Origin of the sequence: Pseudoalteromonas sp. Of7M-16 (assembly GCF_022347805.1) — a bacterium.
GTDB lineage: Bacteria > Pseudomonadota > Gammaproteobacteria > Enterobacterales > Alteromonadaceae > Pseudoalteromonas > Pseudoalteromonas luteoviolacea_F.
This window is the reverse complement of the sequence record NZ_JAKRFY010000022.1, coordinates 1-57,671: the sequence shown is the minus strand read 5'-3', so window position 1 is coordinate 57,671 and position 57,671 is coordinate 1. Positions and strand designations below refer to the sequence as shown.

Genomic DNA, 57,671 nt, shown 5'->3' with positions numbered 1-57,671 from the left:
ATTGTTAGCAACCAGCTCTAGTGATGCTTTACCATTTGCCTGAGTTGCAGCCTGACCATCAGAAGGTACAGTTGCTGCCTTACCGCCTGTAGAGACATTGACAATCGCATTACTGACCAATATACCATTGTTGGAAAGCGTGACTTCTACTGAGCCTTTCGTCGTACCGCTCAGCGGATTGCTTTGGCTAATTGGATTGCCATTTTCTTTATCTGTAACAGTGAGCACCATTTGCAAGCCGCCATCACCAGCACTGATAAAGCTGAAAGATTTACTGATCACCTGATTGTCTTCAGTCGTATATGTTGCCGTAACGACGCCAGCTCCATCAACATTGTTTTCAGTTAAAATGACCGGCGCAACACCATCAGTGCCTGTTTCTACCACACTACTCGCCAGTAAACCTTTGTCATCAACCGAAAAGTTCACATTTTGTCCTGACACAGGCGAACCGTTTAATGTTAGTGTCGCCTTTACAGTCAACGGTGTAGCAAAAGACAATTGATTTGAAGACGCTCCAGCAGCCGTCTCACCAACAATTGCAAGCTCATACGTCTGCTGACCAAAAAACTCGTCTCCATTTGAGTGATAATTAACTGTGTTGGTTACAGTCTCTGTTTCAGTCGTATATGTCACCGTTAGCGTGTCAACGCCCGACTCCATGTTTGGAATAAGTGCCAATGTAGCTTGACCGCTACTATTTGTCTCAACACGACCATCTGATGGCAATGTAATGCCTTTTGTGCCCGCATTAACAGATACAATTGCGCCAGATAGTGGTTGACCGTTGTCTAATAAATTAATTGAGACCGAGCCGTTTTTCCCTGTATCTAATGGGTTTTGCTCAGAAATTGCGTTGCCCTGAGGATCTGTGATTTGCACCTGCATCTGCAAACCGCCGTCACCCTCACTTTCAAAGCTTATAGATGACGAAACATCTTCAATTTCAGTACCCGGAGTTTCATAAGTAACATTTAACTGCCCTACGCCAGATTCATTATTGTCAATCAGATTAAAGGTGACTACTCCCTGCTCATCTGTTTTCAGTACATTGGTCGCTGAACCAATCAGTGCCTTATTAACGGTAAACACAAGAGGTTCATTGGCAAGTGGTTTACCGTTTAGTGTTAAGGTAGCTCTCACAGCTATCGGCGAAGAAAACGACAAGTCATTTGTTTCATTGCCCTGTTGGTCTAAACCGACAACAGATAAGGCGTAAACTTGTAGCCCAAAAAATTCGTATCCGTCTGAAACGAAGTTTGTACTATTAGTAATGTCGCCATAGGTAACAACGATTGACCCTGCACCAGTTTGCCTAGTTGCATTAATTTGAAAACTGGCCTGCCCGTTTGCATCAGTGACGATTTTACCGTTACTTGCGGTGCTGATCAGTTCATCAAATGTAAAGGTCAGAATTTGACCTGTTAAGGGCGTCCCATTGCTGGTTAATGTCGCCATAACGGTCGCTGGATTTTCACCACCTAATCTATTGTCGGTGTCGACTTCATTACCATTGACATCGGTAATGGTTAGCGCAATTTGCGTGCCACCATCGCCCATTGCCGCATATTCGATTGATTTGGTGAGTGTTTCACTATTTACATCGAAAGACGCGGTTATGGTACCTGCACCTTGATTATTATTCGCAACTATCCCAACTGTAGCAATACCTTCGCTATTCGTAAGCGCAGACGTAGAGCCATTAAATTCGGAAAATTCATCGCCGACAAATTTGACCAGCCTATCAGCTTGAGCTTGACCATCTTTTGTAACTTTGGCTTGGACCTGAATAGGATTTGAAACGCTGAGTTCGGAAGAACCACTTTGAGAATTGAGACTTAATGCAATTGCATATTCATCTGTATCATTACCACCATCTCCGGAGGTGTCTTTTTCTATCGACCCCCCTCCGCCACAGGCTGTTAGAAGGAATATCATAAATATGGTGCTAAACCAACGCATTGAAAACATCCGCAGTTCTCCCTCGCACAATTTAAAATTAGAGTTATTTGCACAATGTTAACCCAAACCAAGATAAAAAATCACAATTTTTTCGTAGTCTTGGCATTTTTTTTTGTTCATTTTGAACCATCCTGTTAGGCTATAACGATTTTAACAACGAAAAGTTTTAGGGCGTGTCCAAAACAATGACTGATAATAATAAATTTAGCCTGACTACACGTATCATGATAGCCATGATCGCGGGTATTGGTGTCGGTATAATTTTCCAACAAATTCTTGCCGGTGAGCCTGAGTTCTTAATCCCCCTTGGATTTGTCGACTTTCCATTAAGAGGTTTCTTTGTGGATGGTCTTTTCCACGTCGGTGGTCAAATCTTTATTGCCAGTTTAAAAATGCTGGTTGTTCCTCTGGTATTTATATCTTTGGTTTGTGGTACCTGTAGCCTAAGTGATCCTAAAAAGCTAGGTCGTCTAGGTGGTAAGTCTATATTGTTATATTTAACAACTACTGCAATTGCTATCACAGTCGCAATATCACTTGCTCTGCTCGTAAGTCCAGGTGCAGGGATTGATATGCCAACTACAAGCAGCTTTGATGCAAAAGAAGCGCCTACTCTCGCGCAAGTTATCATTGGTATGTTCCCAACTAACCCAATCGATGCCATGGCCAGTGGCAATATGCTCCAAGTTATCGTATTTGCTTTGCTATTCGGTATTGCTATGGCATTAAGTGGAGAGCCTGGCAAACGGATCGCGGCTGTTTTTGATGATTTAAATACGGTCATTTTGAAATTAGTTACTCTATTAATGAACTTAGCGCCATATGGTGTGTTCTGTTTAATGGCAAAGCTGTTTACCGATATTAAAATGGGTTTAATTGTTGAACTTGGAAAATACTTCTTAGTTGTAGTGGCAGCGTTGTTTTTCCACGCTTTAGTAAACTACACTATTTTACTCAAGGTGCTTACAGGTCTAAACCCTGTGACCTTCTTAACTAAAATGAAAGATGCTTGCATGTTTGCATTTAGTACCTCTAGCTCTAGCGCAACAATGCCTGTAACACTTGAAACAGCTACCAAAAAGTTAGGTGCAAACAATACCGTCGCCTCTTTTACAGTGCCTTTAGGTGCAACAATCAATATGGATGGTACAGCCATTATGCAAGGTGTTGCTACCGTCTTTATCGCTCAGGTATTTGCTGTTGACTTAACTCTTAGCGATTACCTAATGGTGATTTTAACTGCCACGCTGGCTTCTGTGGGCACAGCAGGTGTGCCTGGTGTTGGTTTGATCATGCTTGCAATGGTGTTAAACCAAGTTGGTCTTCCAGTCGAAGGTATCGCTATTATCATGGGTGTTGATAGGCTACTGGATATGACCCGTACAGCTGTTAACGTTACTGGTGACTGTATGGTTACATGTGTGGTCGCAAAATCGGAAGGTGAATTAAATCATGATGTTTTTAACGACCCAGACGCAGCGAAAGATCTTGAAGAAAACTTAACTACTTCTAAAGTTTAATTACTCAAAACAGAGTAGCTTGAATATCAGGCTACTCTGTTATAAACCTTTCAAAATAAATGCATGAAAACAGTTCATTATCATGCAAAATATTCAGCCAAAACTCCCCCACTTAAGTTACAATCGAGTCACTTGTCACAACTGGATTGTTAAATATGACATCAAATAACAAAAATGTAGCCTTTATTGGCCTTGGTGTAATGGGATTTCCGATGGCTGGCCACCTAGCAAATCAAGGGTATAACGTCACGGTATACAACCGCACTACGAGCAAAGCACAAACTTGGATGGAAACGTATTCCGGTCAACTTGCGACGACCCCAGCATTAGCAGCCGCGAATGCGGATATCGTATTTATTTGCGTTGGTAATGACGACGACCTCAGAGAAGTAACCACTGGTACTGATGGCGTTCTTCAATCAATGCGTGCAAATACTACATTAGTTGATCACACAACCGCTTCCGCAGATGTAGCGAGAGAATTATTTAAAGCCTGCGAATCTAAGCAGATCGGCTTCATTGATGCGCCGGTATCAGGTGGAGAAGCAGGTGCAGTTAACGGCCAACTTACCATCATGTGTGGTGGTCAAGCAGACATCTACAATGCTGTTGAGCCAGTGATGGCTGCTTATGCACGCTTTTCTAAATTGCTCGGCGATGTCGGTTCAGGTCAAATAGCAAAAATGATGAATCAGATTTGTATCGCAGGTGTTGTGCAAGGTCTCGCAGAAGCATTGCAGTTTGGTCAAAATGCCAACATAGACTGTGAAGCTGTCATTGAAGTGATCTCAAAAGGTGCTGCTGGTAGCTGGCAGATGGAAAACCGTCATAAGAGCATGTTAGATGATCATTATGAGCACGGTTTTGCTGTGGATTGGATGCGAAAAGATCTGTCTATTGCTCTTGATGAAGCCAAAAAGAATGGCTCTACCTTACCCGTAACCGCTTTGGTAGATCAGTTCTACGCCGATGTTCAAAAGATGGGTGGCAATCGTTGGGATACTTCCAGCTTATTAAAACGCCTTGTTTAAACTTTACTTTTTTGTGCCACACCGGTGGCACAGCTCTGCTTTAAATCTCTCTTCACTTATCATTTGTGTACATTTGGTTAAATTTAAACTCCCTTGACATAAAATTGACCAAAATGACTGCTATGCTTGAACAATGGAGGGGATTACACCTCATTGGCAGTCAGTGGATTACACAACAACTCCACATGAAAATTATAAATACAACTCGTTATATGCACGGAACTTTGCAGCATGGATAATATTTACAGATACAGTGTTAAGTTACTTACTGGTGAGACAGTTTCACTTAGGTCATATCAAAATAGACCCGTTATCATTGTCAACATCGCAAGTAAATGTAGTTTTACGCCACAGCTCACCGCCCTTGAAAAAATGTATCGTAAGTATAATAAACAAGGCCTGGAGATAATTGCATTCCCATGCAATCAATTTGGTAAAAATGAGCCGTTAGAAAATGAAATGCTTCGTGAGTTTTATCAATCACATTTTAGTTTGAGTTTTAAAGTTGCTGAAAAAACATTGGTTAATGGCCCTGATGCTCATCCTTTATTTAATTACCTAAAATCACATACGCGGGGCATTGCTCAAAATAGAGCAATAAAATGGAACTACACTAAATTTTTAATCGGTAATAATGGCGAGCTTTTGTCACGCTATGCACCGCGTACAAAGCCTGAATCTTTAAAGCAGATCATCGAGGGTCAGTTGCAAGATGAAAGTAGCACTTTTCAGTTCGCAAAAATATGAAAACGCATTCTTCTCTCAAGCAATTAAAAATTTCATTGATTTTGAGTTTGCGTATTTCGAACATAATCTAAACAGAGATACCGTTTATTTGGCGGCTGGCTATGATGCCGTATGCGTGTTTGTCAATGATGATCTCAACGCTTGTGTACTCGCTGAATTAGCAGAACTCGGTATTAAATACATCGCTCTGAGGTGTGCTGGCTACAATAATGTGGACATTGAGTCAGCGCATGCATTGGGCCTGCAAGTTGTGCGAGTTCCCTCATACAGCCCGGAGGCGGTTGCAGAGCACTGCATGGCCTTGATACTCACCCTAGCGAGAAAAACACATAAAGCATATAACCGTATCCGAGAGGAGAATTTTGACCTCAATGGATTATTGGGATTTAATATCCACAACAAAACGGTTGGTTTAATTGGTTGTGGTAAAATTGGCCAAGCCTTGGTGTCTATCTTAAATGGCTTTGGTGCGCACACGCTTGTATATGATCCCAACATCGGCGAAGGCTCTTATACACAGGTGTCACTCGATATGCTTTTACAGCAGAGCGATATCATATCCCTACATTGTCCCCTAACCGATGCTACACATCACTTACTTGATGCTCAAGCATTTGAGAAAATGAAGCAAGGCGTTATGGTGATTAACACCAGTCGCGGTGCGATAATTGACACACCCGCATGCATTACTGCACTCAAATCAAAGAAAATCGGATATTTAGGGTTAGATGTATACGAGCAGGAATCGGAACTTTTTTTCAAAGACCGCCGTGAAGAGATCATCCAAGATGACACCTTTGTAAGGCTAAGTGGTTTTCCTAATGTACTAATCACAGGTCATCAAGGGTTCTTTACACAAGAAGCACTGACAGAAATAGCAAATACCACACTGAAAAACTTATATGCACTTAAACACAAGACGCATACTCCAAACCTCGTTTAGTACATATGGCCCCTTTTAAACCAAATGATAACAAAAAAGCGCAGCCAAATGGCTGCGCTTTTTTGTTATCTGCAATTTGGTGTTATTTATTGATAACGACATTAACGAATACGGCTGTCATTAGTATCGGACAAATAAATCGCAAATACTGAGCAAACCAATAGCGTAAACCTGTCGCGTCCAATAGCAGTGTATTACCTCGCTTCCACATCCAACCAACTGTGATAAAGTAAAAAAGTCCCATCAAAGGTAGTTGATATCGAGTGAACACTGAAATCACCAAACCAAACAGCCAATCAAAGTTCATAATGATTAAGCTTGAACAAACTAAAATCACTAAAGTGACAATCCATGTTGCTTTTCTTCTTCCCATACCATGATTTTCAACTAAGAATGAAACCGGTATTTCTGTAGAGGAAATAGTCGAAGTTAAAGAAGCAATAGACATAAGTACGAAGAACGTGAGACCGACCCAAATGCCTATTTGGCCCATACTTTTAAATAGCTCTGGTAAAATTGCAAAGATCAGACGCCCTTCCCCAGCTAATTTTCCATCTTGAAAAACTTCCACGCCGTTTTGCTGCGCCACGAAAATAGCCGGAATAATCAGCAAACCAGCTAAAAATGCAACACCGGTATCCAACATGGCGACACTAAAAGTCAACTTAGGTAAGTTTTCATTGGGCTTTAGATATGAGCCATAAATCATCATACAACCGACACCAAGAGACAACGAGAAAAATGCCTGGCCCATTGCTGCAATGATCAAATCCGGATCAGTAATCTTATCAAAATTAGGGACCAAGTAAGCTTTGAATCCTTCTGCCGCCCCTTCTAACGTTGCCATATAAGCAATCAAGCAGCACAACAAAAGTAGCAACATTGGCATTAATCGACGAGACCAAGTTTCGATACCTGATTTCACCCCTTTTAAAATAATTGCCGCAGTTAACAGCAGCATCAAAGGCGTAAACACAAAGTTTCTCGCCGTTGAGTCACCAGTTAAAAACTGACTCACAGCATCCATACCAAACAACGAAGTTAACGGTTCTAGAGAATGTGCCAGCATCCAACCGGCAACAATAGAATAGAAGCTGAGCATCACAATTGCGCCACTCAAACCAATATAGCCAGCGGCCGCTCCTACATTAGGTTGCTTTTCTTGCCAAGCTTGCTTGAGAGCTTTTACTGGATTTGCCTGTGCTTGATGACCGAGATAAAGCTCGGTATACAACGCAGGTAATGCCAGCAAAAAGATAACGATAAAATATGCGAGTAAAAATGCACCACCGCCATGATTGGCAGCTTGAGTTGGGAAGCCCCAAATATTTCCTAAACCAACAGCGGCACCCGCTGCTGCTAGGACAAAGCCAAGTCGGCTTTGAAAACCATCACGTACCTGAGCCATAATCGAACACAAATATAATTATTGTTTTGGCCAGCGATTATACCTTTTTGATTGAAAAATGCGAGCACAACAACCCTGATACGGGAACTCCCCTCGCCCATTAATGAATAAAACTCACCAATTAAAAACTAGAGCCAGGCTGCTGCAAAAACTCAAGTTCTTCATCCGTTGAAACTCGACCTAGAATCTCGTTTCTGTGAGGGTAACGTCCAAATCGATCAATTATTTTTTTATGTGCCAGCTCAAATTCGTAGCCCGGTAATTCGCGAAATAAAGCCTCTGCTTGGCGATGAATGACCGCGCTCTCACTATGCATAAACGGCATATATAAAAAACCTACTTCTGTATCGTTTAGGGCCTGATCAAACCCTTTATCAATGGCCTGTTGAGATAAGCTCAAAGCCAGAGCATCACTGGCAAAAGCCTGCGGTGTATCTCTGTACATATTTCTCGGGAATTGGTCTAAAACGATAATCTCACACAATGAGCCAACAGGGGTATCTCTCCACCTTTCCAACTCGCCGTTGTGTGCCATTTTATGTAGAACTGAAAATTGACTTTTGATTTTTTGGTCAAACGCTGATGACTTCTGCCACCAATCTTTTTCTGAGCATGTAACAAACCAAAACTCATAGATATCTTGATACTGCATGGGAGGCCCTTATGCAAATTATTGTTACTTTATTAAGAGTGCCACCTTGGGTTCTTTATTGCAACTTTATCATTAATATTTGTTATAAAGTTATTTCATCAACAACAGAAACGATAGTAGCCTAGAAAATATACCTAAGCTACTATCGTAAAACCAGAATTTTAGGCCGCTTCCAACAATTTTTGATGGATTGCTTGAACGACTTGATCTGAGCTGGCCTGTTCAACTAAGAAGCATAAATTGTGACGACTTGCACCATGGCAAATTAGACGTATATCGAATTCAGATAACACATCAACCAAACAATCATCTCCCCCTTTTAGCTGAATTTCAGAGCCTATCATAGCGACTAACGTCAAATTGTTCTCTACACTAACGTGACAAAATTCACCAAGCTCATCAAGACACGCTTGTTCAAGCTCTGGACGTGACGCATTAGGCGCATTATCTAAGGTCAAAGCAACACTTATTTCAGAAGTCGTAACAAGATCGACCGATATATTGTAGTTACTTAATATCGTAAAAATTTTCGCGAGAAAGCCGCTTGCTAACAACATTTCAGGGCTTTTTAATGTTAATAGGATTTGGTTCTTACGTTGTGTGACGGCACGGATCCCAGACTGAGCCTGAGTTTCTTTTTCAATCCAAGTACCACCTTGCTCAGGCGCTTTACTTGAGCCGACAAAAACAGAGATACCTTTTCTGCTGGCAGGTAAAATCGTCGCTGGATGCAGCACTTTCGCGCCAAACGTTGCCATTTCAGCCGCTTCGTCAAAGCTCAATCTCGGAATTGGTTTCGCTTTAGTACAGAGTCTAGGATCTGTACTGAAAATGCCAACTACATCAGTCCAAATTTGCACACTGTCAGCATCAATTGCCTCTGCGATTAACGCCGCACTGTAATCAGAACCACCGCGGCCCAAAGTGGTCGTTTGCCCATATTTATCACTGCCGATAAAACCCTGTGTTACTACCACATGATTATCTAACAGCGGAGCCAAATGTTCAGCAGCGGCTGCTGCTGAAGCTTCAATATCTGGTGTCGCTTTTGAAAAATTACTATCCGTTTTTAGAATGTTTCTAACGTCAAAGCGGACTGAATTGACGCCTAGCGTTCGTAGCACTTGAGTAAAAATGAATGAAGAAAAACGTTCACCAAAACTCAACACTTCGTCACATTGCTGTGCACTCAGTGCGGGTAACATTGCTATTTCTTTAAATTCTGAATAAGTTTCTTTGAAACCTATTTGTAAGTCTGAGTCTAGGGTGACATGTTCAAGAATGCGGTGCTGAATTTGCATAACCGCGTCTACCAGTGCCAAACGCTCTTGATGATTGGCTTTTTGTTGAACTAGCTCTACTAGGTGATTTGTAACACCTGCACTGGCACTTACAACCACGACTTTTACCTTAGGGTCGTCATTAATAATTTGTGCACAACGATGCATAGCAGTGTAGTCAGCAACACTTGTACCACCGAACTTAGCAACAACAGACTGGGAATTCATTTTATCTCCTTGTGATAGCACATGTACTATCAAAAAAATAAGGAGAACTAACTTGGCAAGAGGAAATAGAAATATATTGAAAAAACCACTGCCAGAAGCTCTCCACCAATAAACGGTGACAGTTCCGAGGATTCAACCCCGTAAACCGAAAAGTCATTGATACGACCAATCACTTTCCTCGGCGAATACTTCCCTCGCTTGCTGTCGTCGGATGTCGTGTCCTCGAACAAGCTACCTAAGCATCGCACCTCTTCTGTCTATTTTGCGGGTATTAAGCTGAACACCGGCAAAATAAAACCTGCTACAAGAGCAGGCTTTTAAAAACTATCTTTTAGACGTCTAGGTGTCAAGTAGTTTTGTACCTTAACACCAAAAAAGACTTAAATAAGTTGCCCCATATAATACGATCCAGCGTAACCTATGGTATAAGCAATCAGTAAATACAGCGCCATTTTTAAATAACTCATAAAGGTCAATGCTTTTACTTTACTCATCGCAATAATACCCGCAGCGGAACCAATAATTAGCATAGAGCCACCCACACCTGTTGCATAGGTAAATGTTAGCCATTGCTGCGGGGTCATTTCGATCTGCGCTTTTAATAACGCTGCGGTTAGTGGTACATTGTCTACTGCTGCACTCAGCAACCCAACCAAATAATTTGCATATTCAGGTGCCAAATATTGATAGAGTTCAGTAAACATACTTAACACGCCAACTTCCTTAAGCGCCCCCACCAACAGCAGTACACCTACAAAAAATAGCAGCGTGTCGTATTCTATTTCTCTAATGTAATCGATTATCTTTTTGTTGACGTCTTTTTTTCGCATTAAAAATTGCGCAACTAGAAACATAAATGACAAACCGAATAAAAACGTCAGCATAGGCGGTACTTGATAATGAACACTTAAAAACAACGTGGCAAGTACGGTGGACATAAAAATGACTGCAATCGTTATGTCAGTCTTTTCAATACGGCGTAATTCTTGGCGTGCAAAGTAAAGTTGCTCATTCATACCGATGGATAACATTGCTGCCAATGCAAATACGCTCACGATGGCCGGCAAAACTAACAGCAAGAGATCCGGTATTGTGACTTTACCCGCCAAAAATATCATCAAGGTTGTTACATCACCAGTGATCAGCGAAACACCACCAGAATTTACGCTAAAAATGATTAATGTGGCATACTTTACTAGCTTTTTCGCATCCAGTTTTAAGGACATGACAACAGCCAAAGATATTAGCGTCGCAGTAATGTTGTCAGAAATCGAAGAAAATATAAACGCAAAAGCACCGACGAGAAACATTAACTTTCTCTCGCTGATCTGCTCAGGCATGATGCGATGGACAATGTTTTGAATAAAACCTTTAGAGTTTAAATAAGCAACAAAAGTCATCGCAGCCATTAAAAAAAGCCATAACGTCGCAATTTCTAAGATGTTGTGATCGAGCTGATGTTGTATAGTTTCTGAGCTTTCGCCATGAATTGGAGAGATAAAAGCGATAATCCAACATAAAGTGCCAAAAAAAAGCGTCGTTTTGGCCTTGTTTACATGGATAATATCCTCTATAACGATAAGCACAAAAGCTAGCGCTATTAGGGTTAGGATTATGGAAGTGACCATACGCGTAAACAACCTGTAATCAAATGTAATTTTTGTAAAGGGTGATGTAAATCGGCGCGGAGTCTAACACTATGGGCAAGTGACCGCTATCAATAATTACAATTTATGACAAATTCGTGAACAAGTGATGTCACAAAAATGATACAAACTGGAAAGTTATGATCCCAGCGAAAAAAGTTCTTAATACATTAAATGAACACTGGAACGTTTTAGAGTTGCTATTTAAGCGATTTAAAATGTCGGATTTCAGTATAAAAGATGTACAAAACTTAATAAAATTAAAGAACCCTAACTGGTCAAGTGAACGGGTTTATAAAGAAACAAATAGACTGCTTAATCAAGAAATTATTATTCCTCTAGCTAAGTCTTCGCAGCTCGAAATCAACCGAGCGGTCGCTGATTTTGCAAGCTTTTTGCTCCAAGAGGAGCATTTAGGTCTTGCTGAAGAAATCACCGTATTAGTTAAAGATTTGCAACGGCTTGGGGCACGCTTGGCTCAGGCTGGTAATGAAGGTGACCATAGCGAGCTTCGACGCTTTAGTCGTATTATGGATGAACGGGTCAGAAAAATTGTAAAGCTTTATCAACACAATGAGAGTGCAATTCTCAATCTTGTAGAGCAAGCCAAATCTGATCACAGCAATTTATCATTGAAGCGACGTTATCAAGCTGTCATAGAAGCATTTGACGAATATATTGAACCAATGCTTGAAATGGTTGACATACACGGTCCATTTCAAGCTTGTTTTAGCGACATAGAAACGCAAATTAGTGAACAAATAAATCAAATCGAACAGCTTGGTCGAGGCGCTCAAGACAAACGTATGCTCGAGCAACTGAGAACGCGTATATTAGACATGCATTTAATAGGCAGAGAAAGTTTGGGTAAAAGTGCCGATATGCTAATGCCATTGCGTGAGGAATTAAGGCGGAACACCCTTATTACTCGCCAAGCAGCCAAAGTGCTCGGACTTATCCGTAAAAATGGGGTGGATCGTATGCTTAGCCCTGTTCAGCCAGACTTCGTGTCCGATATTCAGCGTTTTAACCTTGGTCAAAAGCGCCACATGGTCGCCTATATGGCAAGCCTTGCTGAGTTTGAACATGAAGAATATCAATTGCCTGATCATCAAGATGTACCTGCATACCAAAGCCCCAATATTCCTGATTATCAAGATGTCAAAAAGTCTTTTTCAACCAGTGGGCAAAAGCGCACTGCCCTGCTTGGGTTTTTAAGTGATAGCTATCCTAACCTAGAAGCTGACGAAATGCTGTTTTTGTATCAAAAACTAATTAGCGACCCTGAATTGATAGTCAGTCAATCCAATTCAAAAGAGTCAATGCAACTCGCTAATACCAAAATCAAATTGTATCCATTTAGCGCCACAGAAAATAATAATTCTGACGCTGAAAAAGCAAAACAATAAGTACGACACCATGACACAAATTAATCTAAACGATTTATCACAACTGCAAGCCATCAATAAAAAGCTTGCAGGTGGGTATCACATCAGTGAACAAGATACGACGCTTTGGCAAGAACTGGACCAACACATAGAGTCATACCAAGCGTTGTTTGCAGCGTTAGGCCATGATTTACAACATGATGCGAGAGGATTTTACTACCTTGCCAGTGACGAAAGCACTCCCAATATGGGCAAGATCAGTCGCGCTATCGCCTTGACGGTTTTTATTCTTATAGAGTACTACGCCAACCAAGGTAAAGATCCTCTGCGAGCATTGTTTGATGAACAAATTGATTTGGAACTGATGCAAACGCTTATTCAGCTCAACAAACATTTATTTGATCAATTGGAGATCTTTTCAGGATCTGATTTAAGAAAAGACGTTTTTTTACGTATGTTGAGATTGGGGCTGTGCAAAGAAACTGAACGCGGTTTTGTATTATTAGCGCCGGTTTATAGATATATCGACGCCCTAATGGAAGTTAACGAAGACAATTTTGAAGCGCTAGAGGAAGAAGTATGAGCGAATTATATGGATTAAGTAAGCTAGCGCTTTTAAATACCGCAGGCTATGCAAAGTGTGTTATTCCACTGGATAAAAGTGCATCAATTTGCGCCCCTAACAACACAGGTAAAAGCTCAGTTATCAATGCGCTTCAATTTCCTTTGGTCAACGATTTACGCTTAACTGAATGGGACGGCCACGACTTAGAAGAAACCCGAAAATTCTATTTTTCGAGCGATCAGTCTTACATTTTACTTGAAGCAAACCTACCCCATGGTGACGTAGTCATTGGTGTTGCAGGTCTTGGAAAAATCGCAGGTTACGCGCACCAATTTTTTTGCTACAACGGTAAACTTAACCTTGATGATTTTACTGAAGGTAAAAGCATCATTAAATACACTAAACTATTCAATCATTTAGATTCTAAAGGTTACAAAGCCATTGAACTAAAAGCCGCAGAACTCAACGCACTATTGACCGGTGGCGCAACCCCATATGATGGTGACATCAATCTCAAAATGATCCCACTTAACAATGTTCAAGACGCCGCGATCTACAAAGAGATCTTTCGACGCATTTTGAACTTACATAAGTTAGGTGCTCATGATGTTAAACGTTTTATGTTACGAGTTTTTGAACGCCATATGTCAAACTCAAAAGTCGACTTTTACGAAGTCTGGCGACGTGCATTCGATAAAGTCAATCGTTCTAAACGTGAGCTTACCGCCTTAGAGTCAATGCAAGAACCCATTGCTGCACTGGAACAAATGATTGAAAGCGAAGCGACTATCAAGGGTAAGTTAGCAGCTTATGCGCCTAAAATTGATCAAGCTATTATCGCATTCGATGAATACCAAACGTCACAAATCGACGAACTGAATGAACAGCTCGAAAATATCGAGCAAGAAAAACGAGATTTTGAACAAAAACAACAACTTTATGTTCAGCAATCTCGCGATATCGAACGTAAACAAACACAAATTGAGCAATGGTTTACAGACTATCAAGCACTCAAATCTGAGTTTGAATTAACCAACCATGCGACACTAAAAACAAACCTCACTCTTTTGAAAAAAGAGTATGAGCAGTTGTCATTCTCGATCAACAGCGCACAAGGTCAGAGTTTACATACTTTAGATTACCGTATTGGTGAAACTCAAAAGCAGATAAAGAGCTTAAAGCTACAACTGAAAAACCTAGAGTTCAATTTATTTACTCGTATGAGAGAAGATCTATCACTCAAAGAAGTAGAAGAAATCTCTCGAATACTGAACCCTGATCTGCTGTCGTTTGCAACCACTTCTCAAGGTGAAGTAACCATTCACGATGAAGATGCGTTTGCTGATTTCTTAGCCTTGCTTTCAAACGCCGTTAAAGGTGGAGAGCTGCAATTACCTGGTGTGAGCGTTAAACTTAAGAAGCTAGCGCCAGTGCAAATGCAAAGTGGAGAGAACAAAGCACAATTACAAGCCCAGCTCGAAGCACTGCAACGTTCATTGACAGAGCTAAAGCAGCAAAGAGAAGTTGCAGCGAATGTTGCCGATAAACAACAAGAGCGCGATGCCTTGTATCAAGAACTGATGGCTACGGAAGATGCACTTAAACGCTTCGAGCAATTCCAAACCATGCAACAGTCGGCAGAGGCACAAATGGCTCTCAAAGACCAATTAGGTGCCGAACGCGAGCAAGTAGATGACTATTTACAAGATGTACAACGCAACGCAGGATCAATTTCAGATCGCCGTTCGATCATAAAAAGCAAGCAAGATCTTATTTTGAGACAAAGCGATCGTCTTAAGCAAGTGAAGTCCGAACGTATCGACCACACATTAGCAATTTATGAAGGAAAACAGACCCCCTATCCTATCGATGTGAAGATCGACTTTGATAACTTGTCGGAAATAGTCCATCAATTCAACAAAGATTGCCAAGAGCTGAGAAACTTAGATGTAAATGTGCGCAATACATATCTTCATATCTACAATGCAGGCATCACCAAGTTTGACAATGAAACCGATGAGTCAAACAAATATGCTAAATTGATCAGCGCATACCACAATATTGATAACGAACGGGATGCTGTTGAACGTCAAGCACGTGTCGCCCTGACCGAAGTTGCCGCGACAATAAAAGGCTTAAGAGAAGATTTAGATCGATTACGCCGTGAAATGAACAGCTTTAACCGCGGGATCAGCCAACATCGTATCTCGAACTTAAAAGCATTTAAGATCAATGTTATCCCTCGCAAAATGTTGGTCGACAGCATTGATACTATTATCAGCACTTCTGAAGTTTATGAGCAAGGTGACAGTTTCGACTTACTTAGTGAGGCAAAAGCGGATGAAAATGCAGTTAATGAAGCAAAAGACCATATCATTAAACTAGCCAGTGAAAAAGCAGGTTTAACGCTTACCGATTTATTCGATATTCGCTTTGAAGTCGTCAATAGAGCTGGTGAAACCGAGCACTTTGATAAAATTGACTCTGCGGGCTCCAATGGTACCCGAATTACCATCAAACTGTTATGTGGTATGCTGTTCATTCGCTACCTGCTATCTGATCAAGAACAAGCTTTATACCGTATACCAATATACATTGATGAGGCTGCAGATATTGACCCGCAGAACCAAAAAGCAATTATCGAAACTGCACTGAGCTTCGGGTTTGTGCCAATATTTGCTTCTGTTAAGCCGCAGATCAGCTGTGATTACTTGGTTCCCATCCGCAGTGTTAATCAGGGAAGCCAAAACTGGGTTGATGAAAAAGACTGGATTGAAGTGGAACATTCATAGTTTTAACTGGTCTTACTTACTGGATCTTAAAGTTTATTTGCTTTTTGCTTATCAACTTTGGTCCAGTTAGTATTACAAGGCCAAAAGCCTTAATTAAGGAGTAAAAAATGACTCGTAACCTGCTTGTAGCGCTAAGTTTGATTGTATTAAGTGCTTGTTCTAACACCCCTGATTGGGACTATGATAAATCAGTTGAATTTGCCAACTACAAAACTTTTTCATGGTCTCCAGACACTGCAAACTTTGACAAAGGTGCTCAAAACTATCAGATCAGTGAACTGATGGAAAAGCGCGTTCGAAATGCAATTATTACAGAAATGGCGCAACATGGTCTCACCTTGGTAGAAAATGCTCAGGCAGATGTCATGGTAAACTTTCATGCAGCGGTTGATACAAAACTTGACGTAGATACATTTAATACCAGCTACTCTGCGCGTTGGAATTATTGGGGTGTTGGCTGGCATACGCAAACACAGGCCCGTGAATATGAAGTAGGTACTTTGGTTATTGATGTTATCGACAGAGCTTCAAATCAACTTGTGTGGCGCGGCGCAAAAGAAGGACGCCTTCGTAAGAAGGAGTCGCCTGAAAAGCGCACAGAAACGGTTAATAATACCGTGAAAGATATTTTGTCCAACTTCCCTCCTAAAGTGGGACACTAATCCAGTAAAGGCAGCTAATAGCTGCCTTTTTTGATTTCATTAAACAGAAATAAATTGTTCGGGCTTGCAAGGTTAGTTGAATTAGGTAAAATTCGGCGGTTTATAGTTCTTAATGAGCAAATACCTTGATTGAGCAACTTCGGAAAGACTTCCCTTTATTACAAAACTTAGTTGATGAGCAGCCGCTTTGTTACTTTGATTCAGCCGCCACCACGCAAAAGCCGCAAGTTGTTATTGATGCTGTCAATCAATTCTATCATCAAGAAAATGCCAATGTGCATCGAGGTGCCCACACACTGAGTGCACAGGCAACAGCTAAATATGAAGCAATACGTGACAAGCTTGCTCAATACTTAAATGTCCAACGCAATGAAGTTGTTTGGACCAAAGGTGCAACAGACTCTCTCAACCTTTTGGCCTATGGCCTGACCAATACGCTTGGTGAAGACGATGTTATTGTGCTTTCGCCGCTTGAACATCACGCAAATATTGTCCCTTGGCAACAAGCTGCAGAAAAAACCGGGGCTAAAATTGCGCTTTTACCTGTTTCACAGGAAGGGGTTTTAAATCAATCCGCCGCTATTGAGTTTATTCGCCATACAAAACCTAAAGTACTAAGCGTGTGCCATGCATCAAACGCACTTGGTAATATTCATGACGTAAAGCAACTGATTGAAGCGTCTAAACCCTACGGAACTATCACAGTCGTTGATGGCGCACAATCTTTTATGCATTTAAGACCAGATCTTAAAGCGCTAGATTGCGACTTTTTTGTGTTTTCAGCTCACAAAGCACTTGGACCAACAGGTGTTGGTGGATTGTATGGCCGTTATGAAATGCTCAACAATTTACCTGTTTATCAAACTGGCGGGGAAATGATTGATACCGTGAGTTTTACCGGAACAACTTTTAGGACTGCCCCAGAGAAGTTTGAGCCCGGCACGCCAAACATCAGTGGCGTAATTGGATTTGGTGCGGCACTTGACTATTTAACTTCAATTGATAAAAACGAGCTACTCACCTTCGAGCATTCACTATATCAATACTTGTTGACTCAATTGGGCCAAATTGACGGCATAAAAATATGGGGTGATACGCAAAACAATATCGGCGTGGTAAGCTTTACTTATAAAAACGAGCACCACTTCGACATTGCGACACTTCTTAACTCTTATGGCATTGCTGTAAGAAGTGGGCACCATTGCACCCAGCCATTAATGGCACATTTAAGTATTACAGGTACCGTTCGCGTGAGCCTTGCTTTTTATAACAATCAGCAAGACATAGACGCCTTTATTACTGCGCTTATCGAAACCATTGAGATGTTGGAAGAATAAAATGGATATCAATCAAATCCAAAGCAAATTAAATAGTTTAAAAGGCTGGCAAGCTAAGTATCGTGAGATCATGTTATTAGGTAAACAGCTGCCAGTATTACCTGAGCCACTAAAAACCCCTGATGCACAAGTTAAAGGCTGTGAAAGTAACGTTTGGCTTCATTTGGATCTAGATGAATCACAGCAAAGATTGGTCATCATCGCAGATTCGGATACACGAATTGTAAAAGGATTGCTAGCTATCATCCTAGCGTGTTACAACAACGCTCTCCCTCAGGATGCTCAATCAATTGATGCCTATCAGCTGTTCGAAGAAATGGGGCTAATTAAACATTTAAGCCCATCAAGAGGTAACGGCGTCAAAGCCATTGTTGAACTTATAAATAAAAAGGTTGCTGCAATTCAGTAGGATGACCTATACCGCTCCAAACGGTAAATTCCCATTCATCTTTTCCTTCATAAGCGCTGAGTTCTCTACGAAATGAAATTTCAGCGCTTATCGTAACTAAGGAGCGAGGTTTAATCAGCTAGGTTAACAAAAAACTAATGGCCACTTCGCATATAAAGCCAGTCCCCTAACCCTCTTAGTCATATTCTGAAAGCGATGACAGCGGGTTTTGCTATCTTTCTTACCCTGAATGAATCAAAATTATTAACTCAAAACTACTTTGGTATTTCGTCAATAAATTAATCTTCATGTTATCAATTTGATAGGATGCTTTTTATTCGATTAAGGTGCTTACATAAAGCCTAGAGAAAAATTTAATTATTAGGCTGCCAAGAAAAACTAAAAAAGTGTAATAAATTAATCACCCTTTTTGCACGGATAGCGACATATGCCTGCAATAGCATCACATGGTTTAAGCGATTAACTTTTTATTTATAGCTGCGCCAATAAATGCACTTAACTTCGAAACTTTACCTGTAACAATAACTCTAATCCCCGATTTTCTCGCCTGGTTAATTACCATACTCAAAGGCTGAATGAAAAAAGTTTTTGGAGAGGAATATGGATAATCTGAGTAATAAAAACCCTTTAAATGGTGGTTATGGAAGTACGGTATCTCAGCAAGAGCCGGCGCTAATGATCTATTCGATAGGATTTGAATTTCAATCTTCGGACTTGTTTCCAGTGACACTATCATATGCCACTAATCAGGCTTTAAATGATATTCAACTTCCGAATGACTCAAACATAGAAGAGGAAGAGATAGACAATGACCCCGTTGACGGTGAAGGGTTTGTATGTTCATATGCCACTTGTGACGATATTCCTGAGGGAACCTTTGTAGATTTTACTGTTCGTGATCACAATAGAATCAGCCTGACACTCGATGCAGTTGGCCCCAGTGACGAGCCTACTTTTCTAAGAGAAATTGATCCATTTTATATTCCTGAAGATAAACGAGGAATGCCTGGATTTATATTCCTAGATAGCGATTTCCCGCTTGATACTGAGTTTCACCTACTAAATACGAATACTGAGGATATTTTAAGTTTTAACCAGTCCCCTTTTTCAATAGTACTTCCGAGTAAATTGCTGCAAAGTTATTATGAACACATTTGTGATCAAGTCTTGATCCCAGCTATTCGAAATATGAATTCTATTCGATGGCACGCACCTTATATGCAAAACGCAACTAAATATAACGTATTTCGATTTCCTTCCGATATAGAGAAAAACGATCAAACTTATTTTGGCTTTATTCAACACGCATTTTTGAACAGTGAAGCTGAAAGAATGTCTTTCGTGCCTCAAGTAACTATAGAGTGTAACCTCCGTGATGCTTTCCTTATTGTCAATGACCTATTGACGAATACCAGTATCGCAAAGGAGTATGATAAAGACTTTGCTGTCTACGAAAAAATATCAGAGTCTATCAAGTATGTTGAAAGGATGTTTGGGCCAGCCTACCAACAATACACGGGGATTGAGGCATTTAGCTTTGTCTTTTTACTTCATCAATATTGGTCTGTGATTGTTAATACTGGCAGCTCTAAACAATATCTAGGCATTGCGCTTCGTCACCTATTTTTAGACGTATTCTCATCTCTTTCTGGCGAAGAACAACAATTTATTAAACAAAATAAAGAGGTGATGCTTATGCTAGATCAGGTTAGCCAAACAGAGCCTAAAGATGGTATTTGCCGTTTTCCTTATAATAAGAATAAGAAGGTGCTAATAGAGTACCGCCTTTTCAACTACTTAGTTTCTGTAAATGGAATGCTAATTATTCCCAAAATATGAGCGCAATTTACTAGCCCAATACAGCTAATTTATGACTGTATTGGGCATATATTTAAAAGCTATCACACACAAAATATACTTAAAAGTACTTATTTGCTGCTTCGAGCACGCCTATCTAAGTATTTTCTGATCGACCGCGCAGCTGCAAAAAAACCAAAGCTGCCAGTAACCATAGTTGCGGATCCAAAGCCTGTAGCACAGTCCATATTCTTGCTGCCATCCGCTTGCTGCTTTGCTTTACAAACAGCACCATCTTCGGTCGGGTAAACAAGCTGCTCCGTTGAATAAACACAATCAACGGCAAACTTTCGTTTTGGATTTGATGTAAAGTTGTATTGCTTACGCAGTAGGTATCTCACCTTGGCGAGCAAAGGGTCATGGGTCGTCTTAGCGACATCACCAAAACAAATTTGGCTCGGGTCCGTTTGACCCCCTGCACCACCGGTTGTCATTACCGGTATTTTATTTCGCTTGCAATGTGCGATCAGGGCTGCTTTTTCTTTCACCGCATCAATACAGTCAATAACGTAATCAAAACCTTGAATATACTCTTTGATATTTTCAAGTGTGATAAAGTCATCGATAACGGTGACCTGACAATCTGGATTAATACTTTGCAAACGCGTTTTCATTGCTTCCGCTTTTATATCACCCACTGTTTCAGTAACGGCATGCAATTGACGATTGATATTCGTGACACATATATCATCCAGGTCAATTAAGGTGATATGTCCGATACCTGTCCTTGCCAGAGCTTCAGCGGCCCAGCTACCAACCCCACCAATCCCTATGACACAAAAGTGAGCTTCACTTAGCCATGCCAATTGCTGATCACCGTATAACCTGCCTATGCCACCAAAACGAAGTGACGTATCTTGTTCTGTCATATTACCACTCTAACTGCTCAGGCTGACGCCACGATAAAAAAATGTCATGCTCGATTAATTGCATGAATTGCGACCCTTCTTCTGGTACTGCGCTAAAACTTTGAAGTGTTCCATTCCAGTAAAATGACAGTGAAAAAGCATGAAGGTATACTCTATCTGACTGCTTACCACCATAGCTTTCATCACCCAATATTGGTGCTGATAAACTTTTTAATGCCACTCTAAGCTGATGTGTCTTACCACTGTATGGCTTAAGCAAACAGGCTCTTAAACCGGATTGAATACTCGCCGTATAAAACCGAGTGACCGCAGGGTTATCTTGGCTTTTTAGCAACTTATAAGTACCACGGCGCGACTTAGCCATATCACCTTTTATCCAACCTTGCTTTTTTTTCGGTTTATCTGAAATCAGCGCAAGGTAAAATTTACTTACCTCTCGATCCGTAAAAAGCGCTGTAAGCTTCGCGGCCGCTTGGCTTGATTTCGCCAAGACAATCAACCCAGAGGTCACCTTATCCAACCTATGTACCGGAAATAAACTGAAGCCCACCTGTTGTTCCAACAGTGCAACAAACCCTGCCTGCTCTTCACTGTGAAAGCTCAAGTTACAGGGTTTATAGGCAACAATGTAATCTTCGTGCTGCGCAATGACATTGAAGTTAGTCATTCAAAAACTCGACCACTCTCTCTAGGTCTTCTGGGGTATCCACACCTGCATGAACTGGTTTCATCGCCTTTGTAACCTTGATTGGGTAGCCATGAAACAATACCCTTAGTTGCTCGAGCGACTCTTGCACTTCAAGTGGTGAAACACTCAGTGCTAAATAAGTTTTAATAAAACCAGCGCGATAGGCATAAATTCCAACATGACGATTAAAATGCGACACTGGAATGCGCGCTTTATCCAAAGACATCATGCTGTCTCGCTGAAATGGAATGGGTGAGCGTGAAAAGTACAGTGCATTTTGATTAACATCACTGACTACTTTCACTGCATTGGGATTTAGAACTTCTTCTACGTCGTTAATATCTACACTCAAAGTGGCCATTGGCGCTGACGACTGGAATAACAAATCAGCAACTTGAGAGATGTTTTCAGGCTCTAATAGCGGCTCATCGCCTTGCACATTTACTATCAGTGTGTCGTCGTCTAAATTGAGTAACTCAACCACTTCAGCAAGGCGTTCTGTGCCTGATTGATGATCTGCACGCGTCATTAATACATTGTCAGTAAAGCGCTTTACTTCGTCATAAACCAATTGATGATCGGTAGCCACATAAACGGCTTTTGCACCCGATTTGACCGCCTGTTCATACACTCTTTGAATCATGGTTTTGCCACAAATATCAACCAGCGGTTTGCCCGGCAATCGCGTTGACGCATACCTTGCCGGTATGACAACTATGAATTCCACTTTTCTACCTCTTCAAGGGATAGCTCCCTTGCTTCATTTTCTAATAAAACAGGGATATCGTCTCTTACAGGGTAAGCAAGCTTTGCGGCTGTGCTTATAAGTTCTTTGTTTTCTTTATCGTAGGCTAATTTGCCTTTGCATACTGGGCAGGCAATAATTTCGAGTAATTTTGTATCAAACGCCATGGGTGATGATCCCCTTTTTATCTAATAAATTGTGGAGCTTAGTAATAAGCCCTTCTGACGGAACAGCATCTACACGTAAAAAATACCAGTTGTCTTTCGCAAACGACTGACATTTAACCGCGTCTTTTTCTGTCATGAATAAATTGTTTTTGCTAACTGTGTCAAAGTCCTGCTCAGTAAACATATGGTGATCAGCGAAATGCCGGCTTTGAATAATGTTTACTCCATTGGCTTTTAACGATTTTTCGAACCGAGCAGGGTTGCCTATCGCACTCACTGCAATGCCTTTAGGTGTAAAGCCACTCACCGGGAGTCCGGTTTTTACACTGAAAATACCCGTGGTATTGAGCGAATAGCCATCTTCTTTAATTGAACCATTAAATACAGTTAAGTCCACCGTCTTCAAGCGCTTAGGTAACTCTCTTAGAGGGCCTGCGGGCAATAAAAAGCCATTTCCAAAGCGACGTTCATTGTCGACAATACACACCTCGATATCTCGGTCCAGTTGGTAGTGTTGCAAACCATCATCGCTTACAATTATATCAGGTTCATTATTTTCAATGAGATATTCAATACTCGCTTGTCGATCTGCGCCAATGACCACATCGCAGCCAAGTCGCTTATAAATCAATAGTGGCTCATCGCCAGCTTGCAGTGCGGTACTCTCATTTGAAACTTGGTAAGGCGTATGAGGAGGTTTCGCGCCATAGCCTCTACTTATCACTGCTACTTTTAATCCCAATGATTGCAAATAAGGCACCAACCAAAGCACAAATGGCGTTTTTCCATTGCCACCAATGCCAATATTTCCAACAATCATTACTGGCACAGAGGCTTTGTACGAAGATTTAATCCCAAGGCGGAATAACACACGTCTACATCCGCTTATTAACCAAAATAGCGCACTCAGTGGCAACAACAAAATGTTAATTAGGCCAACTGGCTTGTACCAGCTCTTCTCTATTTTATTCACAATTATTCACCGTATTGCATTTTGCAAAGTGCTGAATATGCCCCATCCTTTGCTAATAAGTCTTGATGCTTTCCTTGTTCAAGCACACGCCCCTGCTCAAGTACATAGATTTGGTCTGCCTTTTCAATGGTAGATAAACGGTGTGCAATCACTATCGAAGTTTTATTCACCATAAGTTTATCCAACTCCTCTTGGATCAAACGCTCTGACTCGGTGTCTAAGGCCGAAGTTGCTTCATCAAGAATTAGAATTGGTGCATCTTTAACTATTGCTCTTGCAATGGCGATTCGCTGCCTTTGGCCGCCAGAAAGCATCACCCCATTTTCACCCACTTCGGTGTTGAGCCCATCTGGTAGATCTTTAACAAACTCCCAAACATGTGCTTTTTTGGCAACTTCCACTAACTCTTCGTCTGACATTTTTTCGTCTAGCCCATACATTATGTTGTTGGCTATCGTATCGTTAAACAACGTTACGTGCTGCGAAACCAAAGCAAACTGCTTTCTTAAGCACGCCAAAGAATAGTCGCTTAATTCAACGCCATCTAGCTTAATTGAACCGCTATCTAAATCGTAAAATCTGGGTAATAGACTTGAAAGAGTTGATTTGCCAGACCCACTTCGACCGACCAATGCTATGCTTTGGCCTGCTGGAATATCAATTGATAAGTTTTCAATAACTGGCTCATCTTTGGTTGGGTACGTGAAAGACACGTTATTAACAGATATATCTCCTGCAACGGCATCAACACTGTGCGTGCCTAGGTCTTTTTCTTTTTCCTGATCTAGTACTTCAAATATGCTATTGGCTGCAGCGATACCACGCTGAAAGTCACTATTAACATTCGCCAATTGCTTTAAAGGCCTTAACATCATCACCATAGCAGTAATTAGCGAAGCTACGACGCCTGGTGTTAGTGTATCGTGTACATCAGGCATAGCGATAATAGCAAGAACAACAGCCATTGCACTGGCTGCGATCAGCTGAATCACCGAAACGCTTAACGCTCTAGTCGCATCCATCTTCACGCGCTGCTGACGATTGTGGTTGTTAACCGTGGCAAAATGCGAAATTTCTTTTTCCTGTCCACCAAAACCATGAATTTCTTTGTGACCTGATAACATTTGTTCAGAGCTACGGGTGACCGCCCCCATCGCATCTTGTATTCTTTTCGAAATTTTTCTGAAACGTTTAGAGACGATACTGACCACGATGGCAACAAATGGCACGATCACTAAAAATAGCAATGACAACTTCCAGCTGATGGCGAACATTCCCCAAAGCAAGAAAACAACGAATGCGCCCTCTCTGATCGCAACCTGAAGTGCTCGAGTTACGGCCTGCTGGACCTGCTCTGTATCAAAAGTGATTTTCGAAACAAGCTCTCCGTTAGAGTGTTTGTCGTGAAATGAAACAGGCATAAATAGCATATGTTCATATAACTGTTGGCGCAGTTTCCTAACCACTTGAGATCCTACGTAACTCAAACAGTAAGATGACATGTAATTGAACACTCCCCGCCCAACAACGAGTAAAATAACAACAAAGGGCGCCATCGCCAGTACGTCTTGGTTTCCCTCAGTTAAACCTTCGTCCATAAATGGCTTCATAAGCTGGATAAACAGTGCATCCATTGCCGCATACCCAAGCATGCCAATGATGGCGAACATGGCGGCAGCTTTAAATTCGTAGGTGTAAGTCAAAAGCCTTTTATATATTTGCTTTCCAGACGATTGCATAGTGTTACTCTAAAACTTCAAAACCTCCTTATTGTATCCGCCAATACACAAAAACTGAATGCATTATCTTAAAAACCATAGATTTTTCGCGTTTCTTGCGGTGTAAACTTCAAAGTGGTCAGAAAACACTCTGATCTGAATTTGCCCATCTAACGCAGTATCGTATATTTTGTATTCTGCATCGAGATATCGCTTTAGTATTTGCTGGTGAGGTAATTGCCAAGCGGTGTTGTGGCTTCGAGAGAAAATCACTGTCTTTTTGTCACCAACTGCGCGGACAAAAGGTATGCTTGAAGAAGTGCGGCTACCATGATGTGGTGCCAGTAAAAAATCCGCGTGTAATTGCTTACCATATTGAGCCGTTAGTTTATTTTCCGTCACCGACTCGATATCACCTGGTAAAAGTAACTTGTGCTTCCCATCATCGACAATCACAACACAAGAGCTGTTGTTATCGTCATTCTGGCGTTCACTCGGCCAAATCGAACGAATGGTTAGCTGACCAAACGTTATTTCCTTCAAACCGCAAGGTTGCCTGTAAGGAGTGCCATGAAAAGCGTGCAAAGTTTCTCCAAACGAGAGCTTTATTAAATCTGGTAACCCGCCTGCATGGTCCCCGTCATCATGGCTCACAATAGTATGCACTAGCTGAATGTCTCTGGCACGTAGATAAGGTAAAATAACCTGTTCAAACATAGAATATGTACCAAAATAGTTAGCACCCAAGTCATATAAAAACCCTTTACCTTGATGCTGTACCAAGATGGCACTCCCGTGGCCAACGTCAAAAATATTGATTTGCCATGGTGGCGAAGTATCAACGGCCTTGTGGACCATTAACACAACCATGGGTATTACCGCGTAGGCACGAATAAGCGCATGGCCGAGCATAAACAAAATTAACATCATCAATACAGTTTGAGTGACAGATATATAACCCACTTCAAGCCAATTGTAATCAAGGTTAGTTAACCACTGATACCCGAGGTAAGTAAAGTGGTCTATTTGATCCATCAATTGAACGTTGTAGCCAACTGAAACTATTCCCTGGGCCAATAAGGCAGGAAAAATCGCGCAAGACAATAAAGGGATCGCAATTAGGTTCACTATTACCCCGGATAAACTAACTCCTTGAAACGCAAAAACCATCAAAGGACTCAAAACAAGGAATAGAAGTAATTGTATCTTGAAAAACCATACGCACTTATTAACCCAACTTATTTTAAAACCATCGGAAGAAGATGGAGTTGTGAGCAACCACAAGATGCTCGCAACTGCGGCAAAAGAAAAATAAAGCCCTAAATTAAGTAGTGTAAATGGTGAGATGAGTAATATAACCGTTAGTGCATATGTCAAAGTTCGGGTATAGCTGACTCTCGCTCCCAGTGCGTAACATAGAACACCTAAAAATGTCATGAACCACGCACGCTGTGCTGATACTTGCATACCACTTAGTACAACATAGCCACCAGCCAATACCAGCGCACACACTAACCCCAAAATATGTACATTCACGCTTTGCGATATTAGGTTTTTAAAAGGGTAAATTACTGTTTTTATTAAAAGGAAACTTAGAGAAAAGAAAATCGCAATATGCAAACCAGAAATAGCCAATAAGTGACTCAAGCCCAACATGCGAAAGCGCTCTTTTTCTATTTGAGGAATTAGTGTTTTATCTCCAGTCATCAGTACGTAGTAAAACCAGCCAAATTTATACGCGCCGAATGTACTCAACACAAAATGTCTATACTTATCTTGCAGGGTATTAGTGTCCCCTATTCTATACGTTACTTTTAGCTTGCCCTTAAAATAGACATGATTGCGAAAGGCATATAACTCCTTATCGAAGCCATATATATTTTTTCTCGAACGAAAAGTTTTTAGTTTGGCAATTCCGGAGACCATGTCGCCTTCATGCAAGGTGATATTGCCAGAATCCGTTGATAAATTAGCATACGCATGTTGCCAGGCTTTTACCTGAAACTTGTCAATAGATTTGATGTCTACCTGTATGTAAGGGCGTTTTCCTGCTTTTATAATTTGGGTCACTTGAGCGGTGATTTTTACTGGTTTATCAACAACTAGGTTTTTCCAAGAAAGCTGATAAAACAGTTGGTAATGTAAAGCTGTAACAAAAATACCTAAAATAAAACCTGCCAAAACGTTTGAAAAAAGCTTAAAATAGCTACTAACAAAAACGAGCAAGGCTAAACTGCCGGGTAACTGCCAATTATCCATGTAAAACACGGATATAAGACACCCACAGATTATGCCGCAGCAAATCAATATTGAAGTAGATGGTTGCTCTATATGGCGAAGAAAACGATCCAACGCTTTTTACCCGATCACAATAAGATCAAAGAACAAAAATCGTTAAGAATTTTTGGAAGTTTATTGCATGATGCAAACCTTTGGCATCTTAACCGACGCTCAGCAAGGGGTGCATTTTCCGTTGGACTATTTTTTGCGTTCATCCCTGTCCCTTTTCAAATGGTTTTAGCGGCTGCACTCGCAATTCCATTTCGAGTAAACTTGCCTTTATCAATTGCGCTTGTTTGGATTACAAACCCGCTGACAATGCCACCAATATTTTACTGTTCTTATCTTGTCGGGGTTTTTGCCCTTGGTCAAGAGATGCAGCCTTTCCATTTTGAGCCAACATGGGCATGGTTAACAGAAAGTATCACCACCATCGGCCCTGCATTTATCGTAGGATCGTTGATCTGTGCATGTATCGCAGCCATTATCGGCTTTTTTGGTATAGATTATCTTTGGAGACGCTCTGTAAATAAAGCGTGGGAAGCAAGAAACCAATAAATTTTGAGCAGGAGTTTATGGGAGCCCCCATCAAAAACTAGCGTTCATAAAAAAGGGCCTGAGGCCCTTTTTTTATTTGTTTACTTTCTGCGTCTGCGCAACATTAATAGCGGCAGAGCCAATAAACTAAATATACCAAAAGATGCTGAGCTTCTCTCGTAAGTTTCAGCTTCTTCAGGAGCACATTGCTCAGGTTGGCCACTGCTATCTGGAGTTAGTAACACAGGCACTGCTATTGACTCATATTCATCTGCACCTGAGCTATCTTTCATCACTTGTCCAAGACTATCCCTGCGCTTTGCCGTTTTTGTAGCGACACCGTATATTCGATTGTCGTCCGTTATCTTAACAGCTTCTACAACACTGTAAGGAAAAGCATCACTTTTACACGGTAACAAGTCGTTTATGTTTTGTAGCTCCGAGTTGGCAGTATTATAAAGAAACGCCTCTCTTCTTGGGTTGTCACCTAAATTCTCTGCTTCTGCCTGACCAACGATATAACCGGCATCATTGATGTCTTCAGGGAATAAGGCTGAGCCGTCATAAAATGACTTTATTTCTGTATACTTTTTGTCGTTAACATTGAAGTAATAGCCTTTAACTTGCTCTTGTCGACCAAGTGTAAACTCATTGAAACGGTAACCGATTGCAATACCTTGATTATTAATTGCAACGCCACGGCTTGACTCATAACCTTCAACATGGTCAATCATTTGCGTAAAAGTACCATCTTTATAAAAACCAGCTCTTTGCCTAACTATAAAGTTGTCGTCTTTACGTGTTTGTGAATGGCCAACAACAACGCCTGCATTGTTAACAGCTAAAGCTGTTCCAATATGAGCACGCTCTTCATCATCTTCGCGAACAAGACCAGCACCTAAGCTTTTAGATTCACCCGAAATAATGTTGAAATTAGCGTCAAGCTTCCACTGGTATGCTTCGCGGTTGTAATACTCAGATAAATTCTGCAATCGCCAAACACACACATTCACAGGCTCGCTTTCATTTTTACAAATATCGTTAAAGCGATCTTGACCATCTTTAGCAACACTAACGGCACTTTGACCTATTACTAGATAGGTTCCGTCATCTAATTTTTGTACGTCGGCAGCCATACTCTGCCCGCCGTAATCCGCTTCAAAGCTTGGCGATGGTAATTCAATCACTTCTCCTGCTGGCGTTATAAACACCGCTCTAGAGGAAAACTCGCGCTCAAAAAAGACCGTTGTTTCATTTTCGTCTTTTTTAGTAAATTCGTTCTTTTTCGTGTATGGCGCTGTACCCCAACCTACCATGGCGCCATCTGATGCAACCGCAGTGATAAAAGAGACGACTGAACGAGATAACTCTCCTCCTGTATAATCTCTTTGCTCATCAAAAATGACCTTTTCGTCTGCGCTCGAAGTCGCATATATCAAGCTGGTGCTAGAGTTTAATTTTTGAAATTCTGCATTACCACTACGCTGACTCAAATAGCCACGCATAAATGCATGTGCGTCTGGATCGGTTGCTGTAGCATTATTATTTTGGATATCATCAAGCGTAAATTTGATAGGATCATCGATTCTATCTCGCGCGTCTTTCAGCAGATCATATTCTCTTATTAACGAATCATCGCTAAAGTCGATATAGCTAACATCAATTTTTAAGTTAAAGAGTTCTGTTGCTCGCCCTGCAACAACACCTGAGTCATTAGCATCAGAGACAAAGGTATTCTTTGATCCAATATGTGATGGCAACTCTGTTAATTGGTACGTTGCAGCAAATAGCTGCCCTGAAAAGCACAAACCAATACTGGCGGCTAAAAGTGAATATCTCATTTCAATCCTTACTGCTGATTCTGTAAAGCTTCTAATTCTTCCCAACGTTCATACGCGGTTTCGAGCTTGGACTCCAATTCCGCAAGTTGGTTCAATGCTTGTTGTGTTACATCAGACTCTTGTTTAAAGAACTCAGGGGAGTTAACTAATTCTTGCTGACTTTCAAGCGCGGATTCAAGCTCCTCTACTTTACTCGGCAAGCCTTCTAATTCAAGTTTTAATTTGTAACTGAGCTTACTCGATTTGTTTTTACTTGTATCTCGCTTTGCCGGGCTCGCCGTTGCTTTTTCTTTATCTAACTTCTCTAGCTCTTTTTGTTGCGCCAGTTTATTATCACGATAAGACTCAAAGTCACTATATCCACCGACTATCTCAGTAACAACGCCATCCCCTTCAAACGCCCACACGCTATTACATGTATTATCAATAAACTCCCTATCGTGACTGACAATTAAAATTGTACCTTGATACTGAGTGATAATTTCCTCTAACAGTTCAAGTGTCTCAATATCGAGATCGTTGGTCGGTTCATCCAAAACCAATACATTTGAAGGCTTTAAGAATAGTTTTGCTAGAAGTAATCGGTTTTTCTCACCACCTGACAGTGCTTTTACTGGTGTTCTCGCTCTTGCTGGTGGAAATAAAAAGTCTTGTAAATATCCTAAAACATGTCGACTTCTACCACCAATTGCAACTTCTTGCTTACCTTCAGCGACATTGTCTTGCACTGTCATTTCTTCATCAAGCTTTTCACGGTATTGGTCAAAATAAGCAACTTCTAAGTTCACACCTTGCTTGATCTTACCGCTGTCGGCTGACAACTTGCCAAATAAAAGCTTAAGTAAAGTCGTTTTACCAATACCATTTGGACCAATTAATCCAACACGGTCACCACGCATAACCAAGGTCGAAAAGTCTTTAACAATTGGCTTATCTTTAAATGCGTGATTTACAAAGTTGGCCTCAAACACTAGCTTACCTGAACGCTCTGCCGACTCAATATTGAAATCAGCTTTACCGACCTGCTCAACACGTTGTTTACGCTCTACGCGCAAAGCCTTCAATGCACGTACTCTGCCTTCATTACGTGTTCTTCTCGCTTTGATCCCTTGTCTGATCCAAGCCTCTTCTTCAGCAAGTTTTTTATCAAACAGCGCATTTTGCGTTTCTTCTACTTTTAAGTCATGGGCTTTTTGATCTAGATACTTAGCGTAGTTTCCTGGATAAGACACTAGCTTACCTCTGTCTAAGTCTAAAATTCTTGTCGCCACAGCTCTGATAAAAGCACGATCGTGGGAAATAAAGACTATGCCACCTTTAAAATCTTTTAAAAACGATTCAAGCCATTCCACACTTGCCATATCTAAGTGGTTGGTTGGCTCATCTAGTAGCAATAAATCAGGATCGCTTACCAACGCCTTTGCCAAAGCAACTTTTCTCAACCAACCACCAGAGAGCTTTTCCAAACGCATTTGCGCTGTCAGTTGTAACTGGCTCAATACCAAGTTGATACGACTTTCAAAACGCCATGCATCCGCAGCTTCAATCTCTGCAGACAATCGTTCAAGTTTATTTAGCAGGTTCGTTGATTGATCAGTTTGAAGCGCCTCACTGACGTGGTTGTATTCAATTAAAAGACTCGCAACGTCAGGTAAGCCTTGTGCCACGTAGTCAAATACACTCCCCTCGGCACCTTTTGGCGGGTCCTGTTCAAGTCGCGATACTTTTAATCCGGTCAAACGGTTTATTTCACCATCGTCAAGTAATACCTGACCATCAAGGACCTTCAATAAAGTTGATTTACCAGCACCGTTTCTGCCAACAATACACACTCGCTCTCCTGCTTCGATTAGCGCATCTGCATTGTCTAATAACGGATGAGAACCAAAAGCAAGTTGTGCTTTAGCAATTCTAATTAAATCCATCTTCTTGTATAAACTCTTCAATTTGTTGTTGAGTAAATGGCCAGTTCAGCAATTTACCTGTTTTTATATTCTTTATTACTGGGATTGAAGTTTGAAATTGTGTCATCAATTTCTCGTCTTCCAAAATATCTTGATGATGAATGTCGTTAGCAGCAAGCACATTAATTGCTAAAGCATATGCTTGCTCACAGAGGTGACATCCATCAGTATGATATAAAACCACTTTAGCCATGGGTGATAAGCCAGCTATTGTGAATTTGCTTGTTGCGCTTAAAGTCAGGAGATAGTGTCTCCTTTGAGATATTTTCCGCTTTCAACCCCAAGCCCATTAATGCAACTTCATCCATTTTAAATCCACGCTTGTTGTTAGAGAACAACAAAACGCCATCTGGGCTCAAAATATTCTTAACCCAAGTTAGCAATTGAATGTGGTCTCTTTGTACATCAAAAACATTCTTCATTCGCTTTGAGTTTGAGAACGTAGGAGGATCTAAGAAGATCAGATCATATTGACCTTTCGCATGCTCAAGCCAGTTCAGGCAGTCTGCTTGTTCGAATCTAAAGCGCGGATTTTTAAGGTTATTAAGCGCAAAGTTCTCTTCAGCCCACTTGAGATATGTCTTTGACATATCAACTGTCGTCACCGACTTAGCACCACCAAGTGCTGCGTGAACAGATGCAGTACCCGTATAGGCAAATAGGTTTAACACTCGCTTATCTTGTGCGTTTTGTTGAATAAAGCGACGCGCTAAACGATGGTCCAAAAATAGACCGGTGTCTAAATAATCGTATAAATTGACTTTAAATTTGGCACCAAACTCTTCAATGACTTGATAACGATTTTGCTTCTCATAAGAAGTGTACTGCTCATCACCTCGTTGCTTTTTACGCACCTTTACGGCCAAATTACTTGGAGAAATATCTAATGTCTCAGCAGTCAAAGAGATGACATCTTGTAATCGCTTATCGGCAACTTCCGCGTTGATTTCTTTCGGCGCTGCGTATTCAAAAATTACTGCATTGTCGTCATACACATCAACAGCTACGTTGTACTCTGGAATATCAGCATCATATAGACGATAAGCTTGAACAGCTTCTTTTTTCAACCAACTTTTCAAGCCTTGCTTGTTCTTTTTCAAGCGATTTGCAAATGCGCGAGACTGTTCATAATGTAACTCTGAAGCTTGTTGGTTTTGCGCAACTTGTTTTTCGTTCAACTCATATAAATATAAGGTAACGTCTATTGGACCATTCTTAAATTTATAGCGTTTCTTAGATGCCAACTTCAGAAGTCTAAATAGTTCATCGTCCGTACCAAGCAGCGCGGCATTCCAATCTTGGTAATACTTTTTAAAACTTGCACCCATGTTACGGTAAAGGCTAATTAGCTCGGCCATTGAGCCCAAACGCTCACCGTAAGGTAAGTTACTTAGCACTGTACCTGGACGTTTCGCAACAGACTGTAACTTACCTGCATCTGCCACTTTAAACTGGATAAACTCGCCCACACCAGCGCGATTAGCATTAGATTTTGCGGTTTCTACTACCTTTGAATCTATGTCGTGACCAATTAACCAAAGCTTGGAGTCTACTTTTTGCTGTTTTAGCTCTTTTTGCAACTCTTTGAATTTTGCCTCTCTGAAACTTGGCAAACGTTTAAATGCAAAAGCTTTATTCAGATTGGTAGGTGCTTTTAGCGCCATGCTCGCAGCTTCGATGAGTAACGTGCCTGACCCACAACAAGGGTCAAAAAGCGGCTTAGACGTATCATTCAACCAGCCACTACGAGTCACAAGTGCAGCTGCAAGATGCTCACGGATTGGCGCCTTGCCTTGTTTTAAACGGTAGCCACGATCTGATAACCTTGGCCCTGAGTAGTCCAAATACAATGCAATTTTTTGTTTGTTGAGCTTGGCAATGATTCGAACATTGGCATCTTGTTTATCTACAGACGGGCGCTGCTCATAAAGGTCTTGAAAATAATCAACCACAGCATCTTTGATAACTAACCCCGAAAACTGAGTGTTTTTTAATTCTTTATTTGTACCGTTGAATTCGACAGCAAAAGTTTGTGAAGGACCAAACCACTCTTGCCACCCCTGAAAGCGAGCAAATTTATAAAGGTCATCTTTATTATTAATGTCTTCATGCTCGTCAATCAACAACATAACGCGCGTTGCGTATCGCGTCATCATACAAAACTTTTGAGCAGTGAGGTTGTCGGCGTCAAAGCGAACCGAACCAATGCTTTGCTTTGTAACTTTAATTTCGAAAGATTGAAGTTCTTCGACTAGTAAATTTTCGATGCCAATCGATGTAAGCGCAATAAACTGCAATGTGATAACCCTGTAATTTCAATTGACGCGAGTATAACACAGCTATGTAAAGACGGGGATTGGATTAAGCTCTTATGCTTACTTTATTACTAACCAATACTGGGTGAATGCGATCATTCAAAACTTTTATTGCTTGGAACTGTTCTAAGCTAATATTTTCATCAAGTTGGAAGTCTGCAGTCAAGTTAATGCACAAACTGGCTTCACGTTCATGATCAACAATAAGGCACTCGCCAGCCATCACTTTAGACTTAAGGCTTACAACTGCGTTGCAAAGTACCTCTGTCCCTGCATATGGCCGAAAAAACCAGCTTTTTGCTTGCACAGGTAATAAGTGAAACTTTGCAGCTGTTGCGTTCAGAGCAATCTGGCAGCACTGTGCTTCAGACCAAACTGAATAACTACACAAGTAGTCAAAGACATTTTGATAAAATTGCGCTTCTTCAACGCTAAAGGTAGGACTGGAATCAGAATCAGCCGTAAGTTGGCGAAGACGATATGGAGTGCAAAGCTGTAGCTCATCACCCAAATCAACAAGCAAACGGTTCTGCACGCGACATTGAAGCCAACGCCACTCTTTTGATGCTTGCAAAATCGCCCTCCGCATTACTATTAAATTAATTCAACCAGTAACGCGAAGTATATCGCGATTTTTGCAAGTGTGAAAATATTTATAATAACAATTTGTTTAGGATCTTTTCGTTATATGACTGATCCTTATAAAGAGTTTACGATCCTTTTGATCAATTGTGGCCCTTCGTATATAAAACCAGTATAAACCTGAACTAAATCTGCGCCTGCATTTAGCTTTTCTTTTGCCGCGTCCGCACTATCGATGCCACCGACACCAATAATAGGTAATTTACCTTCAGTCAAGCGCTTTAATTCAGTCACGACATGGGTTGATTTTTCACGTACAGGACGACCAGATAGACCCCCTGCTTCATTGGCATACTCAAGCCCCTGTACTGCATCTCTCGCCAGCGTAGTATTGGTCGCTATAACGCCATCAATTCTATTATTTACAAGAGATTCAGCAATTTGCGTAAGCTGTACCGCATCTACATCAGGCGCAATCTTAACTAACATAGGCACAGATTTTTTGTGCTTTTCAATTAAATCAACTTGCTCATTCTTCAAACTTTGTAACAGGTCGTCTAACGCTTCACCATACTGTAAATCACGCAGTCCGGGAGTGTTTGGAGAAGAGATATTTACCGTGATATAAGAAGCGTGTTCAAACACTTTTCTCATACAGTGGATGTAATCATCCTTACCTTGCTCGTTAGGTGTATCTTTGTTCTTACCAATATTGATCCCAAGGATCCCGGTATAATTTGATGCTTTTACATTGGCGACTAAATTGTCGACACCTTTGTTGTTGAATCCCATTCTGTTAATCACAGCATGGGCTTCTGGAAGACGAAATATACGTGGCTTGTCGTTACCCGCTTGCGGTCTTGGTGTTACAGTACCAACTTCGATAAATCCGAAACCCATTTGACCAAATGCGTCAATACACTCTGCGTTTTTGTCTAAACCTGCAGCTAACCCTACCGGGTTGTCAAATTCTAAGCCTAAAAAGTTAACTGGCTTTTTAGGTAGAGACTGAGACCAAGCGAGACTTAATGGGGTATTTTTGAAACGGCGCAAGTTGCCTAGAGCAAAGTCGTGGGCCCATTCCGCATCTTTATTAAACATATAACGACGTGCTAAATCGTAAAACATCGTGACTCCTTAAGTTCCTGGTAACAGTTTGAGGCAAAAAAATACCCCAGCAAATGCCGGGGTATTTTAACGTGTTAATTTTTATTTGGAAGTGTCACAGTTGTGACTGAGTAACATTAATTCTCTTAGTGCTACTGAGAACTTCGCAAAGTCATGGTTCTGAGAGGTCTTGAACTCAGCTAACATTTGCTGCCAGCGATGTAATAACGAAGCTTGGTTATCCATCCACTGATCAATCAATGAGTCAACTTCGCCATCACCTTCAAAGCTATTCAATACAACTTCAGACAATGCACGCTGCTGCCAGTCAAGCTCTTCACGATATGAAGCACGTGCTAGTGCCTGCCAGTGGTTAGCCACTGGTTGCGCAGTGATTTGGTCTAGGAACCAGTGTAGACCCATGTTTGCACCTAACTTGAAGTACGTGTTAGATACCACTGAGATATCACGCTTCGCGTTGTTTGCAACTTCTGCAAGATCCATCACTGAGAACAAGCTAGATAGCGATACGATACGATCTGCTAGCGCTTGTGGAACACCTTCTGAGGTTAACTCAGCAGCTTTCTCTGCTAAACGTGCACTTTCTTCGTCAACCATGTAAGTTGTTAAGTTAGCACTTAAGTCAGCAAATGTCGGCGCGAAGAATTCAATTGTTTCCTCGATGCTCAGTGCTTTATTACGGTGGCGTAAGAACCAACGCGTAACACGGCGAACTGTACGACGTAACTGATACAACATTTCTGTTTGTACAGCTGATGGGATCTTGTTATCAAGCGCTGAAATTTCGGCCCAGGTTTCTGACATCTGGAATGTTGCACATGCAATTGAATAACAAAGTGCAATTTCAGCTTCTGTAGCGCCAGTCTCTTCATGCATACGGATCATGAAGTTCAAGCCCATATCGTTTACGATATTGTTCGCAAGCTTAGTCGCGATGATCTCTTTTCTTAGTGGGTGCTCATCCATCGCCGCGTTGAAACGGTCACGTAGAGGCACAGGGAAAGAGTTCACTAATAGCTGACGGTAGTAAGGGTTTTCAGTGATTTCATCTACCACTAAAGTTTCTTTTAATACCATCTTAGAGTAAGAAACTAGTACAGAAAGCTCAGGGCGAGTCAGGTCTAAACCTGCTGCTGCACGCTCTGCTAGCTCTTCATCACTTGGTAAGAACTCAATGTTTCTATCAAGCTTGCCGTCTTTTTCAAGAGCATGAATAAAGCGGATCTTTTCTTTAAGCGTCGCAGGACCTTTCGACTTAGTTACTGATAACGTATGTGTTTGACGGTAACAATCAGCCAATACCAACTCTGAAACTTCGTCGGTCATTGCATATAGCAATTCGTCACGCTGTTTCTTAGTTAAGTCGCCTTCTGCAACTAAACCATTAAGTAGGATCTTAATGTTTACTTCGTTATCTGAACACGCAACACCACCAACGTTATCGATGAAGTCAGTATTGATTCGGCCACCCTTAGCTGCAAACTCGATACGACCAAGTTGTGTTGCACCTAGGTTACCACCCTCACCGAAGATCTTAGCGCCAAGCTCTGAACCATTAATACGTAAAGCATCATTCGCTCTGTCACCTACATCTGCATCACTTTCGCCCGCAGCTTTGATGTAAGTACCGATACCACCATTCCATAATAGGTCAACTGGCATCATGAGAAGTGCTTTAATCAACTCATTTGGTGTCATGCTTGCTTTCTTCGTGCCAAGCATTTTCTTAATTTCTGGTGTTAACGTGATTGACTTAGCAGCACGTGAGAAAATACCACCACCTTGAGAAATTAAGCTAGCATCATAGTCTTCCCACGAAGAGCGCGGTAATTCAAACATACGTGCACGCTCTTTATATGAGCTCGCAGCATCAGGGTTTGGATCGATGAAGATATGCATGTGGTTGAACGCAGCTACTAAGCGGGTGTGCTCTGATAACAACATACCGTTACCAAATACGTCACCAGCCATGTCGCCGATTGCAACCGCTGTGAAATCTGTTGTTTGACAGTCAATATCCATTTCACGGAAGTGACGTTTAACAGACTCCCACGCCCCTTTCGCTGTGATACCCATCTTCTTGTGGTCATAACCGATAGAACCACCTGATGCGAACGCATCACCTAACCAGAAGTTATACTCTTCTGCAATACCATTTGCGATGTCAGAGAAAGTCGCAGTACCTTTATCCGCTGCAACTACTAAATACGGGTCATCTTCATCGTGACGAACAACGTCAACAGGAGGAACAATATCACCGTGAACGATGTTGTCAGTAATATCTAACAGACCACGGATGAAAATCTTATAGCACGCTTGACCTTCACGGAAGAAACCTTCGCGGTCATTTGGAAGCTGTTTACAAACAAAGCCACCTTTAGAACCGACAGGCACAATAACCGTATTCTTAACTTGCTGGGCTTTCACAAGACCCAGTACTTCGGTACGGAAGTCTTCACGGCGATCTGACCAACGTAAACCACCACGAGCAACCTTACCACCACGTAAGTGAACACCTTCAATACGCGGAGAGTATACGAAGATTTCAAATGCAGGCAATGGCAATGGCATTTCTGGAATTGCGCTTGGCTGGATTTTAAATGATACGTAAGACTTGTTTGAGCCATCAGCTTCTTTTTGGTAGAAGTTCGTTCTTAGAGTTGCATCAATCATTGCAACATATAAACGAATGATACGGTCATCATCAAGGTTCGCTACACTTTCTAGCTCGTGATAGATTTTTTCTACCAGCTTATCAAGTGATTTTTGAGCAACTTTCTTTTGAGGGCAGAATTTCTTCTCAAACAACTCAACCAATTGGTTTGCGATGTGAGGATAATGCTCAAACGTATTTTCAATGTAAGACTGCGAGAAAGTTACACCGATTTGACGCATGTACTTAGCGTACGCACGTAAAATAGATGCTTCACGGCCTGTAGAACCCGCTTTTAGTACTAAGCGGTTAAAGCCATCGTTTTCTAGTCGATTGTTCCACACATTGATAAGCGCTGCACGAAAACGAGCAGATACTTTATCAAAGTCAGCCAGACCTTTGCTGTCGAGCAGCATTGAGAAGTCCATGATCCAATTGATTTGACCATCACTTGTCTTAACGGCATATGGTGTTTCACCGATTACACGTAAACCAAAGTTTTCTAGCATTGGCATTACGTCAGATAGGTGAATTGGTTCATCTTTATGGAATAAGCTCAGACGAACAATTTGCGAATTTGCTTCTTCTTGAGGTCTGTAGAACAACATTTCTAGTTTGTTCTCATCGCTCAATCTCTCAAGTTTTGAGATATCAACGACAGCAGCACTTGGCAATACTTCGTCTTTATATGCACGAGGGAAAGCAGTTGCATATTTACGGTTTAACTCGTTACCGCGAGCTTCACCTTCACCCGCAAGTAAAGCCGTTTGTAGTTTATCTTCCCAAGTACGGGCAGCTTCTACTAAATTATTTTCGATTTCTTTCACGTTGTACTTAATGTTGTTGTCAGCTACACGAACAATGTAATGCGTTCTTGCCAGTGTAGACTCAGAGAAAAATGTAGTGAACTCAACTTTTTCGTTAGACCCAAAGGCATTGCCTAACAACTTTTGAGTTTCGCGGCGAAGCGCGGTGTTGTATCGCTCACGCGGCACATAGACCATACAAGAGAAGAAACGACCATAGACATCTCTTCGAACGAATAGACGACACATGTCACGCTCTTGGGTTTGCAAAACGCCCGTAGCCACATCCAATAACTCAGATTCACGAGCTTGCACTAACTCGTCACGTGGGTACGTTTCTAAGATATTTAGAACAGCTTTGTATGCGTGCGTCCCTTTTGCAAAATCACATTGCTCCATAATGCGAGCAATTTTGCTCTTAAGCACTGGAACATCTGATGCACTATTATTGTAAAAGCTTGATGAGAACAGACCAATAAAACGGTCTTCACCAATAACATTCCCCTCGTCGTCAAACCGCTTAATACCAACATAATCAATATGGGCTGGGCGATGAACACGAGACTGAGAGTTCGTTTTAGTTAGGATCAATAAGTTTTTACTACGTGCTTCAAGGCGAGCAACTTCTGGCAATCCTGATAGCAAGCGGCTGCTTTCAGTAGAGTTTTTCATCAGGCCTAAACTTGAGCCTGCAACCGGCTTAAGTTCATAGTCACCTTGAACTGGAACAAGGTCATATTGACGGTAACCCATGAATGTGAAGTTATCACGAGCTAGCCAATCTAAGAATTCAACTGCTTCATTGAGCTCTTGCTCAGAAGAACTATGCTTGCGGTTAGGAATGTCTGCACCAACAGCAACTAGTTTATCTCGGATTAGCAACCAATCTTCAACCGCTACAGTAACATCTTTCAGCACTGATTCTAGCTCTTGCGTAAAATCCGCAATTACTGCTTCGTCTGTTTGACGATCGATTTCAATAAAGAAAACAGTTTTAGTAGATGAAGATTCTTGTTCGGTTTTTAATCCTGAAACAGCGGAGATTTTATCTTCTTGGTCACGGTTGATTTTGAGAGGGCAGTGTAAAAGCAAATGCGATGCAATATTCTTACGGCTAAGTGCCATACGCACTGAATCAACCAAAAACGGCTTATCATCTGAGATGATTTCTACAATCGTGTGAGACGATTGCCAGCCATCTTTTGCAACTTCAGGGTTGAATACACGGATAACTGCGTTGTCTGAGGTATTCTTTTCGAGAGAATTCCAAAGACTCAAAGCAGCACCGTACAGGTCGCTGTCGTTACGATGTGCCAAATCCTCTTTAGACATGTTGCTGTACAAGGCTTTGGCGAATGTTTCAACGAGCGACACGTTATCGGCATGAACTTTTTTCTGGATCAACTTGCAAACGTTATCAAGGATAACCGATGCTGGACCTTCACTTTGTGTCATTATGTGTTCCTTAATCTATACCACCTTTGAACGGTAGATTATTTGTACAGCCAATTATTAGCGTGGAGTCCAGAGGATTTTAACCTTTCTGGCGCTAATAAAAAGCTTTTTTGACAAAAACATTTGAGGCTTTTCAGCCAGTTGGTCATATATTCACAAATTGTAGATATAAATGGCCAATTAAGGCCATTTAAGAGCACAATTATTCACACTTTTTTTTCTGGTCAGGCCAGATAAAAGTACCTATCGCAGGTAACAACAACACAGCACCAAGCATATTCACTAAGAACATAAACGTCAGTAGGATCCCCATATCAACTTGAAACTTTAATGCAGAGAAAATCCAAGTACTCACGCCGATCGCAAGTGTTATACCCGTAAACAAAACAGCGCTACCTCGTTCAGCCAACGCATTGCGATAAGCAGCTGATAAAGGCATACCTTGTTTTAGCTGATTCATCATTGAAGATAAGATATAGATACCATAATCGACACCAATTCCTACGCCCAGTGCAATGACCGGCAGCGTGGATACAGTAAGTCCAATTTCCAATTTAACCATCAGCGCTTGTGCTAGTGTTGAAACAATATACAAAGGCAATACAACCGCAACTGTTGCGCGTATACTTCTGAAACTGATCAGGCACAAAATAATCACCGCACCATAAACATAGATCATCATTGGTAATTGTGCAGCCGCGACTGATTCGTTTGTTGCTGCCATCACACCGATAGGGCCGGAAGCCAGCTTAAAACTAACTCGGTCTGTCCCCTCTTCGTTTGCAAACAATTTAATTTGAGACACGACGTGGTCAATGGTTTCCGCTTTGTGATCATCCATGAAGATGATAATTGGCATTACGGAGCAATCGCCATTGAGTAGACCAGTACTTGTTTCTACTCTGGAAGTTGCCTGTACTAAAGACGCACCATTTCTAGGCAAGGTTTGCCATTTCAAATTGCCTTCGTTGTAACCTGCATTAACAGCTTGCGCAACCGAGCTCAAAGAAACTGCAGATTGTACGCCAGCAAGGTTTTCTACTCGCCACTGGAATCGACTTACTCGTTCCATCGTATCGTGTTCAGTACAGGCCGCCGGATATGCCTCTACCAACACTTTTAAAATGTCTGATGAGATCTCATACCTATCTGATATCAAGAAGGTGTCTAAGTTGTAACGCGCATCTTCATGAAGTGCTGGCGCTCCCGCATGCAAATCGCCAATGCGCATGTCTTTCGACTGCCAATAACCAAAAGCAAATAAACCTGCTGAGATAAGAAGAATAACGCTTGCGTACCGTTTATCTGTCGCTAAAACCAAACTCTCTCGTAGTTTAGTAAATACACTATTAGTCTCATTCTTCCCGTCATCGACTCGGTTCATTTTAGAAGATTTGAAATAAGAGGCTAAAACAGGCAACAGAATTAAGTTGGTGAAGATAATTACAGCAACACCTAAACTCGCTGTAATTGCAAGCTCTCGTATAATGCCGATATCAATCGCCAGCAATGTCATGAATCCAATGGTGTCTGATAATAAGGCGATACCACCAGGGATCAGTAGTGCTTTGAAACTCGCCTCTGCTGCGACTTTGCTACTTACACCTTCGGATACCTTTTTACCTATGGCATTGATCATTTGTACGCCGTGACTCACACCGATGGCAAAAACTAAAAATGGCACCAATATCGACATTGGGTCAAGGCCAAAACCAAGTACCGACAACAGGCCTAGCTGCCAAACAACAGCGATTAATGAACATGCAATTGGTAATAATGTGAGTTTAAAGCTCTTACAAAACAACCAAACCATTATAAAAGTAAAAAGAATGGCTATTGCAAAAAAGAACACCACATCTTTGGCACCATCAGCGATATCCCCTGCCATTTTAGCGAAACCGATGATGTGAATTGATACTTTTTCTGTACTAAGTGGATCTCTGATCTCTGACTCAAGTTTTTTTGCAAACGCTAAAGTATCTAGCTTCTCTTGAGTCTGTGGATCGGTCTCCATCAGCTGAGCCGATACCATGGCACAAGAATAGTCGCTCGCGACCATACGGCCAACCACTTTGGCTTTCTCAATATTTTGCTTAACTACCGCTAAACCTGCTTCGTCTGCCGTAAAGTTTGCTGGAATAATCGGGCCACCCGCAAAACCATCTTCTACCACTTCAACAAATCGGGCGCTCGGCGCAAATATCGAGTTTACTAGCGGGCGATTAACGCCCGGTATAAAGTAAAGCTGATCATGTACAGCTTTTAGCTGTGAGAAAAATTCTGGATTGAATATATCGCCATCCGCATCACACACAGAAATTAAAATACTATTGGCTCCGCCAAACTGTTTTTCGTGCTTCAAATACACCTTCATATAGTCATGATTTAAAGGAATATTTTTATTGAATGAGGCATCCAATTGGATTTGGGTAGACTTAAAGCCTAAAAATAAGGTGGTGAGCGCAAACAGCGCAATAACCATAAAACGATGTCTAAATACGACGTACACTAGTTGATTTAATATAGACTGCATTAGCGATCAACCTCGATATTTTGAATGCCTTCTTCTGTTGCAAGCACAAGTTTGCCGTTGTGTATCACACCAGAAAGAATAGATTTCCCGTTTTTCAATTGTCTCGTTTGAACTTTGTTGCCTGTCACCGTGAAGATAAAACCACTATTGGCCAACATTATTTGATTGTTCTTATATTCAACGATGCTATTTATCGTCGCCGCTTTGTCTACCTTAGTTGGTGTAAACGAAATATCATCACTTGCTGATTGAAAGGTGTTACCACGAAGGCCTGCGACTATCAGCTCACTGTGTTGGTTTTTATTAACTGCAAACAAAGAGCCTGAATAGAACTCCTCCTGCCTTTCCCACGTTACCCCTAGATCATGACTTACAGCAAACAACCCCATCTCACCAACGAGGTATATGTTTTGCCCATCAATTAGCATGCGGTTGAAATGTGGCAGTATGAATTGCGTTTCATCTTCATATGCTTGCGGGTCGTCTTGTTTCAGTTCTGCCAAATAGTCGACATCATCGGGATGAACAAACTCACTTAAAAAGCGTTTATTCCAGCTTTTTCCGCCGTCTTGAGTTTGATACATCATGCCATAAGCACCAATAGCAAAGCCTTGCTTGTCATTAACAAACTCAATATCTAAACAAGGTTTTTCTAGATCTGGAAGGTATTGTTGAATTTGCCAAGATACGCCACCGTCTGTGGTGTGTAAAATCGACGCATCATGGCCACACGCCCAACCTCTTTCTGCTGTTGTAAAATCTACAGCGGTCAATAAAGATTGAATTGGTACGTGTGCTTGTTGCCAACTGGAACCGTCATCACTGAACACAATGGTGCCATGCTTTCCTACCGCGACTAATCTATCGCCACTATAGGTTATATCGGTTAGCAAGGTTTTCTCTGGGTGTGCAACTCTCAACGCTTCTTCGGCGCTGCCAAAAGCTTCACTTTGCATAACGAGCACTGCAATCGACGTTGCAATTAACTTCTTAATCATTATGAATACTCAAATAAAAAATGTCGTGAATGACTGGGGGGATAAAGTTGGGCTACGGCGAGCCCAACTTTAATAGAGCGTAGAAAGACCAATTACTTGATCCCAGAAGACGTAATATTAACGTCTTCCCTCTCGACGAAGTGCGCTTTGAGTAAACTCATTGTCTTGGAAAGACTGCGTAAAATCATACATTTTTTCTTCGTTGTCCAAACCTATGGCTAGATAACGACGAGAGTTTAAGTCGTGGTAAACGTCAAGTGTACTCCAGTGAGTTGGTACATCGTAGTAATTGATACCGTGTGCCATCGCTACGCGATACATTTGGTCACGATTATCGTATAGATCAGCGACATGAATTTGCCAGCTATCTTCATCAATAAAGAACACACGCTTTTTATAAATGTGACGAGTGCCTTCTTTAAGGTTTGCCTCGACAACCCATACACGGTGCTTTTCGTAACGAACATGCTCAGGGTTAATATGACCGGCTTTCAAAATGTCATCATACTTAAGAGAGTCGCTATGCAATTTATAGCTGTTGTACGGAATGTACATCTCTTTTTTCCCTTTTAATGTCCAGTTATAACGGTTTGGTGAACCGTTGAACATATCAAAGTCATCTGTAGTACGTAGGCTGTCAGAAGCTGTTCCAGGTGCATCATATGCAACATTCGGTGCTCGACGTACACGACGTTGGCCCGTGTTATAGGTCCAAGCTTGACGTGGCGTTAAGATTTGGTCCATCGTTTCATGAACTAGCAGTGCCGTACCTGCTAGTCGAGCCGGCTCTGTCACTTTCTGTTTAAACTTAAACAGTACGTTAGACTTTTGCAGCTCTTCTGGCGTTGCACTTGGATCTGAGTATTTTACTAGTAGCTTCTCATCAAAACCAATAATGTTGTATGAACCCGAAGCCGTTGGCATTGCCTGACCACCATTACGAGCAATTGACAAACCACGGTATCTTAACAGGTGGTTCCAAATAGCTTCTAATCCATTTTCAGGAATAGGAAAAGGAATACCAATTGCGGTATTTTTAATACCATTACCGCCTTCAATTAACTCTGCTGTAGATGCGTACTTCTTGGTAGCATCGTAAACAAACTGTGGATATGCTGCACTGCGTCGTGTCTGATACACATTCATTTTGAATGTATCAGGGTATGTTTCAAACAAGGCGATTTGTCCAGGGCTCAAATTGTCCTTGTATTTATCAAGATTACTCTTATCGATAGTAAACAAAACTTTGTCGCCAGCATATGGGTCCGGATGGTGCATACCTGGCTTAAAGTTAGCTGGTGGCTTAGTAATTCCGCCAGTCCACGCTGGGATCGTGCCGTCTGCGTTACCGGCGACTTCTGCGCCAATTGGAGACAAATCTTTGCCTAAACGAGCGACCTCTTCTGGCGTCATTTTCGCTAATGCAATTGGAGCAGCCATTATTGTCATTATTGATGCTGCTAATAGTGTAGGTTTTCTAAACATATCGAAAGCCCTTAAATTGAATACTTAATATTGAATGATACGAAGTCACGGTCTGAGAACGTATTTGTTGCGCCACCGCCCCAGAAAGTGTTGTACCCTAAATCAAATGACCACGCATTTTGATAACTAAAGTTAAGGTTTAGACCCATTGACTTTCTATCCTCAACAAACAGGAACATAGGGTCAGGTGTCGTACCATTTACGTCATGTGAAAATACAACTCTTGGTGAAAAGTTTACGCCAGAGAAAAGGTTGTTATACTCACCCTTTGCAATCAGGCGGTAACCCCAAGAAGAAGCTGTTGGGAATGGGTTTACTTCAGGACCGTTAGATACAGCTTGGTGAATTAAATCGTAGTTACGACCTTCAACCCCTTCGATTGTACCACTTCGGCCTGTACCCGCTACATTTAAACGCAGCTCGTCGTAAGCTGGCATGTCTTTAATGGTAACCGCACCAACTTCACCAACCACTGCCCAGCTATCTGCGCCTAATGATGGGCCAAATAGGTGTGTTGCTGTAAACTGAAGCTGCATGGTATCTTTCAGTACGTAGCCTTGTGCAACTTGACCCGGTTCAACATAAGCGGTTGCGTTACCTTGACTCAGTTGAGAAAAACCTCTGAAGTCATCTCTAATACCCGCCGCTGCTAACTGCTCTACCATACCAGCATAAAGAAGTTCTACATCGTCAATTTGTAGTGGCTCATCTTGACGGTAAGCAAATTCACCAGAAAACGCAGTTTCACCAATCGCCGTATTAAAGCTCAGACCATAAAGCTTGATATCTTCAGGATAAACAATTACAGCCTGGGTAAAGGCATTCAGGTTGGTGACATTATCCTCAGTGATCTTATTACTTTGAATATATTCAAGGTCCTGTATGATTGCGCTAGTGGTAAAGTCAGAGGCTTTACCTGAAATCAGAGGTCTACGGCTGTGATAATTAATATGATAAAGTGCGATCTCTGTGTCATTTAACTCAGGCACGAACATACCTAAGCGAATACCAAATTGACCACTATCGTCCGCGTCTGTCTTACCTGCATCACCTTTGCCTTTCAGGGCAACACGTGTTGGGTATGCGAGATACATAGATGACAGCATTTGTCGCGCTTCTGCGCTGTTTAACACACTCTGGTCAGTAACATCCAAACCTTGTGCTGCTAAAGCTCCAACCCAATTTGCCTGAAGAGAGTTTAATGCTTCAGTTAAATGGTGTAAGTCAATATCCGGGTTTGACGTAAAACCAAGTTGCACGTTTTGGCCGTAACCATTTGCAGAGGCAAAATCATTTGTTGAGAAATAACTACCAGTTGCCGGCAGGCGCGTTTCATGCCATTCATACTGATAAAAAGCTTCTAGCGTGATGTTCTCAGTAATACCCAACGAGGCCCAAAGCATGCCTACAGGGATAAACGCCTCTTTTAACTCAGAACCGGGTGCCTTAAGTCGATCTATATCAACTGGGTTAACGTTGATACCATGTGAAATTAGTGTACTTTCACCCCAGTTAATAACCTGTTGGCCAAGTCGAATTGATAGTGGGTTATTACCGTCATTTAAATCAAAATCCGCCCAAACGAACGCATCAAGTAATCGCGCATCCGAACATACTTGCTCTTTCGTGTCGTCATCAGCACAAGGATCTACTTGCTGACCTGACACAGGGTTACGATATGCGAAATCGCCATCTTCCATCGCGAAGTCATAAAAATACATGAAGCGAGAGAAGAAACCGTAGTTATCTTTAGTAATAGCAAACTCATGAGTGCCTTTGAGCAATTGCGAGAAAGTATCACCAGAGTCAAAGTTTAAATTACCCGCATCACCATTGTTGGAGTATGCACCTGGCTGACTCCAAACTTGAGAAGAAGAGTATAAAGTGTTACCTGTAGAGGCATTATAACCCGTCCAGTCAAACCTTGGATGGTTACTCTTACCAATATGCCCAAAGTCTCTGTCTTCTACCCTGATGCTCTGACCATATGAAAACGTCGAATCGAACGTTATTTCAAAATCACCGACCTGGAAATTCGCGGCGTGCGCATGCATGCCAACACTTCCAAAAATGGCTGCTCCAAGCCCAAGCATAATCTTGTTCTTAGTAAAGCGCGCTTTTTTTATCATTATTTCTCCCCCTTATGGCGGGTAAATCTAATCAAGTTATTGTTTTTTGTTGTCGTAACGATAGAAGCGAAAATCGAAAATTACAAATTTTACGCGTTCGTTCGGTGCATTTTTAACTTTTTAGCCCGTCTTTTAACCTTGGTAAGACGTCTTACCAGAGTAGTTATAACACGTAATTTAAGTTTAAAACAAACCGAATTAACAAAAATACTTTATCTCAGAAAGTCTTTTTGCCGATCAAGTCACCTTTTCAAGCGCTATAAATCGATTACTATCGTCAAGCTGCAATCTAAATCGACCACTAACACCAATGCTCGATACAAACCGTCTAATATGTGTTGCAGGGAAGCGAATTCGCTTCCCGCCATCTTCCACAACCTGTATGTATTCAATGTCACCTTCGTAATAGGCTAAACATTGTTCGTAAGTGAGTCTTAAAAAAAAGTAATATTCTTGCATCAATCAGTTTAAGGCTCTATCTATTTTCTCAAATAAATCATCACTTAAGTCAGAAATTGCAGCTAAACGCTCCAATTGTGCACGCATTTTTTCCTGTCGGTTTTGGTCAAACCTCTTATATGACAATAGCGGGGTGATTATTCGTGATGCATTTTGTGGATTGAGTTCGTTTAATTCCGCAATTAAATCAGCCAGGAGCTCATACCCTCTGCCATCTTCTCTGTGAAACTGCCTTGGGTTTGATCTGGCAAAAGAACCAACTAGAGAACGAACTCTATTTGGATTTGATTTATCAAAACAAGGATGGGAATACAGCGACAGCACAACATCTATACAGGCATCAGACTGATTGGTTGCTTGTAATGCAAACCATTTATCCATTACAAGTAGGTCGTGACTCCACTGAGCATCAAACTCTTCCATTAATTTTGTTGACAGAGTGTGCTGCGCATTTAAGGCGCTTTTTAACGCACCTAATTTAGTTGTCATGTTTATAGAATTAGCCTGTTCAACCAGATGGCTCGTCACATCAAATTGAGTCAATGCCAAGTAGTAAAGGCATTTATTCTTAAGTGCACGTATCGCCACATCTTCAGAACTTAAACCACCGCTATCTTGTGTGCTTGTATAAAATGCGACAAGATGCTTTTCGAGTAGTTGAGCAACCTGTTGCTCAAGAAGCTCTATTGCGTTGCAAAGCGCATCTACAGGCACAACGTCGTACCCTCCAGATAAAGTGTCAAAGTTAGGTACGGAGATGTATTCAGCAAGAATAGCAAGATCTGCTGGCTTGTTTTCAAACATACTAACTAATACTGAAGCAAGCTCTTCAGTCATGGGCCCTGTTGACTCTGTATTCTCAACATACGAACGTATTTGATGAGTAAACAGAATTTGCATTGCTTCCCATCTCGCATAGTAACTAGATGCATATTTAGCGATGTGGCTAAGCTGTGACAATGTGTAATCATACTTTAGTAAACACGGTGCAGAAAAGTCCTCCAATAGCACAGGGGTAGGTTCTGCTCCAATATTCTCAAAATTGAAAGCTTGACTGGTTTTCGTCAACTCAAGAACACGGCCCTGTTTTAAATCAGCCGTATTTAACACAATTGCCTGTCCTTGCTCATCCAATAACTCTATTGCCACAGGAATATGTAAAGGCGCTGTGACCGGGTCATTTTTAGCATGCGTTTGTGTTAGCTCAATTTCATAAGTTTTCGACTCAGGATCGAATTTTGTAGCCACATTTAAAGTGGGAGTACCAAATTGCTGATACCAAAGCTTAAACTGATTTAAATCTGTATTCGTCGCGTCAGCCATTGCATTGACAAAGTCATCGCAAGTAACAGCTTGACCATCGTGCCGCTCAAAATACAGACTCATGCCTTGCTGAAAGCCCTGCTCTCCCAATAACGTATGCATCATACGGATCACTTCAGCACCTTTGTTGTAAACTGTCACAGTGTAAAAGTTATTCATTTCAATGACTTTCTCTGGACGTATTGGGTGTGCCATGGGCCCTGCATCTTCGGCAAATTGATGCGTTCTCATTGCATTGACAGCATCAATTCGGTTAAGTGCTCTAGATCCTAGGTCACTGCTAAATTCCTGATCTCTAAAAACTGTTAAACCCTCTTTTAGGCTCAACTGGAACCAATCTCGACATGTGACCCGGTTACCTGTCCAATTGTGGAAGTACTCGTGCCCAACGATTGACTCGATGACGTGATAGTCTCTATCCGTCGCTGTTTCCTGGTTCGCTAAGACACAAGCGCTGTTGAATACATTCAGGCCCTTGTTCTCCATTGCTCCCATATTGAAGAAATCAACCGCAACAATCATATAGATATCAAGGTCATACTCTAAGTTAAAACGCTCTTCATCCCACTTCATTGACTTTTGTAGTGACGCCATTGCATGTGGTGCTTTAGATAGGTTACCTTTATCCACAAACAGCTGTAACTTGACTTCCTTTCCACTTTTAGTGACAAATTTGTCCTCAAGCTTGTCAAAGTCTCCCGCGACTAAAGCAAATAAGTATGATGGCTTCTTAAATGGGTCTTCCCAAGTCACAAAGTGTTTGTCGTCCTCTAAAGTCCCCGAATCAACTTGATTTCCATTGGATAGCAAAAATGGAAAATCTTTGCTGCCAATTACAGTAACGCGATAGGTCGCAAGTACATCTGGCCTGTCAAAGAAGTAGGTTATCTTTCTAAACCCTTCTGCTTCACATTGCGTACAGTATGCACCATCAGAGAGGTATAACCCCTCTAAAGAAGTATTTAGTTCAGGTGCAATTTCTGTTTCTATTTCAAGATCAAATGAAGCGGGGACCGAGTTTATTTTTATACCGTCAACCAACTGGGTATATTGAGTATGAGACTGGCCATTCACTTTTAAAGAAATAAGCTTTAAATCAATACCATCTAACTCAACATAAGACTGCTCGCTATTTGCCGATAAACTGTACTTGGCTATGACTCTTGTTTGCTGTGGTGATAAATGAAAAGTCAGATCAAGGTGTTCAACTTGGTGACTAGGTGGTTGGTAATCTGCTAAAAGTTTAGCTTGCGGTTTCTGCGTCATTTAAATTCCTTCATCGCATTAGTTGGCCAAAATAATATAAACAACGCTCTGCGGCCAATATCTGCTTGTCTATTAAATGCCAATATCTAATTGCGTAAGTTCAGCGCCCGTTTAGAGCACTCATTATCTATTGGACAGGATTTTATAATATTAAATTAGTGAAATGTAGCCTGTAAATAAGTTTAGACGAGTAATATCACTGTTAAAACAATAAAAGGCCCCACTTGTGTGAGGCCGCTTGTCTTTATTCTTGCTCTCTTGGTTTAAGTTTTAAAACTTTAACCCCGAGGTAACCATAAACAATTGCTAACAATGGATTTATCAGATTGAAAAATGCATACACTGCGTAATCAAGTGGATTGATGAGCAGGACGCTTTGCATGTACGCACCGCAGGTATTCCATGGGATAAGTGGACTGGTAATCGTTCCGCCGTCTTCAAGCGTTCTTGACAAGTTGACGCTTTGTAATCCACGTCGTTTATATTCCTCTTTGAACATTCTGCCAGGTACCACAATCGCGATGTACTGATCGGCAGCAACTAAGTTAGTACCAAAACATGTCGCGATCGTAGATGCGATAAGTGAACCTGTACTTTTTGCAATACGAAGGATACTGCGCACAAACACTTCTAAAAGGCCTGTTTTTTCCATGATGGCACCAAACATAAGTGCGGTCATTATTAACCAAGTCGTCGTCAGCATGCTAGACATACCACCGCCACTTAAAAGGTCATCCATTTTCACATCGCCAGTTTGGACACTAAAACCATCAAAGAAAGTGGCCCAAATCAGCTTAAATTGCCCTACTAACTCGCCTTGACTTGCATCAATCTGACTCGCAATCAAATCACCTTGAAATAAGAGAGCCCAAACAGCACCAACCACAGCACCAATTGAAATAGCAGGAAACGCTGGCATTTTTTTAACCGCTAGAGCCAATAGAATGACCAAAGGAACTAACATAAAAATGTTAATGTTAAAGTTACTTTGCAAAATAGCACTAATAGCGTCTATCTTATTTGCGTCACTCGCGACATCAGCATTAAAGCCCATAATGATAAAAATGATGAGCGCAATAACAAAGCTTGGAACGGTTGTCCATAGCATGTGCTGAATATGATCAAATAGGTCACTGCCAGCGACAGCTGGTGCTAGATTCGTGGTTTCAGACAGTGGGCTTAGTTTGTCACCAAAATATGCACCGGAAATGACAGCACCTGCGGTAACAACGGGGTCTAACCCAAGCCCATTGGCCACTCCAAGAAGTGCAACACCAATTGTTGCAGCTGTCGTCCAAGAACTACCTATACTCATTGCGACTATGCCACAAATTAAGCAACTGGCTGCATAAAACCAAGAGGGATTAATAATTTGTAGTCCGTAGTAGATAAGCGTAGGAACCGTACCTGATAGCAGCCAAGTACCGATTAAAGCGCCTACCATGAGTAAGATCAATATGGCGCCTAGAGAAATAGTGATACCCTTAATCATTGCTTCTTCAAGCGTTTTCCAGGTAAAACCGTTTTTTAGTCCAATAAGTGCAGCTGTAAAGGTCGCAAATAAAAGTGCGATTTGATTTGGGCCGGATGATGAATTATCACCATACAAATAAACAGCAGCCCCTAATAAACTGACTAAAACGATAATTGGTATAAAAGCATCCCAAGCGGATGCCGATTTTGGTTGTTTCAAATTTATGTACCCCTCGCACTCATTGCGGTGCGTATTATTATTTGACCGAGTAGCTATTACTCTATTTTACCAATCCGGTTTAATAATTTTTAATAAACGACAATTCATCTTTCAATAAAAGCATGTTGCTTATACGAAGGTTTAAATTTCTCGCTGATTGATTGTGCCAATTATCAATACGGATTGATAAACATGGTCTCATGTTGTCTTGTTGCGGCTGACGATAATAACAAATTTGCAAGCAGGAGTAACGAAAAAAGGCGCTCTCGCGCCTTTTTCATTTGAAGTATCTTATTAACTCGACTTAATATCGTTTTTCACAAGTCTGCCGTAATTGATCATATCTTGTGTGATAAGTGCGGCTTCTTCTAGATACGGATCCAAGTCTGATATCACATCTGGAACATCATCCAGCTTTTCAATCGCTTCCATCCCTAAACGCTTTAATCTCTCGTTTGTACGAACCAGCGCTCTTTGATCTCTTTCTTCACGCTCTTTTTTGCGCTCAGACTCTACAAGCGAAATTGAAACTTCAGTTTCCTGCTCTTTATAACGTTTAATATCGTCGAACACATACGAAAACTCAGGTTCTTTCGCAATACGCTTATTGTGCTTTTCATTTAAATGACCAATAACAGACGTTAGGTCATCAATCGTTTTATATTTAGCTCTTGCAATGCTATCCCAAGGAAGAGCATTGTCTTCTTGGCTTTCGCCCCATTCTTCAGGTTCGATAAATGAAGGGAGTAAAATATCAGGTATCACACCTTTGTTTTGCGTGCTTCCACCGTTAATACGGTAGAACTTCGCAATGGTATAGGTAATGCTACCAAGTGGGTTTTCAAACAGATCGTAAGTTTTTCTAAGACCCCTGTGCTGCTGCACTGTACCTTTACCAAATGTTTGTTCACCTATCACAACAGCACGGCCATAATCTTGCATTGCCGCAGCAAATATCTCTGACGCAGATGCGCTGTATCTATCAACCAGCACAGTCATAGGCCCTTCGTAATAGGTTTTTCCATCTTGGTCTTTTTGCACATCAATACGGTTGTTCGCTGTATGAATCTGAACAATTGGTCCTTTATCAATAAATAGCCCGGAAAGCTTCTTCGCCTCGTATAAAGATCCGCCGCCATTTTGTCTCAGGTCTATCACAATGCCATCGACTTTTTGCGCTTTAAGTGATTTGATTTCTTTTAAGACATCTTCGGACAAGTTATTGTAGAAACTTGGGATCTCAATAACGCCAATTTTACTTGTTAGATCTGAGTACTGAGCTTCAAATACAGACGACTTTGCAGCGCGATCTTCAAGTCGTATTTTATCACGGGTTATTTCAACAATTTTAGGTGTACCATGAGAGTCACTACCCTTAAGATACTGTAATCTCACTTTGGTACCTTTTGGTCCCTTAATAAGATCAACAACGTCATCTAATCGCCACCCAATGACATCAACAAATTCTTCACCATCTTGAGCAACACCGATAATTTTATCGTCTGCTTTAATTTTTTCAGATTTGTCCGCAGGTCCGCCAGGTACTAGGCTGCGGATAATTGTGTAGTCTTCATCGTAACCTAAAACAGCCCCGATCCCTTCGAGCTCAAGGTCCATGTCCATCTTAAACTGTTCCGCTCTGCGCGGCGACAGATATGATGTATGCGCCTCAACACTGCGAGCGAAAGAATTCATGACGATCTGATAGGCATCTTCATTATTTGTTTGTACTAATCGCTTCTGAGCATTTTTGTAGCGTTTAGCTAGAATTTCTTTGATCCCTTCCCAGTCTTTACCAGTGAGCTTTAAACGCAAAGCATCTGATTTAACTCTTTGACGCCAAAACTCATTCAATTCCGCTTGGTCTTTGGCAAACTTTGCCTCTTCGCGGTCATAGTAAAATGCATCTGGGGTATCAAACTTCATCTCTTTGTCTAACAAAGAAATGGCGTACTCAAAACGTTCAAAACGTCTTTTCATGCTCACGTTGAACATTTCAAAAGCAAAGTCTAACTTACCACTCATCAGTGCTTCATCAAACTTTGCTTTATGTTGTTTAAAAGCATCTACGTCAGACTGAAGAAAAATAGACTTATTGTAGTCCAGTGTTTCTACATATCGGTCAAATATCTCTTCAGACAGTGTTTCGTTGAGCTTAAAACGTTTGTAGTGGTCACGAGTAAATTTACTTGTCACTCTCTTCGTAGCTGTTGCGTGCTGTAATTCTGGCTTAAGCACTGGTATATCTTTTTCTGTTACAACGCTATTTGCTGCCAAACATGTGTTTGAAACAAACAGTGCAACTGCCCCAATGAGTGGTAAATTTTTACTCATACACTACTCCTTATAGAATAAATAGGCTTTCGGCCTTGGTCTTAACCTGCATACCAGTAACAAGCTCAACGTGTACTTCGTCTTTATTAACTTCAGTAATCGTTGCATTTACTAGTGCTTGGCCAAGTTTAACTTTAACTTTATTATTAACCTTGACCTCATTTGCTGGAAGAGGTTCAACTTTTCCTGAACTTCTGCGCTGCTGTTGCTGTGCAGGTTTCTTATTAACTCTAGGCTTTTTATTAGCATGGCGTGGCTGGCCTTGCCCTTTTGATTTGTAAGATTTTGTGTCACCGTCGTTACGAGGCCTTTGCGGTTTCTTACGCTTAGCCATCTTTGCACGGCTTTCTTCAAGTGCTTTTTGCGCATGTTCAACGTGTTCTTGCTCTACTTTTTCAGCCTGGCCGCCTTCTAAGTCAACACGAAATTCATTTTTAGTAACGGCTTCTAAATAGCGCCAGCTAGATGTGTACTTTCTTAGTGCTTGCCTAACTTGCGTTTTACTAACTTTATCAGAGCCTTCGATCTTCTCAGCAATATCTTTGAAGATCCCAACTTTGAGTGGTTTAATACCATCCTTTTGTTTAAAACACTGAGGAAATTCTGAGTATAAAAACTCCAATACCTCGTTAATATCTTTTAGCTTGTTTGTGGTTTCCATGTCTAAACCTATTTAAATATTCTCATCTAATGATGAATTAATATAGTGTGTAACCCAGTCTAAGAGTTCATCTAAGTCGGTTTCAATTAATGCCATATCACCGCGAAGATGTTCCCAAATACCATTTATAATTTGATCAATTTGCTCACTTCCAAGATCTTCGGGTAATCTCTCCCAAGCAAAGTGAATGAGTTCATTAAGCGTCTCTGCAACTTGTTCTTCATCACCTTCCCAGTCGCCAACATCAAAGTTGGAAAACAAGTAGTCTTGTACATTAAGCATATCTTTCATTTTAAAGTGTTTCCTCGAAGCTTTTAACTAACGCTTCTAATCCCAGTCTATCTTGTTCGTCAAATCTTGCCAAACTAGGACTATCGATGTCCAATACCGCAAAAACTTTACCTTGCTTATAAACTGGTATCACTATTTCTGAGTTGGACGCAGCATCACATGCAATGTGACCTTCAAAAGCATGTACATCTTCAATTAACTGTGTTTTTGCTTCTGATACTGCTGTACCGCAGACGCCTTTACCAACAGGAATTCGAATACATGCGGGGTTGCCTTGGAATGGGCCTAAAACAAGTTCATTGTCGCCATCCATCAAATAAAAACCGGACCAGTTTATATCTTCCATATTCGTGAAGAGCAAGGCACTCAAGTTAGCCATATTTGCGATATGGTTTCGCTCCCCATCAATGAGTCCCTTTGCCTGTTGATTTAACAACTCATAAAATTTTTGCTTTTGCATTGTTGGTACTGAACATTCTTACATATAAACAGTAAAGGTACTCTTTCACGCACACAAATGAAACCTTTTACGAGGAAAAAGTACCAATTTGTCGTCAATACAACATCAACTGTTCATTTTGCAAACAGCACAATTATCATTGCTTTCTTAAGCTGTATAAAAATAACGCAGATGCCAACGCACACATCACTGCATTAGCAATCAATATGGGCCCTCCCGATACGGAAAGTAACAAGGTCAATGCAGTACCTCCCAACATTGCAGCCGTAGTCAGAGCAGAATAAGTTAATTTGTTCCGCTTATATAGGAACAAGTAAACAGGTAAAACGCACAGCGCCATGGCTAAGCCCACAATGTGAGCATTGGATATGGCCGTGGTCAACAACTGAACGAATAATTGTCCCTGCCCTGTCGTAATATAGAAATATACACCCAGTAAACTACCGACAATAAGTGGAGAAAGCATTGAAATACCGATCGCAGTGGCCACTTTTTTCATCACAAACACCTTACTAAACTATGTTAGAGACTAAGTCTTTGACTTTCGTAGCACTGTATCAATGATACATTAGTCTTAATTTCAAAATCTAACGCATTTTCACATAAGTAGAAATGAGAGGAAGTAATGAATAAAAAAGCCCAAGCTAATGTTAGCTTGGGCTTGATATGGCGGAGAGATAGGGATTTGAACCCTAGATACGCTATTAACGTATGCCGGTTTTCAAGACCGGTGCTTTCAACCACTCAGCCATCTCTCCATGTTTGTAAAGCATCATGTTGTCATTAAACAAATGCTTATTGTAGTGGCGGAGAGATAGGGATTTGAACCCTAGATACGCTATTAACGTATGCCGGTTTTCAAGACCGGTGCTTTCAACCACTCAGCCATCT

General features: G+C 41.3%; 43 protein-coding genes, 1 tRNA gene and 1 riboswitch (1 of these 45 running past the window's edge). Of the genes, 12 read left to right on the top strand and 32 right to left on the bottom strand.

Going from position 1 to position 57,671, the window contains the following annotated elements; genetic code table 11:
• On the bottom strand, positions 1–1,962 hold the start of the coding sequence (locus MHN81_RS20180) for a hypothetical protein (protein ID WP_239426537.1). The gene continues 3,234 nt to the left of window position 1, outside the view; 1,962 of the gene's 5,196 nt are visible here — the first part of the coding sequence; its start codon is at positions 1,960–1,962; its stop codon lies off the left edge, out of view.
• A gap of 185 nt (positions 1,963–2,147) precedes the next feature.
• Between MHN81_RS20180 and MHN81_RS20175 the strand changes: the two genes are divergently transcribed.
• The 4 genes from MHN81_RS20175 (at position 2,148) to MHN81_RS20160 (ending at position 6,203) form a co-directional block, all read left to right on the top strand.
• Positions 2,148–3,482 carry a dicarboxylate/amino acid:cation symporter gene (locus MHN81_RS20175; RefSeq protein ID WP_023398364.1) on the top strand — a complete coding sequence of 445 codons (1,335 nt, stop codon included), beginning with the start codon at positions 2,148–2,150 and terminating at the stop codon, positions 3,480–3,482.
• Between the two features lie 155 nt (positions 3,483–3,637).
• Positions 3,638–4,513 (top strand): NAD(P)-dependent oxidoreductase, encoded by an 876-nt coding sequence (locus tag MHN81_RS20170; protein WP_239426536.1) that lies wholly within the window; start codon positions 3,638–3,640, stop codon positions 4,511–4,513.
• Positions 4,514–4,744: 231 nt separating this feature from the next.
• Positions 4,745–5,260: a redoxin domain-containing protein gene (locus MHN81_RS20165; protein ID WP_023398366.1), complete on the top strand. Its 516-nt coding sequence runs from the start codon at positions 4,745–4,747 to the stop codon at positions 5,258–5,260.
• Positions 5,226–6,203 (top strand): 2-hydroxyacid dehydrogenase, encoded by a 978-nt coding sequence (locus MHN81_RS20160; RefSeq protein ID WP_023398367.1) that lies wholly within the window; start codon positions 5,226–5,228, stop codon positions 6,201–6,203. Before MHN81_RS20165 ends, MHN81_RS20160 begins: the two co-directional genes overlap by 35 nt.
• Before the next feature lie 82 nt (positions 6,204–6,285).
• Here the strand turns inward: MHN81_RS20160 and MHN81_RS20155 are convergent, their stop codons facing one another.
• The 4 genes from MHN81_RS20155 to nhaD all read right to left on the bottom strand — a co-directional run bounded on the left by MHN81_RS20155 (position 6,286) and on the right by nhaD (position 11,399).
• Entirely contained in the window at positions 6,286–7,611 is a 1,326-nt protein-coding gene (locus tag MHN81_RS20155; protein ID WP_023399444.1) for a sodium-dependent transporter, read from the bottom strand.
• Positions 7,612–7,732: 121 nt separating this feature from the next.
• The gene (locus tag MHN81_RS20150) at positions 7,733–8,263 is read right to left on the bottom strand and encodes a DUF924 family protein (RefSeq protein ID WP_023399443.1); all 531 of its coding nucleotides are present in this window, start codon (positions 8,261–8,263) and stop codon (positions 7,733–7,735) included.
• A 161-nt stretch (positions 8,264–8,424) separates the two neighbouring features.
• Positions 8,425–9,771: a lysine-sensitive aspartokinase 3 gene (gene lysC / locus MHN81_RS20145; RefSeq protein WP_239426535.1), complete on the bottom strand. Its 1,347-nt coding sequence runs from the start codon at positions 9,769–9,771 to the stop codon at positions 8,425–8,427.
• An 87-nt stretch (positions 9,772–9,858) separates the two neighbouring features.
• Positions 9,859–10,032, bottom strand: a riboswitch (Lysine riboswitch).
• Positions 10,033–10,151: 119 nt separating this feature from the next.
• Positions 10,152–11,399, bottom strand: a complete 1,248-nt coding sequence (gene nhaD / locus MHN81_RS20140) for a sodium:proton antiporter NhaD (RefSeq protein WP_239426534.1) — start codon at positions 11,397–11,399, stop codon at positions 10,152–10,154.
• Between the two features lie 158 nt (positions 11,400–11,557).
• Between nhaD and MHN81_RS20135 the strand changes: the two genes are divergently transcribed.
• From MHN81_RS20135 to MHN81_RS20105, 7 genes are all read left to right on the top strand, one after another.
• On the top strand, positions 11,558–12,826 hold the full coding sequence (locus MHN81_RS20135; protein WP_239426533.1) for a hypothetical protein: 1,269 nt from the start codon (positions 11,558–11,560) through the stop codon (positions 12,824–12,826).
• Between the two features lie 10 nt (positions 12,827–12,836).
• Complete coding sequence (locus tag MHN81_RS20130; protein ID WP_023399439.1) at positions 12,837–13,388, top strand: hypothetical protein; 552 nt, start codon at positions 12,837–12,839, stop codon at positions 13,386–13,388.
• Entirely contained in the window at positions 13,385–16,162 is a 2,778-nt protein-coding gene (locus MHN81_RS20125; protein WP_023399438.1) for a hypothetical protein, read from the top strand. Before MHN81_RS20130 ends, MHN81_RS20125 begins: the two co-directional genes overlap by 4 nt.
• 107 nt (positions 16,163–16,269) lie before the next feature.
• Positions 16,270–16,824 carry a DUF4136 domain-containing protein gene (locus MHN81_RS20120; RefSeq protein ID WP_023399437.1) on the top strand — a complete coding sequence of 185 codons (555 nt, stop codon included), beginning with the start codon at positions 16,270–16,272 and terminating at the stop codon, positions 16,822–16,824.
• A gap of 125 nt (positions 16,825–16,949) precedes the next feature.
• Positions 16,950–18,161 carry a cysteine desulfurase gene (locus MHN81_RS20115; protein WP_239426532.1) on the top strand — a complete coding sequence of 404 codons (1,212 nt, stop codon included), beginning with the start codon at positions 16,950–16,952 and terminating at the stop codon, positions 18,159–18,161.
• A 1-nt stretch (position 18,162) separates the two neighbouring features.
• Entirely contained in the window at positions 18,163–18,570 is a 408-nt protein-coding gene (locus MHN81_RS20110) for a SufE family protein (protein ID WP_023399435.1), read from the top strand.
• Positions 18,571–19,170: 600 nt separating this feature from the next.
• Positions 19,171–20,409 carry a hypothetical protein gene (locus MHN81_RS20105; RefSeq protein WP_239426531.1) on the top strand — a complete coding sequence of 413 codons (1,239 nt, stop codon included), beginning with the start codon at positions 19,171–19,173 and terminating at the stop codon, positions 20,407–20,409.
• An 89-nt stretch (positions 20,410–20,498) separates the two neighbouring features.
• Here MHN81_RS20105 and tcdA read toward each other — a convergent pair whose 3' ends face one another.
• The 7 genes from tcdA to MHN81_RS20070 all read right to left on the bottom strand — a co-directional run bounded on the left by tcdA (position 20,499) and on the right by MHN81_RS20070 (position 27,894).
• Entirely contained in the window at positions 20,499–21,296 is a 798-nt protein-coding gene (gene tcdA / locus MHN81_RS20100; RefSeq protein ID WP_239426530.1) for a tRNA cyclic N6-threonylcarbamoyladenosine(37) synthase TcdA, read from the bottom strand.
• A gap of 1 nt (position 21,297) precedes the next feature.
• Positions 21,298–21,963 carry a TIGR01621 family pseudouridine synthase gene (locus MHN81_RS20095; RefSeq protein WP_023399432.1) on the bottom strand — a complete coding sequence of 222 codons (666 nt, stop codon included), beginning with the start codon at positions 21,961–21,963 and terminating at the stop codon, positions 21,298–21,300.
• Entirely contained in the window at positions 21,956–22,711 is a 756-nt protein-coding gene (gene kdsB / locus MHN81_RS20090) for a 3-deoxy-manno-octulosonate cytidylyltransferase (RefSeq protein ID WP_239426529.1), read from the bottom strand. Before kdsB ends, MHN81_RS20095 begins: the two co-directional genes overlap by 8 nt.
• The gene (locus MHN81_RS20085; protein ID WP_023399430.1) at positions 22,699–22,896 is read right to left on the bottom strand and encodes a Trm112 family protein; all 198 of its coding nucleotides are present in this window, start codon (positions 22,894–22,896) and stop codon (positions 22,699–22,701) included. Before MHN81_RS20085 ends, kdsB begins: the two co-directional genes overlap by 13 nt.
• On the bottom strand, positions 22,886–23,869 hold the full coding sequence (gene lpxK, locus MHN81_RS20080) for a tetraacyldisaccharide 4'-kinase (protein ID WP_036976157.1): 984 nt from the start codon (positions 23,867–23,869) through the stop codon (positions 22,886–22,888). Before lpxK ends, MHN81_RS20085 begins: the two co-directional genes overlap by 11 nt.
• A gap of 2 nt (positions 23,870–23,871) precedes the next feature.
• Entirely contained in the window at positions 23,872–25,608 is a 1,737-nt protein-coding gene (gene msbA / locus MHN81_RS20075; protein ID WP_023399428.1) for a lipid A export permease/ATP-binding protein MsbA, read from the bottom strand.
• Between the two features lie 63 nt (positions 25,609–25,671).
• On the bottom strand, positions 25,672–27,894 hold the full coding sequence (locus MHN81_RS20070) for a DNA internalization-related competence protein ComEC/Rec2 (protein ID WP_343224735.1): 2,223 nt from the start codon (positions 27,892–27,894) through the stop codon (positions 25,672–25,674).
• A gap of 24 nt (positions 27,895–27,918) precedes the next feature.
• On the opposite strand from MHN81_RS20070, the gene MHN81_RS20065 reads away from it, so the two are divergent.
• Positions 27,919–28,425 (top strand): DUF2062 domain-containing protein, encoded by a 507-nt coding sequence (locus MHN81_RS20065; RefSeq protein ID WP_023399426.1) that lies wholly within the window; start codon positions 27,919–27,921, stop codon positions 28,423–28,425.
• Between the two features lie 80 nt (positions 28,426–28,505).
• On the opposite strand, the gene MHN81_RS20060 is transcribed toward MHN81_RS20065, so the two are convergent.
• The 20 genes from MHN81_RS20060 to MHN81_RS19965 form a co-directional block, all read right to left on the bottom strand.
• Complete coding sequence (locus MHN81_RS20060; RefSeq protein ID WP_239426527.1) at positions 28,506–30,245, bottom strand: DUF3466 family protein; 1,740 nt, start codon at positions 30,243–30,245, stop codon at positions 28,506–28,508.
• A gap of 8 nt (positions 30,246–30,253) precedes the next feature.
• Positions 30,254–32,170 (bottom strand): ABC transporter ATP-binding protein, encoded by a 1,917-nt coding sequence (locus tag MHN81_RS20055; protein ID WP_239426526.1) that lies wholly within the window; start codon positions 32,168–32,170, stop codon positions 30,254–30,256.
• Positions 32,157–32,402, bottom strand: a complete 246-nt coding sequence (locus MHN81_RS20050; protein WP_023399423.1) for a glutaredoxin family protein — start codon at positions 32,400–32,402, stop codon at positions 32,157–32,159. Before MHN81_RS20050 ends, MHN81_RS20055 begins: the two co-directional genes overlap by 14 nt.
• Entirely contained in the window at positions 32,395–34,506 is a 2,112-nt protein-coding gene (rlmKL, locus tag MHN81_RS20045; protein WP_023399422.1) for a bifunctional 23S rRNA (guanine(2069)-N(7))-methyltransferase RlmK/23S rRNA (guanine(2445)-N(2))-methyltransferase RlmL, read from the bottom strand. Before rlmKL ends, MHN81_RS20050 begins: the two co-directional genes overlap by 8 nt.
• Before the next feature lie 64 nt (positions 34,507–34,570).
• Positions 34,571–35,101 carry a cell division protein ZapC domain-containing protein gene (locus tag MHN81_RS20040; protein WP_036976238.1) on the bottom strand — a complete coding sequence of 177 codons (531 nt, stop codon included), beginning with the start codon at positions 35,099–35,101 and terminating at the stop codon, positions 34,571–34,573.
• Between the two features lie 122 nt (positions 35,102–35,223).
• On the bottom strand, positions 35,224–36,234 hold the full coding sequence (pyrD, locus tag MHN81_RS20035; RefSeq protein WP_023399420.1) for a quinone-dependent dihydroorotate dehydrogenase: 1,011 nt from the start codon (positions 36,232–36,234) through the stop codon (positions 35,224–35,226).
• Between the two features lie 81 nt (positions 36,235–36,315).
• Positions 36,316–41,148 (bottom strand): NAD-glutamate dehydrogenase, encoded by a 4,833-nt coding sequence (locus MHN81_RS20030; protein ID WP_023399419.1) that lies wholly within the window; start codon positions 41,146–41,148, stop codon positions 36,316–36,318.
• A gap of 202 nt (positions 41,149–41,350) precedes the next feature.
• A complete protein-coding gene (locus tag MHN81_RS20025) occupies positions 41,351–43,681 on the bottom strand; it encodes an MMPL family transporter (RefSeq protein ID WP_023399418.1) in 2,331 nt (776 codons plus the stop codon).
• Positions 43,681–44,679 carry a YCF48-related protein gene (locus tag MHN81_RS20020; RefSeq protein ID WP_023399417.1) on the bottom strand — a complete coding sequence of 333 codons (999 nt, stop codon included), beginning with the start codon at positions 44,677–44,679 and terminating at the stop codon, positions 43,681–43,683. Before MHN81_RS20020 ends, MHN81_RS20025 begins: the two co-directional genes overlap by 1 nt.
• Positions 44,680–44,796: 117 nt before the next feature.
• Positions 44,797–46,164, bottom strand: coding sequence for a DUF1329 domain-containing protein (locus tag MHN81_RS20015; protein ID WP_023399416.1), 1,368 nt, complete (start codon positions 46,162–46,164; stop codon positions 44,797–44,799).
• A gap of 11 nt (positions 46,165–46,175) precedes the next feature.
• Positions 46,176–48,293, bottom strand: a complete 2,118-nt coding sequence (locus MHN81_RS20010) for a DUF1302 domain-containing protein (RefSeq protein ID WP_239426525.1) — start codon at positions 48,291–48,293, stop codon at positions 46,176–46,178.
• A gap of 237 nt (positions 48,294–48,530) precedes the next feature.
• Entirely contained in the window at positions 48,531–48,752 is a 222-nt protein-coding gene (locus MHN81_RS20005) for a DUF2835 family protein (protein ID WP_023399414.1), read from the bottom strand.
• Between the two features lie 3 nt (positions 48,753–48,755).
• Positions 48,756–51,341 (bottom strand): aminopeptidase N, encoded by a 2,586-nt coding sequence (gene pepN / locus MHN81_RS20000; RefSeq protein ID WP_023399413.1) that lies wholly within the window; start codon positions 51,339–51,341, stop codon positions 48,756–48,758.
• A 244-nt stretch (positions 51,342–51,585) separates the two neighbouring features.
• A complete protein-coding gene (gene nhaC / locus MHN81_RS19995) occupies positions 51,586–53,034 on the bottom strand; it encodes a Na+/H+ antiporter NhaC (protein WP_023399412.1) in 1,449 nt (482 codons plus the stop codon).
• 294 nt (positions 53,035–53,328) lie between these two features.
• Positions 53,329–55,368 (bottom strand): carboxy terminal-processing peptidase, encoded by a 2,040-nt coding sequence (gene prc / locus MHN81_RS19990; protein ID WP_023399411.1) that lies wholly within the window; start codon positions 55,366–55,368, stop codon positions 53,329–53,331.
• Positions 55,369–55,378: 10 nt separating this feature from the next.
• Positions 55,379–56,029, bottom strand: a complete 651-nt coding sequence (gene proQ / locus MHN81_RS19985; RefSeq protein ID WP_023399410.1) for an RNA chaperone ProQ — start codon at positions 56,027–56,029, stop codon at positions 55,379–55,381.
• A 12-nt stretch (positions 56,030–56,041) separates the two neighbouring features.
• Positions 56,042–56,320: a hypothetical protein gene (locus MHN81_RS19980; RefSeq protein ID WP_023399409.1), complete on the bottom strand. Its 279-nt coding sequence runs from the start codon at positions 56,318–56,320 to the stop codon at positions 56,042–56,044.
• 1 nt (position 56,321) lies between these two features.
• A complete protein-coding gene (locus MHN81_RS19975; protein WP_023399408.1) occupies positions 56,322–56,780 on the bottom strand; it encodes a GAF domain-containing protein in 459 nt (152 codons plus the stop codon).
• 136 nt (positions 56,781–56,916) lie between these two features.
• Entirely contained in the window at positions 56,917–57,279 is a 363-nt protein-coding gene (locus MHN81_RS19970) for a hypothetical protein (RefSeq protein WP_023399407.1), read from the bottom strand.
• A 168-nt stretch (positions 57,280–57,447) separates the two neighbouring features.
• Positions 57,448–57,538 (bottom strand) — tRNA-Ser (locus tag MHN81_RS19965).
• Positions 57,539–57,671: the final 133 nt, after the last annotated feature.

Bases quoted from the DNA above. Each gene is read 5' to 3' on its own strand.
- nhaD (WP_239426534.1), bottom strand. From the start codon at position 11,399: ATGGTCACTTCCATAATCCTAACCCTAATAGCGCTAGCTTTTGTGCTT.
- proQ (WP_023399410.1), bottom strand. From the start codon at position 56,029: ATGGAAACCACAAACAAGCTAAAAGATATTAACGAGGTATTGGAGTTT.
- MHN81_RS20055 (WP_239426526.1), bottom strand. From the start codon at position 32,170: ATGGATTTAATTAGAATTGCTAAAGCACAACTTGCTTTTGGTTCTCAT.
- MHN81_RS20050 (WP_023399423.1), bottom strand. From the start codon at position 32,402: ATGGCTAAAGTGGTTTTATATCATACTGATGGATGTCACCTCTGTGAG.
- MHN81_RS20110 (WP_023399435.1), top strand. From the start codon at position 18,163: ATGGATATCAATCAAATCCAAAGCAAATTAAATAGTTTAAAAGGCTGG.
- MHN81_RS20025 (WP_023399418.1), bottom strand. From the start codon at position 43,681: ATGCAGTCTATATTAAATCAACTAGTGTACGTCGTATTTAGACATCGT.
- MHN81_RS20030 (WP_023399419.1), bottom strand. From the start codon at position 41,148: ATGACACAAAGTGAAGGTCCAGCATCGGTTATCCTTGATAACGTTTGC.
- MHN81_RS20165 (WP_023398366.1), top strand. From the start codon at position 4,745: ATGGATAATATTTACAGATACAGTGTTAAGTTACTTACTGGTGAGACA.
- MHN81_RS20010 (WP_239426525.1), bottom strand. From the start codon at position 48,293: ATGATAAAAAAAGCGCGCTTTACTAAGAACAAGATTATGCTTGGGCTT.
- pyrD (WP_023399420.1), bottom strand. From the start codon at position 36,234: ATGTTTTACGATTTAGCACGTCGTTATATGTTTAATAAAGATGCGGAA.
- MHN81_RS20020 (WP_023399417.1), bottom strand. From the start codon at position 44,679: ATGATTAAGAAGTTAATTGCAACGTCGATTGCAGTGCTCGTTATGCAA.
- prc (WP_023399411.1), bottom strand. From the start codon at position 55,368: ATGAGTAAAAATTTACCACTCATTGGGGCAGTTGCACTGTTTGTTTCA.
- MHN81_RS19975 (WP_023399408.1), bottom strand. From the start codon at position 56,780: ATGCAAAAGCAAAAATTTTATGAGTTGTTAAATCAACAGGCAAAGGGA.
- MHN81_RS20155 (WP_023399444.1), bottom strand. From the start codon at position 7,611: ATGGCTCAGGTACGTGATGGTTTTCAAAGCCGACTTGGCTTTGTCCTA.
- MHN81_RS20005 (WP_023399414.1), bottom strand. From the start codon at position 48,752: ATGCAAGAATATTACTTTTTTTTAAGACTCACTTACGAACAATGTTTA.
- MHN81_RS19970 (WP_023399407.1), bottom strand. From the start codon at position 57,279: ATGAAAAAAGTGGCCACTGCGATCGGTATTTCAATGCTTTCTCCACTT.
- MHN81_RS20135 (WP_239426533.1), top strand. From the start codon at position 11,558: ATGATCCCAGCGAAAAAAGTTCTTAATACATTAAATGAACACTGGAAC.
- MHN81_RS20065 (WP_023399426.1), top strand. From the start codon at position 27,919: ATGGCGAAGAAAACGATCCAACGCTTTTTACCCGATCACAATAAGATC.
- MHN81_RS20095 (WP_023399432.1), bottom strand. From the start codon at position 21,963: ATGACTAACTTCAATGTCATTGCGCAGCACGAAGATTACATTGTTGCC.
- MHN81_RS20130 (WP_023399439.1), top strand. From the start codon at position 12,837: ATGACACAAATTAATCTAAACGATTTATCACAACTGCAAGCCATCAAT.
- tcdA (WP_239426530.1), bottom strand. From the start codon at position 21,296: ATGACAGAACAAGATACGTCACTTCGTTTTGGTGGCATAGGCAGGTTA.
- MHN81_RS20175 (WP_023398364.1), top strand. From the start codon at position 2,148: ATGACTGATAATAATAAATTTAGCCTGACTACACGTATCATGATAGCC.
- MHN81_RS20015 (WP_023399416.1), bottom strand. From the start codon at position 46,164: ATGTTTAGAAAACCTACACTATTAGCAGCATCAATAATGACAATAATG.
- MHN81_RS20120 (WP_023399437.1), top strand. From the start codon at position 16,270: ATGACTCGTAACCTGCTTGTAGCGCTAAGTTTGATTGTATTAAGTGCT.
- MHN81_RS20160 (WP_023398367.1), top strand. From the start codon at position 5,226: ATGAAAGTAGCACTTTTCAGTTCGCAAAAATATGAAAACGCATTCTTC.
- MHN81_RS20085 (WP_023399430.1), bottom strand. From the start codon at position 22,896: ATGGCGTTTGATACAAAATTACTCGAAATTATTGCCTGCCCAGTATGC.
- MHN81_RS20150 (WP_023399443.1), bottom strand. From the start codon at position 8,263: ATGCAGTATCAAGATATCTATGAGTTTTGGTTTGTTACATGCTCAGAA.
- msbA (WP_023399428.1), bottom strand. From the start codon at position 25,608: ATGCAATCGTCTGGAAAGCAAATATATAAAAGGCTTTTGACTTACACC.
- MHN81_RS20125 (WP_023399438.1), top strand. From the start codon at position 13,385: ATGAGCGAATTATATGGATTAAGTAAGCTAGCGCTTTTAAATACCGCA.
- MHN81_RS20170 (WP_239426536.1), top strand. From the start codon at position 3,638: ATGACATCAAATAACAAAAATGTAGCCTTTATTGGCCTTGGTGTAATG.
- MHN81_RS20105 (WP_239426531.1), top strand. From the start codon at position 19,171: ATGGATAATCTGAGTAATAAAAACCCTTTAAATGGTGGTTATGGAAGT.
- pepN (WP_023399413.1), bottom strand. From the start codon at position 51,341: ATGACGCAGAAACCGCAAGCTAAACTTTTAGCAGATTACCAACCACCT.
- MHN81_RS20060 (WP_239426527.1), bottom strand. From the start codon at position 30,245: ATGAGATATTCACTTTTAGCCGCCAGTATTGGTTTGTGCTTTTCAGGG.
- lysC (WP_239426535.1), bottom strand. From the start codon at position 9,771: ATGAATTCCCAGTCTGTTGTTGCTAAGTTCGGTGGTACAAGTGTTGCT.
- MHN81_RS19980 (WP_023399409.1), bottom strand. From the start codon at position 56,320: ATGAAAGATATGCTTAATGTACAAGACTACTTGTTTTCCAACTTTGAT.